Origin of the sequence: Listeria sp. SHR_NRA_18 (assembly GCF_003856515.1) — a bacterium.
Lineage (GTDB): Bacteria > Bacillota > Bacilli > Lactobacillales > Listeriaceae > Listeria_A > Listeria_A newyorkensis.
Window position 1 is genome coordinate 57,672 of the sequence record NZ_QPKR01000010.1, and the last position, 52,744, is coordinate 110,415.

Genomic DNA, 52,744 nt, shown 5'->3' on the forward strand with positions numbered 1-52,744 from the left:
ACAAAAAAAATGCTGTATCAGCCAGTAACTTAGAAATTGGAGATACAGTTGCAGTTTGGATACAAGCGCAAAATAAGTATTACCTACTTGCAGACTTAGAGGTGACAGCAGTTCCTACACCTGCAGAACTTGCACGTTACCTAGTGAATGGACTTTTTATAGAAGATAATCCTACAAATCATGTCAAGGCAACAACAAACCAAACAGAGTTGAATAAAGCCCAAGCACAAGTTAATCTAGTGATGGACTATGTGGTAAGGGCAGGAATCCAGAAAGATTTAGATAAAGCAAAAAGTGAATTCAACATCATCGCACCAATCACGATTAATCCAGTGACGACAAATGCAACGATGGTAACGGGAACTGGCGAACCAAATGCAGGAGTTGTTGTACGAAATGGTTCGCTCGTTCTAGGCTCAAGTATAGTAGGTGAAAATGGGGCGTATAGCGTTTCGATTCCACAGCAAACAGTAGGCACAACTCTTACAGTATATATTACAAAACCACTAAACGGTAAGGCGAATGTAGCGAGTATTTACGTAGCAAAAGGCGCGGATATCACGCTTTCTGTGAATGATTACAAGCTAGGGGAAGCGACAATAACAGGAACTTACGGCAAAAATATCCCACGAGTTCGCCTTTGGGTCAACGGAAAAGCTGTTACACAAGCTACATTGAATGCAGATGGTACTTTTACAATTGATATGGCATCGAACTATGTTAAAGCACTGACGGACGAGATCGAAATCGTAGCAGTCGATTCAAAATTCGTTGAGATAACACGTGTTTCTGGAGAAATCACAGGCTCGATTATTAAAGATTACGGATTAACTGCGGATGGATATCAAGTGGATACGGCAAATCTAGAAGGGACTTATGGCAAAGATATAGCGAAAGTTTTTTTGTGGGTGAATGGCGAATCGGTGTCAGAAGCGACAACAAATCCAGATGGAACTTACCAGGCAGAAAACATCGCACAGTTTGTGGCATCAAAGAAAGATATTGTGGAAGTCGTTGGTGTTGACGCACAAGACAAGGAAGTGAAACGCGTGAAAGTGAAGGTGACAAGTTCACCACTTGAGAACTGGGTAAAAGCGGATACGTATAAGTTTGGTACACAAACACTCACTGGGACAATTGGTAAGAACATCAGCAAAGTGCGGCTTTGGGTCAATGGCAAGGCAGTACAAGAAGCAACGATAAACGAAGACTATAGCTATATTTTTGAAAATGCTAAGAGAAGTATTTTGAAAGAAACGGATTTGGTGGAAGTAGTTGGAGTGGATGATGCTTATGTAGAAATAGATCGCGAACAAGTTTCTGTTGAACCAATTGCGCTTGATCTTGAATTAACGGCGGATGATTATGCATTTGGAAGTCTGATGCTAACAGGAACTTATGGCAAGGATATTAAGTATGTACGTCTTTTTGTGAACGGTGAAGTCGCAAAACAAGCTGATTTGGATCCAGTTACAGGGACATACACATGCAATGATATCATCAAAAAAATTACGAGTAATGCGGATAATTTAGAAATTGTAGCGGTAGATGCGAAGTTTAAAGAAATTAAGCGTATATCGGTCACTATGAAGTAGGATATCAGTGTGTCTAGAGCCAGTCATTTTCGATGTTAAAGGCTTCGTTCCAGTATGCTAGTACAGGATTTTTTCTGAAAATGATCTATTATCGCCACGTTGAAATTTTTGAAAAACATGTACAATTATTTTTCTGCAATCAGATGCCATGATAGTCGATATCATGGCATTTTTGTGTGGCGTGATGATACAATGGACAAAAAAGGAGCGATGCAAGATGAAAAAATGGGATGGACACACGCATACGGAATTTTGTCCACACGGTACGGGAGATACGGTAGAGGCGATGATTGAAAAAGCGATTGGGCTTGGATTCACGGATTATTCGATTACAGAGCACCCGCCAATGCCAGCTGTTTTTGAGGCAGTTATTGCGAACCCGATGGAAGACATTGCGACAGCCGCGATTCGGTGGGATCAATTGGATGCTTATTTTGAGCGTGCACATGCGATGAAGCGAAAATATAAAAATCAGATTAGGATCCATGTTGGCTTGGAAGTGGATTTCTTGCCAGGTTTTGAACAGGATACGCGAGCGTTATTGAGGGAATATGGTTCGCAGATGGATGATGGTGTCTTGTCGTTACACTTTATGCCAGGCATCGATGGTTGGCGTTTCATTGATTTTTCAGCGGAGGATTTTGAGGCGGGAATTTTGAAGCACTATGGTAGCTTTGAGGCGGTTCAGAAGGAATATTATGGATTTATTCGGGAATCGTTGTTAGCGGATTTGGGTCCAGCGAAACCGACGCGATTGGGGCATATTTCGCTTTGTCAGAAGTTTCAGCGCTTTTTTGCGGATGAAGATACTGGATTAAAAAAGGCTACGCGACAACAGGTTTCGGAGTTGTTGAAGGATATCAAGGCGCGGAAATATCAGTTGGATTGGAATACGGCGGGACTTTACAAGGAGTTTTGCGGGGAAACATATCCGCCGCTTGATGTGGTGAACGAGGCGCGCGGGCTGGGGATTGAATTGGTATATGGTTCCGACGCGCACAGTTTGGCAGATGTCGGACGTGGTTATGACTACTATACAAAAAATTAAAAAGGATTGGGCGCCGAGACGCCCAATCCTTTTTAAACCACAAATATGAAATAGCAGATAAACAAGACCATTAATACATACATAATCGGGTGGACTTCTTTGTATCTACCTTTGAAGAACATTGTAATTGGGTAGAAAATGAAGCCAAGCGCGATTCCTGATGCAATCGAAAAGCTGAGTACCATCATCAGAATAACCATGAAACAAGGTACGGCGATTTCGAATTTGGACCAGTCAATATGCGCCACGTTACCAATCATTAGAATCCCGACAATCACGAGTGCGGGCGTCGTTACAGCGCTTGTGATGACCCCGAGAAGTGGCGAGAAGAACATCGATAAACCGAAGCAAACCGCAATCACAATCGCCGTTAAACCAGTTCGGCCACCGACCGCAACACCAGCTGTTGACTCGACGTAAGACGTTGTTGTCGACGTTCCAAGAATCGAACCGACAATCGTTGCCGAGGAATCCGCGAACAAAGCACGGCTCGCGCGCGGAATTTTATTATCCTTCATAAATCCAGCTTGATTCGCCACCGCCACAAGCGTTCCCGCCGTATCAAAGAAATCGATGAAGAAGAATGTCAAAATAACAATCAGCATCTGCGGTGTGAAAATATCACCAAGATGGAAAAGCGCTTGCCCAAAAGTAGGCGAAATATCTGGAATTGGCGCTACAACTTGCGTCGGAACATCGATAAGCTGGAAAATCATGCCCACAACAGCAGTCGAAGCCATCCCGATAAAAATCGCGCCATTTACGTTCAATGTCATGAGAATAATCGTAACTACGATGCCGAAAACAGCAAGCAACACCGCGCTATTATGCAAATCACCAAGGGCTACGAGTGTCGCTTTATTTCCGACGATAATCCCAGCATTTTTCAAACCAAGAAAGGCGATGAAAAAACCAATCCCAGCCCCAACGGCAAATTTTAATTCGGTTGGAATCGCGTTGATAATTTTTTCACGAATCCCTGTTACAGTAAGGACGATAAATACGCAACCTGAAACTAAAACGCCAGATAGTGCCGTTTCCCAAGGGATGCCCCACTGCGCGCAAACCGTGTACGCAAAAAAGGAACTAAGCCCGATTCCAGGTGCTAGACCAATCGGATAGTTCGCGATGAATCCCATGAGCAGCGACCCGACGACAGCAGCTAGAGCCGTAGCCACGAACACCGCGCTCATATCCATACCAGTCGTTGCAAGCGCGGAAGGATTCACAAATAATATGTAAGCCATCGACAAGAACGTCGTTAACCCCGCCAAAATTTCTGTTTTCATCGTTGTCTTATTTTCTCGCAGTTTAAACAATTTTTCCATTAAAAAAAGCCTCCCTGAATTGTGTTGTCGCACATTTTTCAAAGATGAGCCATCGCAAAAAAGAATCGATCCTGCCTTCAAACAGAAATCGAGATATGCTATTGCTCGTAGTTTAGCCATTTACGGTAGCTAAGTAGAAACGTCTGGGCCATATTCCTAGACATATACGACATGTGTTTATTTTAGCCTAGTTGGTGGCGGTTAGCAAGAGGCTGAAAGAAGAAATGTTGCGTGAGGATGGAGATTTTGTTATAATGGGTATGAAAAGAGAGTCGTGCTAGTAACACAACCCTCTTCACAAGTAGAAGTTTCTCAGAACAGTGACTTATTTATAAATGCTTGAATAGCCATCTATCAACCCGTCAAAGTTGAGGTAGATGGCTATTCTTTGTCTTTTTGCACTGCTTTAGCAATCTTGACTACTAGACCGATTAAGGAAACTAAGAAGCTCCCAAAGCCAATCATGAGCGCAATCGCTTCTGCAACAGACATGGTTGTCCTTTCCAAAGGGTTAGAGCTCATGTTCATAAGCATCACCACCTTCATGTTGATAGCCACCATCTTTACGCCTCTACTGATTTTATTATAACAAGAAAAACGAAACATGCACATCTCTAGTTGAATTGAAGGTCTGAAAAACACTCATTTTGAAATGGGTGTTTTTATTTTGGCTTTCAATCCAAATACATCTTTACCAAGTTATAAGTTTATACTTTTAAAAGAATAGGGTATAATAAAGATATTAAACGGGTACTTGCTGCTCGTCTCTTGGAGGTAGAAATGATGAAATATGAATTTCCGCAAGATTTTTGGTGGGGTAGTGCTGCGTCGGGTCCGCAAACGGAAGGGGCTGCTGCTGTTGATGGCAGAAAACCGAGTATTTGGGATCATTGGTATGAGATAGAACCAGGCCGTTTTTTCAATAATGTGGGGCCGGTGAACACGTCTAATTTTTATTATCAATATAAAGAGGATATTCAGTTGATGAAGGAAACGGGGCATAATTCGTTTCGGACGTCGATTCAGTGGTCGCGCTTGATTCCTGATGGGATTGGGGACGTGAATCCGAAAGCGGTGGATTTTTATAATCGTGTGATCGATGAGATGCTTGCGAATGGTGTCGAGCCGTTTATGAACCTGTATCATTTCGATATGCCGATGTCGATGCAGGAAATCGGTGGTTGGGAAAATCGCGAAGTTGTGAGTGCTTACGCGACTTTTGCAAAAACGTGTTTTGAATTATTTGGTGACCGTGTGAAACATTGGTTTACGTTTAATGAGCCGATTGTTCCTGTTGAAATGGGCTATTTGTATGACGCGCATTATCCGAATGTTGTAGATTTCAAACGTGCGGTACAGGTGGCGTATCATACGACGGTGGCTCATGCGCTTGCGGTGAAGGAGTACCATGCGCTCGAGCAACATGGTGAAATCGGGATTATCCTGAACTTGACGCCATCTTACCCGCGTAGTCAAAATCCTGCTGATATTCGTGCGGCACATATCGCGGATTTAATTTTCAACCGCAGTTTCCTTGATCCAGTGACAAAAGGCGAGTTTCCTGCTGATTTGGTAGAAATTTTGAAGGAACATGATATTTTGCCGACGTATACGGAGGAAGATTTGGCGATTATTAAAAACAATATTATCGATATTCTGGGCGTGAATTATTACCAGCCGCGCCGTGTGAAAGCCAAGGAATATGCGGCTCATCCTGATGCGCCATTTATGCCGGAGCACTTATTTGATAACTACGAAATGCCATATCGCAAAATGAATCCGTATCGTGGCTGGGAAATTTTTGAGAAAGCGATTTACGATATTGCGATTAATCTGCGTGATAATTATGGTAACATTCCGTTCTTTATTTCTGAAAATGGGATGGGCGTTGAGGGCGAAGATCGTTATCGTACGGCGGAAGGCTACATTGATGACCATTACCGGATTGCGTTTATTAAGGATCATTTGAAGTGGTTGCATAAAGCGATGGCGGAAGGTGCGAACTGTAAAGGGTATCATCTGTGGACGTTTATGGATTGCTGGTCTTGGGCGAACGCGTACAAAAATCGTTATGGTTTGGTTGAAGTGAATCTCGATCAAGATTACAAGCGTACGATTAAATCTTCCGGGCGTTGGTATAAAGAGCTTTCTGATAATCACGGTTTTGAGGATGCCGAGTAATTTTTATGGTAAAATAGAAAGAAAAAGAGGTGTTTAGCGTCATGGCCAATAATCAGACTAAATATAGTTTTATCGCGGAGGAGTTGAAAAAGCGTATTTTCGCGAAGAAATATCCGCTTGATAAACCGATTCCGGATGAGATGACGCTTGCCAAAGAATTTGATTGTAGTCGCATGACGATGAAGAAGGCACTGGAAGTTCTTGTTTTGGAAGGGTTGCTGTATCGAAAGCGCGGGCATGGGACGTTTATTATTAAGTCTGCGCTGGATATGGACCGCTTGAATATTCATAGCCAGGAAGTGAACGGCTTTACGAAGTTGTTGGAAGGACGCGATGTGGCAAGTAAGATCGTGCAGTTTCAGGTGACGTTTCCGGATAAGTATGTAGCGGAGCGGTTAAATATTGATTTGGAAACGCCGATTTACGATATTGTTCGGGCGCGACTTGTGGACGGTGAGCCTTATGTTTTGGAGCACACGTGCATGCCTGTTGCGTTGATTCCGGGCGTGACGCAAGAAGTTTTGGAGCATTCGATTTATACGTATATTCGCGAACGGTTAAACTTGAAAATCGCCAGTTCTTATAAGCAAATTCGAGCGGATAAGCCTGGACAACTTGATTTTGATTACCTTGATTGTTCGGAGATGGATCCCGTGATTGAAGTCGAGCAGACGGTTTATTTGAATAATGGGATGGCGTTTGAGTATTCGAAGTCGCGCCACCGTTATGATAAATTCGTGTTTACGACGGTGAATATTGCGAGACGGTAAAATGAGAAAATAGCTATGGCACATGTGCCATAGCTATTTTCGTTGGGCGCGGATGATGTCCGTCATCACGTTATCGAGTTCTTTTTTCGTGAGGATATCCTCTTTCGTTGGTGGTGTTGGTATTTTCTCGAAATCTAGCAAATTCATCGTAAAATCGAATTTTAGCTTCTGCTGCTTATCCTGATTGGCATAATCGAAGGCCATCACGAGCTTCTTGACGCCTTTATCAGAATCGGGGTACACCGTCATGATAGTACTAAGCTGTATTTTCTTATTCTGAATCAGGCTTTTCAATGCGTCTTGCATCTCGCTACTACGATTCTCCCAGCCTTCTTTCGCTTGAGATTCCGTCAGGCCAGCTATTTCTGCATAAATACTAATAAAATCCTGATTGGAATGGAATTCTTCCAGCCAAGCGTTGGCCAATTCTGCGAGTTCTTTCTTGTTAAGCGTGAGTTTAATCGTCCCATTTACCGTTTGATAATGACTTTTATCCAAGCTGTTTAACTTCTTATAAAGAAGAAAAGCGGTTTTTCCTTCGATAGCTTGGAGTTGATCGGCTTGTTCATCGACCGTGTTTTCATCAATAACTTGACCCGTGACATTCTGCAACGTTTGAAGTAGGTCAATGTATTTGCCCTTTAAATCTTCATTTTCAGAAAGTACTTTCGAGTAAACCGAATCTGTCGCCAAATCCAGCATGTTCGTAACGGGTGCAGCTGTTTCAAAAAAATCATTCACAGGCACAAACGTTTTTCCGGTGCTCCCGTTTTGGAAGGAATGCGCGGTCAAATCCATCGTTGGCGCACCACCGATATGGATGCCAAATGTGCTATAGGTTAAATCGCGTTCTGTATCACGCGATGTTTTCACAGTTAAATTGCTTGCGGTTAGGGCTTCTGGATTCAAGCGGTCGAGTGCCTCAAAACCGGATATTGCCTTAGGTTGCAGCATGAATGTAGCAGTATATTGTTTGTTCTTTACGATATTTCGAAAGGATGCCATGAACTCTGATTTCGGCGAACTGCACGCGGTTAAAAAAATAGCTACCGATAGAACAATCAAAGTTAATGCGATGATGGCTTTCTTCATATTAAATATGCCTCCATTAATTCTTGTTGCTTGATTATCAAGTATACTCTTGAATATTTCAAAATTATGACGCTAACATAACCATAGCATATAGGGCTCGTTTCGACAATCCTTTTTTAAAACCTTTTTGGGTGTTTTCGGTGTTGCATTTTGGTACACTGGTAGAGGACGCGAATGGTGATTTTCTCAAGTGCCAGCGAGTGAGTGATAATATGAGCGATGGAGGGAAGAACAAGGCTACATCACAAAGTAAGACGTTTTAAAAAAGAAAGTATTTCGGATAGTTGTAATTAGATTAGAATTATACTAAACTAGAACCATACGTACTGAAAAATAATGCGAAAAAATTAGGAGGTAATTTTTAATGTCAACGTTGAAAATTCAAGATTTACATGTTGAAATAGAAGGCAAAGAGATTTTAAAAGGGGTAAACCTAGAAATTTCTACAGGGGAAATCCACGCAATAATGGGACCTAACGGAACTGGTAAATCGACACTATCCTCAGCTATTATGGGGCATCCTAAATATGAAGTAACGAGCGGAACAATCGAGCTTGACGGGGAAAACGTTCTCGAAATGGAAGTTGACGAACGCGCTCGTGCTGGTCTATTCCTAGCCATGCAATATCCAAGTGAAATTAGTGGGGTTACAAACGCCGAGTTCATGCGTGCTGCGATTAACAGCCGTCGTGAAGAAGGTAAAGAAATTCCGCTTATGCAATATATCCGCAAATTAGACGAAAAAATGGCGATTTTGGAAATGGACGAAGAAATGGCGGAGCGTTATTTGAACGAAGGTTTCTCTGGCGGGGAGAAAAAGCGTAACGAAATTCTGCAATTATTGATGATTGAGCCTACAATCGCGATTCTAGATGAAATCGATTCAGGTCTTGATATCGATGCGCTGAAAGTTGTTTCAAAAGGAATTAACGAAATGCGCGGCGAAGGTTTTGGTTGCTTGATTATTACCCATTACCAACGTTTGCTGAACTACATCGAGCCTGATTTTGTGCACGTAATGATGCAAGGTAAAGTCGTGAAAAGTGGCGGATCTGAACTTGCGAAGCGCTTAGAGGGCGAAGGTTATGACTGGATTAAGCAAGAACTTGGTATCGAGTTTGACGAAGAAGAAGAAACCGTTGACCAAAAATAAGAGAGTGAGGGATAAATCATGACAGAAAATTTAGCTGTAAAAGATGATTTTATCCGTGCTTTTTCAGGCGATTTAGGCGAGCCTGGCTGGTTAACAGAGCTACGGATAAACGCATGGCAACAAGCATCAGAATTAGCATTGCCATTTGTAGATAAAACGAAGATTGATCGCTGGAATTTCACGAAGTTTGAGGCTTATGCGGCTTTTCAAACGGGTGTGACGAACGAAGCGTTACCTGAAAATGTGCAGGCTTTAATTGCGGAGGACGCGAATGTATACGTCCAAATCGATAACCGCCCAGCGCGACTTCATTTAAGCCAAGAGTTAGCAGATGCGGGTGTTATTTTTACGGATATCATCACGGCGGCGAAGGAACATCCGGAACTCGTGCAGAAATATTTTATGACAGAAGCGGTGAAAGTGGATGAAAGTCGTTTGACAGCCTTCCATACGGCGCTTGTGAATGGTGGATTGTTCTTATATGTCCCGAAAAACGTGGAAGTGAAAGAGCCGATTCAAGCGGTTTTTGCACACGGAAACGCAGCGTCTCCACTCGTGAATCATGTGTTATTGGTTGCGGATGATAATAGCGCCGTAACGTACGTGGAAAACTATGTGACGCTTGACGCTGAGAATAAAGGTATCGTGAATATTGTCGCTGAAGTGATTGCGGAAAATAATGCGCAAATTAAATTCGGTGCGGTGGACAACTTGGGAAGTGGCGCTACGACTTATGTTAGCCGCCGTGGACATGTTGGCAATGATAGCCGTGTAGAGTGGGCGCTTGGTTTGATGAACGATGGCGACACGATTAATGAAAATACGACGAACTTGATGGGCAATGGCTCTGTCAGTGACGTGAAAACGGTGACGGTTGGTCGTGGTAAACAAACGCAAAACATTACGACACGCGTGACGCATTACGGATTGGCTTCACTAGGTACGATTTTGTCACATGGTGTTATGAAAGATAGCGCGACAACAATTTTCAACGGTATTGGTCATATTAAACACGGCGCGTCGAAATCGGATGCACAACAAGAGTCTCGCGTATTGATGCTTAGTCCAAAAGCTCGCGGAGATGCCAATCCAATTCTTTTAATCGATGAAAATGATGTAGTAGCTGGGCACGCGGCGTCAGTTGGTCGTGTGGATCCGTTGCAACTTTTCTATCTAATGAGTCGTGGTATCTCGAAACAAGAAGCAGAACGCCTTGTTATTCACGGTTTCCTTGATCCCGTTGTGCGCCAACTGCCGATTGAAAGTGTGAAACTTCAATTGAAGGAAGTTATTGAAGGGAAAGTGCGCTAACATGACGCTAACCCAAAAAATTCAGGCTGATTTTCCGATTTTAAAGCAAGAAATCAATGAAAAACCGCTTGCTTATCTGGATAATGCAGCTACTTCCCAAAAGCCGAAGCAGGTCTTGGATGCGGTAATGAAGTATTATGAGTGGGAAAACGCGAATGTTCACCGCGGTGTGCATACGTTGGCTGCTCGCGCGACGGATGCTTATGAAGGTAGTCGTGCGAAGGTGGCGCGCTTTATCGGTGCTCGCGAAACGGCGGAAATTATTTTCACGCGCGGGACGACGACGGCGATTAATATGGTCGCGAACGGTTATGGTGATGCGAATTTGCAGGCTGGGGATGAGATTGTGATTTCCCACTTGGAGCATCATAGTAACTTGATTCCGTGGCAACAATTGGCGAAACGCACGGGCGCGACGCTTGTCTATATCGATTTGGACGCGGACGCGACGATTACGCTTGCCAATGCCCAAAAAGCAATCAACGAAAAAACGAAGATTGTCGCGATTGCGCACGTTTCTAATGTCATTGGCTCGATTGCACCGGTTCGCGAGATTGCGGATTTAGCGCATTCGGTCGGCGCTGTTACCGTTGTCGATGGCGCGCAAGCTGTGCCACACATGAAGGTCGACGTTCTCGCATTGGACGCTGACTTCTACGCTTTTTCGGGTCATAAAATGATGGCTCCGACTGGAATTGGCGCGCTTTACGGGAAACGAGAATTGCTTGACGCGATGAACCCGACTGAATTTGGCGGTGAAATGATCGATTTTGTAGAATTGCAAGATGCGACATGGAAAGAACTGCCGTGGAAAATGGAAGCCGGGACGCCGAACATTGCGGGAGCGATTGGTCTTGGTGCCGCGATTGATTATTTGGAAACGATCGGTTTTGACCTGATTCACAATCATGAAGAAGAATTAACCGCCTACGCGATAGCAGAAATGCAGAAGCTAGACGGCATTACGATATATGGTCCACTAGACGCGAAAAAGCGTTGCGGACTGATTACGTTTAATTTAGAAGGAGCACATCCCCACGATATTGCGACAGTGCTTGATGAAGAAGGCGTGGCTATCCGCGCTGGACATCACTGCGCACAGCCGCTCATGAAGTGGTTGGATACGTCTTCCACAGCCAGAGTAAGTTTTTACGTATATAATACCAAGCAGGAGGTCGACCAGTTTATTGCTGCCCTCAAGCTAACAAAGGAGTATTTCGGACTATGAGTGGTCGCAAATTAGATCAACTATATCGCCAAGTTATTATGGATCACTACAAAAATCCGCGCAACAACGGCACGCTCGACGACGAAAGTGTCACAATTGACCTGAATAACCCAACGTGCGGTGACGAAATCCATCTCCATCTCAAAGTGGAAAATGAAATTATCACTGCCGCAAAATTCACAGGTAGCGGATGCTCGATATCGATGGCGAGTGCTTCGATGATGACCGAGAGTATTATCGGAAAATCAGAAAAAGAAGCCCTCAAAATGTCGCGTGACTTCTCAGAAATGGTGCAAGGTCATGAACACGATGTGATCGACGAAAATGGTGACGTCGAAGCTTTATCAGGCGTTGCGAAATTCCCAGCTCGAATCAAATGCGCGACTCTTTCATGGAAAGCCATGGAACGTGCGATTTTCGAGTTTGAAGGAAAGAAATAATAAGTTTAAAGGAGGATCTTGACTATGACTGAAATTCCAGAAATGGGCGAATATAAATACGGGTTCCATGATAAAGATACATCTGTATTCCGTAGTGAACGTGGTTTGACAGAAGATATCGTACGCGAAATTTCGACGATTAAAGAAGAACCCCAGTGGATGCTCGATTTCCGCTTGAAGTCCCTAGAACAATTTTATAAAATGCCAATGCCGCAATGGGGTGGCGACTTATCCGAACTGAAATTTGAAGATATTCGCTATTACGTGAAGCCATCGGATCACACGGTAAACGATTGGGACGAGGTTCCCGATGAAATCAAGCGTACCTTCGACAAACTCGGCATTCCAGAAGCAGAGCAGAAATACCTTGCCGGTGCTTCCGCGCAATACGAGTCCGAAGTAGTTTACCATAACTTGAAGCAAGATCTAGAAGATATCGGTATCGTCTTCAAAGACACAGATTCAGCGCTCAAAGAAAACGAAGACATTTTCCGCGAGTATTTTTCAAAAGTAATCCCGCCAACCGACAACAAATTCGCAGCACTTAACTCGGCGGTTTGGTCTGGTGGCTCATTCATCTACGTTCCAAAAGGCGTGAAAGTGGATACACCGCTCCAAGCTTATTTCCGTATTAACTCGGAGAACATGGGACAATTTGAGCGTACACTGATTATCGTGGATGAGGGCGCGAGCGTCAACTATGTAGAAGGCTGTACAGCACCCGTTTACACGACGAATTCCCTTCATTCAGCTGTCGTTGAAATCATTGTAAAACGCGATGCCTATTGCCGTTACACAACGATTCAAAACTGGGCTAACAACGTTTACAATCTCGTAACCAAGCGTACTTTCTGTGATGAAAATGCGACAATGGAATGGATTGACGGAAACATCGGCTCGAAATTAACGATGAAATACCCAGCGGTTCATCTTCGCGGAGAAGGTGCACGCGGTATGACACTTTCCATCGCGATTGCCGGTAAAGGCCAACGTCAAGACGCCGGAGCAAAAATGCTTCACTTGGCGCCAAACACATCGTCAACCATCGTTTCCAAATCGATTTCCAAACAAGGTGGTAACGTAACCTATCGTGGTATCGTGCACTTTGGCCGTAACTCAGCCGGTTCTCGCTCCAACATCGAGTGTGATACGCTGATTATGGATAACGCATCCACATCAGACACGATTCCATACAACGAAATCCTAAATAGCGACATTTCCTTAGAACACGAAGCGAAAGTTTCCAAAGTATCCGAGGAACAACTATTCTATCTGATGAGCCGTGGTGTAACCGAAGAAGAAGCAACAGAAATGATTGTCATGGGCTTCATTGAACCATTCACAAAAGAATTACCAATGGAATACGCCGTCGAAATGAACCGTTTGATTAAGTTCGAGATGGAAGGTAGTATTGGGTAAGGTTTTAGCAGTGGTTGTCAAATAGCTTGTGAACCAAAATTTCAGAAGCTATTTCATGTAATCTGTATAGATATTAATAACTGTTTAGCAAATACGTGTCCGAAATTCTCGGACACGTATTTTGTGTTCCTCAATATACATAAGGTGTAGTATTGGTGAAAAAATTTTTAGAAACGATCAGATTTTTTGCATCAGCTGTCAATGTATTAGTTAGAAGTAGCCGCGGTTTAGCTTTGGTCGCTGTTTCAAGAGAAAATCACAACCAAGAAATGATGATTGATGAAAATGTATGAGCTATATATTTCTTCCTTACAGAAGAACTTGATAATACGCGAATCTTTTTACCGTTATGATAACGATAATCTAAGGCCCTGTAATAATCAGGATTATGAGGAAGTCTGAAACATACTGTTACCAATTTTTATTCAGGTTCACTTTGTTAATTTCAAAAATAGAAAATAAGCATTCTAGCTGTTTAGAGATTTTGTCTAAATGACTAGAATCTTTATTTTTTTATTCATACTGTATCTCTATTTATATTAAATTGTCATAGAATCTACATGTTATCTATCTATTCAGTGGATATATTGTATTTTTTATTTGATTCCCAGATGGTATGCTGAGAGAGTCACATAATTATATGACTAAAATACAAGGACGTAGTTATCATGAAACTACAAAAAGGAGCAGGTATGAAAAAAATTCAAGCAAGTTTATTATTAATGATTTTAATTGTATTGGGAGGGTTTGCGCAACAAGTGCATGCGGATTCTGTACAGACGAAATCTTTATATGTTTTAGAGAAACCAACATGGTTAGATAATGCTGGTATTTCAAAGGGGATTTACCATGATAAGCAAGATTTAGGCATCATTCTGCCCGCTAATGTTCAACTAGAGATTAGACAAACCAACCCTGATTTTCAAGAGAGGTTAACAATGGAATTATTAAATGATGATTCCCAAAAAGAGAAATCGGTGAACATTACATCCAATTGGCAAGTGGTCAGCAATGCTTATACAGCAGTGCCTTTTATTGACACTACTTTTGGAAAAGAAGCACCTGTTCTTGAATATAAAGTAACGAATACGATGAAGACATTACCAATATATCATAAAGGTGATAATGAAGCTGCATTCTTTCAACAGTGGGATAATTCGAATGCAGAATTCGCTTTGATATACTCTAAATATTTCCAAACATTTGTTCCTAAAAAGGACAAAGCCTACATGAAAAGAATGAGAGATTTCAGTTCTATTGATGGTCTTATTGACTATTATACAGATGTTTTTGAGACATATAACAAATTGGATGGTCTATCATTTACGCCTGAAAACCCGACAGATAAAAATATCTCTAATAAGTATTTCATGAAAGCTAACGCCCATGGTGCTGGAGCTGCTTACTATGGTGGAGATCACACAGCACAAAACAGCGATTCATTAGCGGATTTTTATTTGTCTAAGGGCTGGGGTGGGCTACATGAAATCGCTCATGGATACCAAGGATCATTTATGAATGACAGTAGTTTTAATGTAGGTGAGGTGTGGAATAATATTTATGCGGCTGCTTATGAGAAAAAAACAATGGGAACAAGAATTTTTCAAGACGGCTGGTTATACAATTATGGAGATAAACCTGGTATGGAAAGAAGAGTTATCAATCTTTGGCAAACCACACATACCCCTGTTAACAATTGGGATGTAAGTTCTAAGCTTCTTGCTATGGTTACTTTACAAAATAAAGCTGGAGATGATGCCTTTATATTATTCAACAAAGAGCATCGAAAAATGGCTAACACACCTGGATATGAACCCAGCAATCATTACCTACTTGATTTAATTTCCCGTTATTATGGACAAGCCAGTGGTTTTGATTTTACTCCAACCATCTTATCATTTGGAGGAACGATGTCTACACAACAACAAGAAGATAACCGTTCGCGTAATTATAAACCAGTAGCACCAATAACAGAATTAGTACCAGCTTCTCAGCTAACAACAATTCAAAATAGATTAGGGCTTGAAACACCTTTTGCATTAGTTGACACAGATCAATTGGCATCTAGTGAGCTTTCTGGGAGTGCGATGATTCACTTGAAAATAGACGATTTTTCGCAATTAGAAGGTCAATATTTAGTACTAACTAACGGTACAAAAGAAATCAAACGAGTGAAGATTACTTCCAAAGATTTAAATATTGGAACATTGCCAAATGGAATCTATACTATTAATTTACCAACAGGGAAAGCTGTGAAATATAGCTTTGATACGCACTATTTACGAGTGAAAGAAGCAACGAACGACGTGACTGTCACTTATACTGCGAAAAAAGCAAGCCCTCTAATAAGCCAAACGATTCATTTCTTAGGTTTAGGTGACGGTGAATTTGCCACAGCTATTGTTGATTTGAATAAAGAAAAATTGACAATGGCATTAACATCTACCAGCCCACATGTTTACTTTGGATCTACAGAATATGCCAAGCTAGAAATATTAGACTTGAACAATAATGTGATTTATACGAAATCAATGTCTGGTTCAGGCACAGTGCCTAGTAAAGATACACCTACTATCAAGGTTGGTTATAAAGTACGAGTATACCATGCAGAGCCTGTGAGATTGAAAGTAGATAACCTGCCAATTGTGAACACAGCACAAAAGACGAACACGTTCACTGTCACCAAAGCAGGTCTAGTGAATGACAATCTAAGAAATAATGCAGAGGAAGACTTAGTAGCCAGGATTCATACTTTAGCGGAAATGATTCAAGCTAATCCTTTAATTGTAAATAATGATTATGCAGAAGTGAAAGATGATTTACTTCTTGCTATTGATGTCTTATCTGAACCAATGAAGACAACGCTTTTAGATAGATATGTAACTTTACTACCAAAAGAGGCAGCAACATCAATAGAAACAAGCGTGAATCAAATTCAAGCGGGCGACCAAGATAGTGGACAGGTGATAGCGACCATTTCTCCATCTAAAGCTAATCAGGCTGTAACGTATCAATCAAGTGATTCAGAAGTAATAACGGTGGATGCATCAGGAAACTGGACAGCAAAAGGTGCAGGAGAAGCAGTTATTACAGTAACTTCAGTATCAAACCCAGAGTTAGTAAAAACAATTGCCGTACAGATTACAACAGTTTTAACGCCAGAAGGTTTAACCGCAAAACAGTATAATATGGGAGATGCGAAGCTAACTGGAACCTTTGGCACAGGAATTTCTTATGTGAGATTGTGGATAAATGGTAAAGCTGTGACTCAAGCCATTACTAAGGCAGATGGCACATATGAAATTTTGAATGCTGCAAGTTATATTATAAAACCAACAGATAAGATAGAAGTTGTTGGTGTTGATACAAAGTATGTAGAGAAAAACCGCATAACAGTTACAGCATCTGGAGAATCGATGTTTGATGATACCCTTACAGTAGACTCTTACGAAATAGGCAGTGATACGGTAACTGGAACATTTGGTAAAAGTATTTGGAAAGTACGATTATGGGTAAATGGTAAAGCTGTGGCACAAGCGACAACAAACTCAGATGGCAGTTATACATTTACTAACGTAGCAGGTTATATCAGGATGACAAGTGATGAGGTAGAAATTGTTGGTGTGGACACGCAATATACAGAAGTGAAGCGTATTGCAGCTACTCTCACTGGTACTTCAACTATAGATAATACAATTACCGCAGAGACATACAGAATTGGAGATGAGAAGCTATCAGGTAACTATGGTAAGGATGTTTTCAAAGTGCGCTTATGGGTGAATGGTAAAATAATTACACAAGCGAATACGTCTTCAGGAGAGTACACGTTTACCAATATAGCTTCCTTTGTCGCGAGTCCATTGGATGTTGTACAGGTTGTTGCTGTAGACAGTCAATATAAAGAAATAAACCGTATTGACATAGATACGACAGGTTTGGCATTGTATAATTATGTATTGACAACTGAGGACTATACATTGGGAGATAGCAAAATCCACGGAAACTACGGTAAAGATATTACAGAAGTAAAATTATCAGTAGGCGGGCAAATTGTGCAAACAGCGACAGTTGATAAAAAGACTAGAAACTATTCGTTTACAAATGTGGATACGCTTATTACAAATAATAATGCATCTGTACGTATAATTGGTTACAATGCACAGCATCAAGAAGTGAAGAGACTAGCATTAAACATAGAATAAGTTAAAGAGAATGGGACAAAAGTTGGTTAGTATCAACGGATGTTCCATTTTCTTTTATTTTCATCACCGCATTAGCGTTAATTTTGATAATAACGTATCTAACCTTTCTAGCTGAATCTGTTAATGTTACGCAATTTTGTGGTAGATATATATAACCTGAACATGTCTCCATGCATAGGGAGAAAGAATTATTACACCAACATATCAGCAATTAGCGCTTAAAATTGACATTTATATAACTTTATTTTAATATAAATCTATGGGAATTTTTGATAATAATCTTCATGGAAGCGTATTCTTTTAGAAGTGAGAATATGTTCATCTACTAGTTAATTAATACACAGATGATTCCCTATCAACGTGGAAAAGTCTAGTGAAAAATAGCATGATACGAAAGGGTGATTGTGTAATAAGAATATGAGTAAAAGAATATGGTTTTAACTATTCGGAAAAAAGTATCGACTGGTTACTTATCAAAGTTAGCATTTATTTAATGTAGGGAATCTTTTCACAGAATTATTTTAAAGGGAAATAGTATCAGAGTATCCAACCATGGTAATAAGAATTATTATATTTAGGGGGATTTTTCATGAACATATCATTGAAAAGAAATATTCTGACAGCAGGCTTAGCTATTATTCTAGTACTTTCCGCTGTGATGGCGTTCACAACACATGTGTCTGCGGCATCAAGTACACAGCTTAAACCACACGTAACTATAGGCTATTGGCTGGGCGGTAACGGGGGATCTAAAAAAACATTGGCCCAAGCAAGTTCTGGCTGGGATGTCATTAACGTTTCATTTATTGAGACGAAAGGGAACTACTACACTCCAAATCTATCAATGGACCTTTCAGCAGTCTACGCAGGCACAGAAGCTCAGCAGATAGCGGCTTTTAAAGCAGACATTCAAACGCTACAGGCTCAAGGTAAGAAAGTTGTTATTTCTTGTGGCGGACAAAACGGTGTTGTTCACATGGACAATGCTGCCCAGCGCGATACTTTTCTGAATGGCGTTAAAAATATTATTAATGAATACGGATTTGATGGCTTTGACGTTGACTTTGAGGGTAGTTCCATCGCAGTTATGAGTACTGATAAAATTGGGAACCTGACATCCCAACAGTCCATAAACCTTGAATATTTGCTTCGTAATTTAAAAACGACTTACGGATCTGATTTCATTATTTCCGCTGCTCCTGAGTATTGCTATGTTCAAAATGGGGCAATCAGTACAGGGAATGGTGGAGCATTTCTTCCGGTTCTTAACGCCACTCGTGATATTTTGACATATATTCACCCACAATACTATAACGGTTTCAACGGTGACTTCGCTTGGTTACAACCATCAGCAAATGCCGGTGCACCTTTTGCCCAAGTTTACTCAGCAGAAGGATATACGCGCCTTTCTGAGATGCTTATTACAGGATTTGTAACGATGGATAAGGGGACTTTTGCGGGATTACGACCTGATCAAGTTGCTTTCGGCGTTCCTTCCACGAATGGTGCAGGTAATGGGGCACAAAGCGTTTCCGTCTATGCTTCCGCTCTAAATACACTGCTTGCCAAATATCCTACTTACCGCGGAATTATGACATGGTCCATTGGATGGGATGAAGCGAACGGAAACAACTTTGTAAACACGATTTCTCCAATTATTAAAGCAGCAAATGATGCAGTTCAACCGTCACCAGATGCTAAAGCTCCGACAATCTCTGGTCAGCCTACTGACAAAAATGTAAGGATAGGCGGGACTGCGGATTTAACGGTAGTGAGCTCTGTATCTAAAGGGACACTTAGCTACCAGTGGTACAAGGCTTCTAGCAAAGTGAACAGTGGCGGTACAGCAATAAGCGGTGCAACAAGTGCCACATATAATGCACCAACAAATACAGAAGGCACCAACTACTATTATTGTGTCATAACGAATACGGACAACAGTGCAACCGGAATCAAGACTGCAACGACGACAAGTAATGCGGTATCTGTAGTCGTTAGCGCCACAAGTAGTGCAGTAACACCAACAATTACGACTCAACCAACTGATAAGGCAGTCACTGTGGGCGGATTATCAGCTCTTACAATAGGAGCAAATGTATCACAAGGGACACTTAGCTATCAATGGTACAAGGCTTCTAGCAAAGTGAACACTGGTGGCACAGCAATAAGTGGCGCAACAAGTACCACATACAATGCACCAACAAGCGCAGTGGGCACAAGTTATTATTATTGCATTGTGACTAACACAGACAGTTCAGCTACTGGAACTAGCACAGCAACAAGTAATGCAGTGTCAGTAACAGTAAACCAATTACCAGCCGGAGATACATGGAAAGCGGATACCATTTATGTTGCTGGAGACACTGCGGTATACCAAGGTAGAACGTATAAAGCAAAATGGTGGACACAAGGAGATGTTCCTGGTGCAGGTGAATGGGGACCATGGGAATTGGTTCTGTAAGAAGTTAACTACTCCATATAAATAATAATCGCAAAGTCTATTTTTGAAATAGGCTTTGTTTTCGTATATCCAAGTAAGCTTTACAAAAACTCTGGCAAAGTCTAAAATAAAAGTGTCAACGTACGTCTCGGAGGTGTAGTCGTGGAAACAACCTTAAAACAAAAATTAAAAACATTACCTGAACTACCTGGTTGCTACATATACCGGGATAAAAAAGGTGAAATTTTATATATAGGTAAGTCGAAAAATCTAAAACAGCGTGTGAAATCCTATTTTACGAAAAAACAGATGGGAAAGACGGCGCGTTTAGTTCATAATATCCACGATCTTGAGCTGATTATCACAGAGACGGAACAAGAGGCTTTAATGCTCGAGATGACGCTTATTATGAAGTATCAACCGCCATTTAATGTCATGTTAAAAGACGAAATCCAATACATCTACCTCAAAATAACGAATGAAAAAAATCCACATCTCGAATTGACAAAAGAAATAGCGAAGGACGGCGCGCTTTATTTTGGTCCCTACGCCAGTCGCTATAAGGCAGAGGAAACGTTGGAATTATTGCAAAAAATCTATCCATTATGCCATTGCAATGGAAAAAGAGGTCGTCCCTGTTTTTACTACCATATCGGGATGTGCATCGGGCCATGTGCGCGGGAAGTTTCAAAAGAAGAATACGAGGTGCAGATTAACAATGTTACAGATTTCTTAAATGGTGGGTATCGTGATGTAAGACGCGAACTTGAAGCTCGAATGCAGCGTCAAATGGACAATTTGGAATTTGAGCGCGCGAAAGAAAGCCACGAATTATTGCATGTTTTAGAGCGCGTGACAGAAAAACAGAAAGTATGGACGCGCGATGTTGGGCATCGTGATCTGATGCAATTTGTCGAGCATGAGCAGTTTTGCGCGATTCAGCTGATTTTTGTCCGAAATGGAGCTATTGTTGGACGGAATTCTAAAGTTTTTGAGTTTGTCGGCGAAGTAAACGAAATGATAGAAAGCTTTCTCATGGCTTTTTACAACGATCCGAATCATCTGCCGCCAAAAGAATTACTAGTTCCAGAACAATTAGACGCCAAATTATTAGCACAATCTTTAGACATAAAAGTGCGAGTACCGAAAAAAGGCGATAAAAAAATACTGCTAGAGCGACTACAAAAAGACGCGCAGACGGTGTTAGATGCTCATTTTAAAATGCTTCATTACGCCAATGACAAAAATGAACCCATGATATGAAGCTAAACTTGAGGGTGCTGTGTCCTCGGGTTTTTAGTATTAAATAATTCGTGTAAAGTGCTTCACTTTGGGGAAAGGGTTATAATAGTGGTGGAGCAACGTTTTCCAGTTTTCGTAGGCATCCGACTTTCGAAAGCCTTCTGTGTGGGCCTCTAAGGTTTTCCACTGAACGAGAAGCAAATAATCGGTAGAATCCTCGAGGCATTTATGCAGTTCATGGCTAATGTAACCTGGCATGGCGCTGATAATTTTTGATGCAGTGGCGAAATCTTTCTCGAACGCCGTCGTGTCGCCTTGTGTGACTTGAAGTAGAGCGCTTTCTAAAATCATAATGGCGTTCCTCCTTTTTGCTATTGTACAATAAAAATGAGAAGTAGGTGCGAAAAATGAATTTGAATTATTATAATACGTTTATTCTGGTTGCAGAAGATACTAGAGCGGATCATGGTGAAATTCCGAACGGTAAGCGCCAAAATAAAACGGTTGGTGAGATTCAGTTTGAACTCTTAAATGGGCATGATTATAAATATACGCAAGAAGAAGTGCTTTTTGAGACGCATATGTTGCATAAAAATATTCCTGAGGAGGCGCGTGAATCGGAAAGAGCTGCTTTTTTTGGGAAGAGTCAAGCGTGTATGCGGACGTCACCACTGGGAAAACGATACGGTTGGGGGCTACATTTTAATCAAGATGGGTATGTGAAGTTAGTGGCGATGGATAGTCCAGAATACCGAAATTTTGCGAATCAGGAAGGTTTGACGATTACGCGAGCAATGAAATCTAAACGGTAGAGAGGGGTAGTTTTGCGATGATAACGATTGGGCTTACGGGGTGGAGTGATCACGCTACATTATATTCCAGTACGAGTAAACATAAATTAGAGGATTACGCGGGCAATTTTCCGATGGTGGAAGTGGATACGAGTTTTTATGCTATTCCTTCACCGCTTACGACGGAACGATGGATCGAGCGGACGCCGGAAGAGTTTACCTTTGTTGTGAAGGCTTTTCAGGCGATGACGAAGCATAAAGAGTGGCAGCAGTATTATGATTCGGAGACAGAGATGTATCGCCGTTTTATGGATGCGATTGCGCCGATGAGTGAATCTGGAAGGTTAAAGGCAATCTTGTTTCAATTTCCGCCGTATTTTGGTTGTACGAAAGAAAACGTGACCTATTTACGAGCTGTTCGTGAAAAAATGGGAGACTTGCCGCTTGCTATTGAATTTCGGAATAAGACTTGGTACACGGAGACGAATGAACCGCAAACGCTGGCTTTGTTAAAAGATTTGGGTTTTATTCATACAGTTGTGGATGAGCCACAAGTTGGGAATGGGAGCGTTCCGATTGTACTACGAGCGACAAATGAAGCGATGACACTAGTGCGTTTGCATGGTAGGAACAGCGCGGGCTGGATGAAAGCAAATAGTCCTGAATGGCGCGAAGTTAGGACGCTTTACCGTTACAATGACGAGGAAATCAATTATTGGGCAGAGAATATTAGACACTTACAGAAACATTCAAAAGAAGTTATTGTGATTTTTAATAATAATTCTGGTGGAGATGCAGCCGACAATGCGAAACAACTGCAAAAAGCGTTAGATATCTCTTATGAAGGACTTGCACCAATGCAGATGAATTTATTTGATATATGATTTTTTGGAGGGGATTCTTTTTACCCCTTCTTTTTATTTTTTAGACATTTAAATAGCTGAAAAAAATAGCTTGTTCCTATGTAAAAAGCTATTTTCACTCCTTTAGGATATTGTTTGCGGATAGTACACATAATGTGTTATGATAGAGAGACTAAAAGAAAAGGAGCGACACAAATGACAAGAAAAAATAACACACACACTATCCCTCCGACACTGGACAGAATCATAGTTTCCAATGAATTAGATATTTTGAATAAATTAAGAGAATCACAGGATGATAAGCAAAATAATCGAACGGTTACCTCGAGTATTGGCTGGGCAAAGCTAAGAGTCAATAGTAAACAGGTATAGTATATGAGCCATGGTATTTCATTAGAATGGTCAGATGCTTTTCAAGAAGATGTGGCGGCTATTATGCACTTTTTAGACTATCAGTACTGCAGTGAGAGCCAGAAAGAGAAGTTTTTTGAGAGGTTGGCTAAAGTTGAGGCGAGGCTTACCACTTTTCCTTTGATGGGAATGGTGTTACAAGATCCGAAGTATTGCCGCGAATATCGTAAAGTTCAGATTGGTAAGGCGTATCTTGTCTTTTATGAAGTGCTGACAGATGAGAAGAAAGTGGTGCTGCATCGAATTTTGGCGCAGGAGCAGAATTATGATGTGCTTATTCGAGAAGAAGCACCAGTTTATAGCGATAAAAAACAGTAGTTGGACTCTAATATCAGAGCGCAACTACTGTTTTTGTTAGCCTGTAGTGCCGATTAGAAAGCTAATTGCTAGGATGATGAGGACAATCGCGGTTATAGCGACATACAGGTAATCTTTTTCTTTTAAGAAGGTGATGAGAGATACCACCACGCGTAAGACTGGTGTTAAAATGAGGCAGAAGAGCCCAAACATGATAATCGCGTATGGCTTGAATTCGCCGATGCCTGTAAAAATGGCTGTTAGCGTTGTTGGATAGGTTGTTCCTGGATAGCCGCTCGCTCCTGTAAATAGGAGTAGTAGCAGGCCAATGAGAATGATTGCGGCGCTCAGAAGGACACCGATTCGTAATAGGCCACTGACAACTGCTTCTACGCGGTGCATTTCTTCGTCTGTTGTTGATTTATCGGTCATTTAGATCCACCCCAATCCTTCTAAAATCATCTGCAGTGCTACGTAGATTAAAACAGGAATAAATACGAGACGGATGACTTTGCTTTTTAGGCGTTGCATGATTCTGGTACCGAGAGTTGCGCCGATGAGAACACCGATTGCGACGGGGCCTGCAATCATGGGATCGATGTCGCCACGGAACAAGTAGACGGTGGCACTGGCTGCGGCCGTGACGCCCATCATTAAGTTACTGGTCGCGCTTGAAACTTTGAGTGGCATTTTCATGAAGACGTCTAGTGCCATGACTTTAAAAGCGCCACTTCCGATGCCGAGTAAACCACTGGCAATCCCAGCTCCGTACATGACGCCGAATCCTGCGGGAACGTTAGCAACCTCATAATCGACTTGTTGCCGCAATGCTTTATCGTAATACGTATCGTGAAGTCGCAGTTTTGTCGCGATTGGGTCGGGCTTTACATTGGTTGGAAACTCGGAGCCAACTTTTTTTATCATTGTGATGGCTGAGTAGAGAAGCAGGAAGCCGAAAATCATGTAGAGCGCCGTGGCAGAGAGAAGACCGCCGACAAACGCCCCGGTTATAGCGCCAAGCGTGGTCGCGATTTCGAGAAACATACCGACGCGTAAATTGGTGATACGATCTTTTATGTAGGCGATGGCTGAGCCGCTACTCGTTGCGATAACGGAAATAATACTGGCGCCAATGGCATATTTAATATCGATGCCAAACAGCAGTGTAAGCGCTGGTGTGACAATAATCCCACCCCCAAGACCAAGCACGGAACCAAGCACGCCCGCAAAAATAGCAATGAGTAAAAGGGCAAAAATTTGATAGATATCCAAGGAATCAGACCTCCTTTTTATTGTATACTGTTCATCATACGCCTTTTTAGAGTAATTGAAAAGGGACATAAGGAACAAAAGCAGTTTTGTGACGTGTCAAAAGCGACCATTTAGGCTACAATAGAAGGAGACGAAAGAAGGGGATGTTTATCATGAAACGTTTAACGATTTGGCATACAAATGATATTCATAGTCATCTGGAAAAATGGCCGCGTATCTTTGCTTTTTTACATGAAAAGCGATTGGCGGCGCAGGATGATTTATTTTTTGATATTGGTGATTTTATTGATCGCGTGCATCCTTTTACAGAAGGTTCGATGGGGCAAGGCAATGTAGACTTGTTGAATGGCTTGCCGTATGATGCGGTGACGATTGGAAATAATGAAGGCGCGGCGTTGGGGCATGAGGAATTGGCGCACTTATATGATCGGGCAGAATTTCCGGTTGTTTGCTGTAATGTGTACGAAGATCAGGCACAGACGGAACTCGCACACTTCGCAAAAGGGCATCTTTATATAGAGCGTGACGGTATCAAAATTGCGATTATTGGGGCAACTGCTTGCTTTACGGAGTATTATGAATCGCTCGGATGGGGAATTGAAGAACCGATTCAAGCGATTAAACGGGAAGTCAGTCAAATTGAGGCGGACGTTACGATTTTGCTCAGCCATCTCGGTTTGCCTTTAGACGAAAAAATTGCAGCTGAAATACCGGAAATCGATCTTATTTTAGGCGGGCACACGCATCATTTGTTGGAACATGGGAAAGAAGTAGGAGGCGCGTTGTTGGCTGCAGCTGGTCGCTGGGGTGAATATGTTGGCAAAGTGACGCTCGATTTTGATGAAGTGACTGGCAAATTAGTGTCAAAACAGGCGCGAGTGCACACAGTGGCAGATTTGCCGGCGCCTGCGGATGAAGAGCTTCAAGTAGCTACTTTTCTAGAAAAAGGTAAGGCTGAATTGGATCAGAAAGTGGTTGCACTTCCGCATCAACTAGCGCATAATTGGTTTAAAAGCTCCGAGATTTCCGAGCTCTTTCATGAAGCGGCTTGTGAGTGGACTGGTGCAGAGACTTTTTTGACGAATGCGGGTATTTATATGACCGATTTGCCAAAGGGGACTGTGACGGCGTACGATATTCACCAGTTGTTGCCTCATCCGCTGAACTTTATTGTGCTTTCGATGACGGGCGTGGAGCTCGATGTTTTGATTCATGAGATTGCGGAAAAAGAAGCGGAGTTACGTGATATACCGTTGCGCGGTTTCGGTTTTCGTGGCGAGGTTTTCGGGACTATTTTGACGAAACGAATGACCTATGATGCGGAATTGGATATGGTGTTATGGGACGGTGCAGTGATTGATCCGGAGAAAATATACCGTGTTGTGACGCACGATACATTTGTCTATGCGCCATTTTTCCCGATTATTAAACGGGTGGCTGGAAAAGAAGTCTACACGCCAGAGTTATTACGTGATGTGATGACATGGAAATTAAAAGAAAAATACGGTGAGGGAGGTTGACTGGAACCATGATTACGATTCAGAATACGACGTATGAAATTATTGAGGATAACCGGGATGCTTTTGATGAAGAGGCTTTGACGGAACGATACAGCGATATTTTGGCGCGCTACGATTATATTGTCGGCGATTGGGGCTATGATCAGCTTCGTTTGAAAGGTTTTTTTGATGACGATAATCGAAAAGCGACCTACGATACGAAAATTAGCACGTTAAAAGAGTATTTGTATGAGTACTGCAATTTTGGCTGCAAATATTTTGTGATTAAAAAAGTAGTGAAATAGGCGAAAATGAGAAAGAGGTAGGGCGATAGTGAAATATGATGGCTATTTAATTGATTTGGATGGGACAATGTACCTTGGAAGTGAGCCGATACCAGAGGCGCAGGGCTTTATTGAGAAATTGGATCAGGCGCATATTCCGTATTTATATGTAACGAATAACTCGTCAAAAACGCCAGAACAGGTAGCGGCGACTTTGCGCAAATTCGATATTCCCGCTACGACGAATCAAGTTTTTACAACATCGCAGGCGACGGTTCAGTTTATGCTGGAGCAGGCAGATCGGAAAAAGACGGTTTACTTGATTGGCGAAGAGGGTGTACGACACGAAATCGAGAAAGCTGGTTTTGAATTGACGGCGGAGAACCCTGATTTTGTGGTGATGGGGATTGACCGCGACATCAACTATGAGAAACTGGCAACGGCGACAATGGCAGTTCGTGCGGGTGCGATGTTTATCTCGACGAACGGGGATGCGGCGATTCCGACAGAGCGCGGTTTGTTGCCGGGAAATGGTTCGATCACGTCCGTCGTGGCTATTGCTACAGGCATGAAGCCAATCTTTATTGGAAAACCGGAAGCGATTATCATGGAGCAAGCGATTGCGAAACTCGGTGTGAAAAAAGAGCGTGTCATCATGGTTGGCGATAATTATGAGACCGATATTTTAGCTGGGATTCGCTATGGCATTGATACATTGATCGTGCATACTGGTTTTACCTCACCAGAACAATTGGCGACAAAAGAAGTACAACCGATTCACCGCGTGATGAAATTATCGGAATGGGAATTATAATTATACGAAAAAAGGCGGATACTTAATGAAAGTGCCGTCTTTTCTTATTTAATGGGGAGCGATGTTGGGATGGCGGTATTTAATGATATTTTTGTCATATTTTTAATCGTGATGACAGCTTTTTTTGTAGCGAGCGAATTCGCGATTGTTGCGATTAGAAAGCCCACGGTGCGGCAGCTTGTGATGAGCGGGAATCCGCGTGCGAAATATGTGGAGCAAGTGACGGCACAAATGAACGATTATCTTGCGGCTTGCCAATTAGGAAACACACTCGCAGCGCTTGCCATGGGGTGGGTCGGTGAGGCAACGATGCGCGGATGGTTACAGCCACTTTTTGATATGCTGCCAATCCCAGCTTCGATCGAAGGACCAATCGCGGTTTTCACGGCTTTTATTTTGATTACGTTTTTGAATGTGGTTTTAGGGGAACTCGCGCCGAAAACATTCACGATCCACAGCACGGAAAAAGTAGCATTATTCATTGCGCGCCCGCTGATTTGGTGGTATTATATAACGTTCCCGCTCAACTGGCTACTCAACCACTCGGCCAACTTGATTACGAGGTTATTCGGCGTGAAGTCGGGTGACGAGGATATGGACCGGATGACGCCGACGGAACTAAAAATCGTACTGGATGACAGTTACCAACAAGGTTTACTGAACCCACAAGAGTTTCGCTACATGCAAAATATTTTTAAATTAGACGATGTTCCAGCGCAAGAAGTGATGATTCCGCGGACAAAAATGATTACGATTAGTAAGTTGGACTCGGTTCGTGATTTGCTCGAGTTAACGGCACAAGAGACGTATCATATCTTTCCGGTAACAGAGGAGCGCGATAAGGATCACATTGTTGGGATGTTGCAAGTAAGTGTTGTGATGGCAGGACTAGGGCGTGATTTAGCGATTTTAGATCAGCCGATCGAGGAATTTATGACGCCGATTATGCAGGTTTTTGAGGGGATGAAGTTACAGGAATTGCTGTTCAAAATGCAGCAGGAAGGGCAGTCTTTCGTTGTTTTGACCGATGAATATGGTGGGACGTCAGGGCTCGTTACGCTGGAAGATGTGATGGAAATCATCGTTGGGGATATGGAAGAGGCGACATCGCCGAAGGGAGTCAGGAAGATTGCTGAGGGCCATTTCATTATCGAGGGCAACGAGCCATTGGTATCTGTTGAGGAAGAACTTGGAATCGAGCTGAGCAGTCCGGGTGTTCATACGCTTTCAGGATGGTTACTTTACCAACGTTTTGATCTGGAAACGGGAGATTTTTTAGAGGAATGTGGCTGGCGCTTCATGATTCAAAGCATGAACAAGAATTCGATTCGCCAAGTCGAAGTTGTGAAAATAAGCAAAGAAGCATCGCAAGTCTAGAATCAGACCGGCGATGCTTCTGTATTTTTATTGTACGATATCATCATGATAACTATGCGCTAATCGACTCGCGGCCGCAGCAGCAATCGCGCCTACGATGTCATCAAGGAATGTATGCACCTGCACACCATCATGTTCGTTTAGTTTCGCTAAAATACCAGGTTTCACTTTATCAATATAGCCGTAGTTCGTGAATCCGATAGAACCGTATACATTGACGATAGACAGCGCTAGAATTTCATCCATGCCGTACAGTCCTTCATCAGCACTGATAATGTTTTGTAGCGGTTGGACGAGCTTTCCTTCCTCAGCCAAGACATCAAGCTGAATTCCAGTTAAAATCGCATTTTGGACTTCACGCTTACGCAACACACGCTCCACATTCTCACGACAAATATCGAGACTCAACGCAGAATGATATTGTTTTTGCAAAAATAGTACCAAGTCGGCGATATCATCGATTGTTACCCCGCGTTCTATGAGCCATTCCCGCGCTTTTTTCTCTAATTCACTTTGCTTCTCAACCATTTCTATCTCTCCCAACTCAAACAAAATCGGCACAAGCTTCCTTTTAAAAAACCTGAACAACCTCTTTAAAACCCATTACCTTTTCCGATAAAGTGAGTTCAATTCCCATTTTTAACGTCATATCTGAACTTGGGCACGTTTCGCAAGCCCCTAATAACCGAATTTTTACAATACCATCAGGCGTCACTTCAACGAGCTCATAGTCGCCGCCATCTCTGACTAAAAAAGGTCTAAATTTCTTAAGAGCAGTATCCACTTCCGCATACATCTCGCTATTCATGGCATTCGACTCCTTCCTAACTGTGAATAATTCTCACTTATATCCCCTATTATAACAGCATCAGAAAAAAAAGAAAGGGATAGTGTCCAAAGCGGAGGATAGGTTTTAAAGAAGTGACCAGTGAAACTGATAATAGAAATATTTGTTAATAAAAATATGAAAAATAACTTGCCTTTTTGAGGGCACTTAAAATTGTACTGCATAAATTTTTTATTGTTTTCTTTGCTCGTAAAACGACTAAATTTTATTTGAAATGCGAACGCTTGCCGCCGATTTACATAGTATATGCCCCACAACAAATGAAAATGCCCCGTCCCTAAGGCTCAAGAAGGGACGGGGCAAGTTTATATAGTCAGATGGGTAAATCTGACTAAAAAAGGGAGTGTTACTTTTATGTTAACCGTGTGGATTAAGCACGGTAACAAACAAATAAGATTTCTTAGTGTACTACTTGAACGCATTAAAGTAACTATCTGTAAGTATAATATAGACAGAATAGCGTGTCAACAATTACATATCGAAATAGTTTTATAATTCAATTAAGAAACCGGTTTACTCGCTTTTGGAGCCTATATTTTGTAGAATAAAAGAGAGGTGAGCAAAGATGGAAAAAGAAGCGAAAATTTTTGTTTATGGGTCGTCGAATATTTGTGCGAGCTGTGTTGGATCTCCATCTTCTAAGGAGACGGAGGAATGGCTTAGGGCGGCGATAGGTCGTAAGTTTCCGGAGCAACCGTTTCAAGTGGAATATGTCGATATTTTTGCGCCACAGGAAGAAGCTGAGATGAAGCGGATTGCAACGATGATCGTGGAAGAGGATTATATGTATCCTGTGATTGTGATTGATGGTGATGTCATCGCTGAGGGGAATCCGCGGTTGAAGGATATCTATGCGATGATGACGGATCGTGGCTATCAACCAGCGTAAATTGGATTGGAGGAAATCATGAATCCGATTGTTGAGTTTTGTGTGAATAATTTAGCTTCGGGGGCGCAGGAGGCATTTGATACATTAGATGCTGATGCGAGCCTTGATGTGATTGAGTACGACTGTCTGACGTACTGTGATTTGTGTGCTTCCTCTATGTTTGCACTAGTGGATGGGGAAGTGGTTCGAGGAGAGACACCGGCAGATTTGGTCGCGAATATTTATCAGTTTTTAGAGGATAATCCTTTTTAATAGGAAATAGGCTAGTTCCAAAGAGTGTGGCGACGCTTCGGAACTAGCCTATTTTTATTTAATAAAGTGATCTATTGGTGTTTCACCGTTTTGAATGGTATAGGTTTGTTTGTATGTTTTGGTGTTATCGACAATGGTGCTTAGGAAAAGGGCAACATCGGCTCGTGTAATGGTTGTGTGACCTGTCGTATGCTCGCTAATTCGTGTTGTTGCGGGTTCGTTTGTGAGCGTGACGGGACGAATGATTGTGTAATTTAGCTGGCTTTGTTGGAGCGCCTTATCAGCGTTTCCTTTGGCAATGAGATAGTTTCTGAGTGATTCAGGGCCTTGTTCTGGTTGATCGGCACCGACAGAACTAACCATGATAAAATGGGAAATATCATGTTTTTCCGCGTACTGGACGGCTCTAATCGCTGCGTTTTGATCGATGGCAATGGTTTTTTCGGGGCCGGTATGTCCACCAGATCCAGCAGAGAAAATAACCGTATCGATGCCGCTATAGGCTGAACTAAAGTCGTTTTCTAAATCGGCAATGATTACTTTTGCGCCAAGTTGTTCTAGTGCTTCTCGTTGTTCTTCTTTGCGAATCATTGCTACAACAGTAAAATTTGCATTTTTGGCCAGTAGCTCGACGGTTTGTTTTCCAATTTGTCCATGGGCTCCTATTACTAATATGTTCATTTGAAAACTTCCTTTCTAGGATTAGATTTCTTTGATTTAGTAGTAATATAGTTGTCAGGTTTGCGGAGATTTTGTGGCCTCCGTAAAAGTCAAGGTAGGCAGTTTCACTTTGTTCAACTGCCTGCTGATTTAGTGAATCAACATAACGGGCTGTCTCAGCGCTTTAGTCAAATCCTGCTTCAAGAGCCAGCATTCGTTTCTTGCATTCTGTCGAGTCTAAACGGGCTCTTTCAGCACTTCAGTCAAAGTTAGCTGTGAGTTTATGTCTGGCGTCTTCGGATCCAGCTTCAACAGCCAGCCTCTCGGAAATTTCGTGGCCTCCATAAAAGTCAAAGGAGGACTTTCACTGCGCCCTCTAACAATTTCTGTCGAGGCTAACGGGCTGTCTCAGCACTTCAGTCAAACATCGAGCTCGAGTGCATCGGTTGTACCCTGGACTTTGGATCGATGTAATTCATCGCATTGTTCACTGCGGTCGGTGCTTCGCCGAATCCTGTTGCAATCAGTTTTACCTTGCCGTCGTACGTACAAACATCGCCTGCGGAATAAATGCCGGGAATGTTCGTCTCCATTTTGGAATTGACAACAATCGAATTGCGCTCGATATCAAGTCCCCATTCTTTAATCGGCCCCAAAGAGGAAACGAAACCGTAGTTCACGATGAAATCATCAATCTCAAGAACTTCTTTCCGGTCGCCTTTTACTTCTTCTAAAACGATCTGCGTCAAATTCTCGGAATCACCGATAATGTCGGTCGGGATGAATGGTGTTTTGATTGTAATCGAGGACTGTTCTAACTTCTCAACGCTGTGTTCATGGGCACGGAAAGCGTTGCGTCGATGAATAATCGAAACTTCTTTTGCAATCGGCTCTAGCATTAAAGCCCAGTCTACTGCGGAATCACCACCACCACAAACGGCTACGCGGCGTCCTGAAAAACGGCTCAGGTCATTGATGAAGTAATGCAGATTTTTGCCTTCGTATTGCATTGCGTCGTCCAGCTCTAAACGGCGAGGCTGAAAAGCACCGTTGCCCGCTGTAATAATAATCGCTTTACTATAATGCGTATCCTGATTCGTGCTAATCTCAAACGTGCCATCTGCTTGTTTCTCAACGCTTGCAACGGCTTCTTCCAGACAAATCGTCGGGTCAAAAGGCTTCATTTGAGCGACCAAGTTATTGACCAACTCTTGCGCACGAACCTTCGGGAAACCTGGAATATCGTAAATATATTTCTCGGGGTAAAGCGTGGAGAGTTGTCCGCCTAGTTGAGGTAAGCTCTCGATAATTTTCACGTTCGCTTTTCGCATACCTGCATAGAAAGCCGCGAATAGCCCAGCTGGCCCACCACCGATAATCGTTATATCATAAATTTTTGTTTGATCGTCCACAAAAAAACCTCCCATAATAAATGTTCTCTCGAATAAAACCATTCTACCATAAAAACAACGGAAACAGTATGGCAATAGCTTTTCAGAATTTTATTACATTGTGAGCTTCTTCTCTTGAAAAAAAGACTTGAAAGAGCTATGATATAGGGTGAGGGCTTTTTGCCTTCCTCTTGAGACGTAGATGTTTAAGCGCAATCTACATAATTGTCATTAGGCATTGACCTGGTGCAGTTTTTTGTGAGAAAAATACAATGGGAAAGTGGATGTGATACAGATGAGTAAGCCAAAAATCGTCATTCTGGGAGCTGGGTATGGCGGCTTGAAAACGTTGCGTAAGTTGCAACAATTGAATGTTGAAGCAGAATTAGTATTGGTGAACAAAAATGACTATCATCATGAAACAACATGGTTACATGAAGCTGCCGCAGGAACATTAGAAGCAGAACAACTAATGTATCCTATCGCGAAAGTAGTCAACCCAACAAAAACAACTTTCATTCAAGATACTGTGGAGAAGATCAACAAAGACGACAAAACAGTAACATTGACGAACAAAGGGGATATTTCGTACGACTTCTTGCTGATTGCACTTGGATCAGAAGCAGAAACTTTCGGTATCAGCGGTTTGAAAGAATACGCGTACACGATTACAAGTATTGATTCTGTTAAGAGAATTCGTGCTCAAATTGAAGGCAGTTTTGCAAAATGGAAAACAGAACAACGCGATGAATTATTGACTATCGTCGTTGGTGGCGCTGGTTTCACGGGGATTGAGTTCTTAGGGGAACTAACAAACCGCATTCCAGAACTTGTGAAAAAATATGACGTGCCACGTGAAAAAGTCCGCATTGTTTGTATGGAAGCTTCACCAAAAGTGTTGCCACAATTCGATGCAAAACTAGTAGACTATGGCGTAGGCGTTTTAGAAGACCGTGGTGTAGAATTCAACGTTGGAACGCCAGTGAAGGAAGCTACAGCAGACGGTATTAAATACGCAAAAAGCGAAACAGAAGATGTGGAAATCAAAGCAGCGACTGTTATCTGGGCAGCTGGTGTACGTGGGAATAGCGTTATCGAAGCATCTGGATTCGAAGCAGGCCGTGGTCGTGTGAAAGTAAACGACGATTTGACGGTTCCAGGCAACGAAGAAATTTTGATTATCGGGGATTGCTCGTTAATGATTAACCCTGAAAATGATCGTCCGTATCCACCAACAGCACAAATCGCGATGCAACAAGCGGATATTGCTGCGGTGAACCTTGCCAAATTGGTAAAAGGCTTAACGAATGACTTAGCGCCGTTCGTATACCACGAAAAAGGTACAGTATGTTCTATCGGAGACAACGATGCTATCGGCGTTGTTATGGGCAGAAGCTTGAAAGGCTACCCAGCGTCTGTGATGAAAAAAGTAATCGATGACCGCGCGTTATACCAAATTGGTGGAACTGGTGTCATGATGAATAAAGGTAAATTTAAGTTTTATAAATAAAATTAAAAATAGGAGCGAAAATCAGGTTCACAAAGTCCTGATTCTTGCTTCTATTTTTGTTGTTCTATAAAAGTCCGAATAAATAATCCACAAGAAAGCCAATCGCGATACCAGTCAAAGCGCCAAAGAAAACTTCCATTGGTTTATGACCGAGCATTTCTTTCAAGTGTTGTTGCTTTTCTTCTTGTCCAGGTTCTGTTAACCCTTTTGCGTGCTCGACGAATTCATGGAAATCGCGGGCTAATTTATTGAGCGCGACGGCTTGTTCCCCAGCTTGGCGACGAACACCGGTAGCATCAAACATGACGATAATCCCGAAAACAACAGCAATCGCGAAATAAGGAGAATCAATCCCGTACGTGATGGCGAGCGTAGTCATGAGCGCTGTTACAGCTGCCGAATGCGAACTAGGCATACCTCCCGTTGAAAACATCAGACTCCACTGCATTTTACGATAAACGAGCAAATGGATCGGTACTTTGACAAATTGCGCGAAAAAAATAGCAATGAGTGAAGCAATTAAAGGTACATTGATTAACATGGCGATCTCCTCTTCCCTAGTAAACAGTTATATTAGTATTGTACCACAAGAAAAGGGAAGGGAAACCTACTTTAGCTCTAATTAAATGGATAGCCTGGCTTTTGTCAGTCTCACTTTTTTCGGCTATAATGGGGAAATAAGTAAGGCGAGGGGGGACACGATTATGAGTTTAGGTGAATACTTAGAAATGGAATTGGTGGAATTGACGAAGGATGCAGCGTCCGTGAGAATGCCAGTCAATGAAAAAACGCGGCAACCGTTTGGCTATTTGCACGGTGGGGCATCGGTGGCACTTGCTGAGCAGACGGCGAGCATAGCGGCCACAAAGCATGTTGACGCGAACGAAATTGCATTCGGGCTTGAGATTAATGCAAACCATATTGCCTCTGTACAAGATGGCTACGTGCTTGCTACGGCGACACCAATCCACATCGGACGGACGACACACGTATGGCAAGTCGAGATTCGCAGTGAGGCAGACAATAAACTAATAGCCATCAGTCGCTGCACATTAGCGATCAAACAAAAACGATCATAAAAAATGCCATGTCCCCATTTTTTCGCGGGGCATGGCATTTTTTCTATTCTTTTTTATCTGTATCACTTTCTTCGTCAAGTTCGATTATCTCTTGCTCCGAGTCATCAGATTCAAGCTCAATTAATGTTTCCTCTTGTTCACGAGCAATATCCTCTAGTTCTTCACGCTGATCAATCTTCTCCTCACGCAAGTCCCAATCGAGTTGTTCCTCAAGTTCCTCACGTTCTTGACGCGCGCGCTCCAACTGCTCTTGCTTAATAATAATATTTTTCCGCTCTTTAATCTCGTCTTTTTTGACGGAACGCAGTTGGTCACGAATTCGAATCGCCAGTGGCACACCCGTATCGTAAGCTGCACGGTTAATCAAGTGAGAAGCAATCGGCGTGGTCAAATAGATAAACAGGATCGCAAGCAAAACCCGTGCGTTAAAGCCTTCCCCTGAATGAAAAAAGTAACCAACCGTCGCAAAAAGCAGTAAACTGACGCCAAACGTATTGCTAATACCCGCTGCATGTGTTCGCGTATAGACATCGGGAAGGCGGATGACACCAATCGCGGCCAAAATACTGAGCGAGGCACCGATTAGAATCATGATCGAAATAATAATCTCAATTATCACGTTCACGTTCAATCACCTTACCTTTCTCTACAAATTTAGCAAACGAAACAGTCCCGATAAAGGCTAGCAAGGCAATCAAGAGAATAACGTCCAAATACGCACTTGTATCGAGCAGCATCGAAAGCAGGGCGACAATCGCGACAAGGTTCATCCCAATCGAGTCAAGCGCCACCACTTTATCGGAGGTCGTTGGTCCTTTTAAAATCCGATATAGGTAAAGGAAAATCGAGACAGAATACATAAACAGGGCAATGGCTAGGACTGTGTTTATAATAATCAATGGAACACCTCCATAATCGCGCCTTCATAGGATTTACGAATGGTCGCAATTTCCTCTTCAATATTCGGAACGTGAAGCGAATGCACGTAAATTGCTTTATAGTCATCAGAAATATCGATAGAAAGCGTCCCCGGCGTCAGCGTAATTAGAATCGCCAACATCGTCACTTCCCAGTCGGTTTCAAGCGTTGTTTCATATCGAAAAATCCCCGGACGAATGTTCATATCTTTTTTCAAAACAATACGTGCCACCATCACGGTCGAAATAATGAGATCCTTAAAGAAGTTAAAAATCAATTTCACAAGCGCTAAAATTCGCCAAATGTAAAAGCGAGAGCCAAGGAAGCGGCGCATGAAGAACAGCAAGAATATCCCGATGATAAAACCAAGAATGAAAGTTCCCATCGTGAAAGCTGACTGCAGGAACATCCACAAACAGGCAAGAATAATATTAATAATTAATTGAAACGCCATTTTTGCATCACTCCCCCAGTACCGCTTGAATATAAATCGATGGGTCAACTAATGGATCAACCGCTTTTTCAATCAGCGGATACATACCTTCTGAAAAGATACCATAAGCGACAGAAATCGCGAGCAACATCAAGACGGGTACCATCATTTTTCGGTACGGAATATCTAATTTAAACGTGCCTTTTTTCTCGCCCCAGAACCCTTTGGAGAAAATCTTAATCATCGAAAGGAGGACGAACAGGCTAGAAAGAAGGACAACGACGCCACCAACATAATTCTGAACAGCAAAAGCGCCTTCCACTATTAGCAGTTTTCCAATAAAGCCGCTGAGTGGTGGAATACCAGCAAGACCAAGCGCCCCAATGAAGAACGTCCAGCCGAGCGATGGTTTCACGCTCATGAGGCCACTGAATTTTTTGATGCTGGAAAAGCCGGTAATCGCGATGATAGTACCGATAACGAGAAACAGTGTCCCTTTAATCAGCATATCGTGAATCAGGTAGAAAATCGCGCCAGTCATAGCCTCGCGGGTCATGAGTGAGACACTGAATAGAATCACACCAACCGCGATCAAAATATTGTAAATCATAATCGTCTTCATATCGTTGTAACTAATCGCGCCAATGACGCCGAGCACAATCGTAATGAGTGCTAGCGTAGACAATAACGGTAGCGCAAAACTCGTCTCGTTGTAGAAGAACAGCGTGTAAACCCGAATAATCGCGTACACCCCGACCTTCGTAAGCAAAGCGCCAAATAAAGCGAGAACTGGAATCGGTGGTGCGAAATAAGAACCGGGTAACCAGAAGTATAACGGGAAAATCCCAGCTTTCAGTCCAAATACGAACAAGAACAATACCGCAACAACCGTGATCATCCCTGTATTTCCGCCATGAATCTCAGAAATTTTTTGCGAAATGTCGGCCATGTTCAGCGTACCAATCATCGAGTAGAGAAGGGCAATCGCCATGACCAGAAAGGCAGAACCAATCACATTAATCAGCAAATACTTGACCGTCGCTTTCAGTTGAACCTTTGTCCCGCCCAGAACGAGCAGCACATAAGACGCCATCAACATCACTTCAAAGAACACGAACAAGTTAAAAATATCACCCGTCAGGAACGAGCCGTTAACACCAACGATCATAAATAAGACAGCCGGATAATACAGAAATCGTTCGCGCGGTTTTCCGATAGAGTAGAAAGAATAAATCAGCGTAGCGAGAAGCACTAGGCTCGTCGTTGTTACAAGCAGAATCGCTAGCATATCGCCAACAATCGAAATTCCGAACGGCGCTGGCCAATTTCCAAGTGTTACAACGAGAATCCCATGTTGATAGACGTAATACACGAGAAAAATATTAGCACCAATCAGCACAGCGCTCGTAATGATAGCCAATACACGTTGCAGAATCACTTTTCGCGGTAGTAACATCAAGAAAATCGCGCCGAAAAACGGAATCAAGATGGGCATTAAAACAAGGTTAGTCATCATCAGATTCATGCCCCCTTGTCTTCGAAACGCTCTCGCTGTCTAGTTCCTGATAAGCCCGATAAGCAAGTACAAGGAAGAACGCCGTCACCCCAAAGCTAATAACAATCGCCGTCAAAATGAGCGCCTGAGGCAATGGATCGTTGTAAGCAGAAAGCCCCGGTGTATCAAGCAGGGGAGCCTTCCCTTTTTTCAAACCGCCCATTGTTAAGATAAGCAGGTTAACCCCGTGGCTCAGAATCGCCGTTCCGAGAATAATACGCAACAAACTTTTTGAAAGAATGAGGTAAGTGGCTGCCATAAACATGAGCCCAATTAAAATCGACATCAACAGTTCCATCTAGTCACTCTCCCCAATCGTCTGAATTATCGTAAGCGTCACACCAACAACGACCAGATAAACACCTAAGTCAAAAATCGTCGCCGTGTGAAGCGATGTGTCCCCAATTATCGGCAAATCCACATGACCGAATTTATGCGTCAAAAAAGGATCACCAGCTAAAATACCAATCATGCCAGTGCCGACCGCAAACAATAAGCCGACACCTGTCATCATAATCGGATTAATATTTAACATACTTCTCACGGTCTGCGAGTCATACGCAATCAAGGTAAGCGTCACCGCACCGGCCGAAATCAAGCCAGCAACGAAGCCACCACCAGGATTGTAATGCCCAGCTAAAAACAGATGAAGCGAGAACAGGAAAATAATAAACACAACAACCTTGGTCACATTACGCAGCAATACGTCATTTGTTTTCATTTTTTTCCCTCCTAGCTAACCGTAATTTTATCATTCCAAAAATACCAATGGATGCAATCGCGAGCACAGCCGTTTCAAAAAGCGTATCAAAGCCACGGAAATCGACGAGGATCACGTTGACAATATTTTTCCCAGCTGCTTTCGTGTACGTGTTGTCAATATAATACTGCGAAATCGAATCGTAAAACGTCGTATCGTAGGCCGAAAGCGAAATCAAGAAAACGACGAGCCCGACACCGACACTAATAAACGTCTTCACAGAAAGCCATCGCGGTTTCTCCTCAATATTACTGAACTGCGGCAAGTGATAGAAAACCAGCAAATAAAGCACAACCGAAATCGTCTCAATCACGAGCTGCGTCAACGCAAGATCGGGCGCCCGAGCGACAATGAAGAAAATACTAATCGTATAACCCATCGCACCGAGCAAAATAATCGAGGTAATGCGCGACTTCGAAAATACGATACCAACAAGCGTCACCATCACGACAAGCACCAGAACATAGTCCATCATCGTCACACGCGAGATCGCCGAAAGATCGAAATTAAGCGCATCCGTCGCAAAAATCGTACCGAGCATCAAAATAATGAAAGCCGTCAACATGTAGTTCAAATACGTCCGCAACCAGCCAGTCATCACCCACAAAGTAAAGCGATACGAGCCTTGCTCCATATAATACATGCCATTATCATACGCCTTGCCCCAACGGAAAAACGCCGGAACTTTCTCCGAGATAAAAGGTCGCCACCAATTCGCGGTTTTATATAGGAGAATCCCTAAAATAATAACCCCAGCTGTCATCAATAACGCCATCGTGAAGCCATGCCAGAAACTAATATGAATCGAATAATCCGTCCCATAAAGCGAAGGCATAATTGATTTCACCGCAGGCTCAAGAAGTGGTTTTGCAATCAAATTCGGGAATAAGCCAGTAATGACGACAAGCGCTGACAGAATAATTGGCGGTAACAATAAGCCAATCGGAGCCTCGTGCGGTTTTTTCGGTAACAAATGCGGTTTGAATTTGCCACCAAAAGTTTTGAAGAAAATAATCATGCTATAAACAAACGTAAAAATACTTCCAATCCAAGCAATGACCGGCAAAACTACGCCCCATGTCTCAGCATGAAACAGGTTCAGCGAGGTCACATCGACCATACTCTGGAAAAACATCTCCTTGCTCAAAAAACCATTGAACGGAGGTAAGCCCGCCATCGCAAACGTTCCGATGAAAGCAATCGTCGCCGTAATCGGCATAATCTGCATCAAACCACCAAGACGCTTAATATCCCGTGTCCCAGTCTCGTGATCGACAATCCCGACCATCATGAACAAACTACCTTTAAACGTGGCGTGGTTAAACAGATGGAACACGGCAGCCACAATCGCGCCAATATAAATGTTATCATGCCAAGAATCAAAATGAAGCGCAGCAGCCCCGACACCAAGTAGCGTCATAATCAAGCCGAGCTGACTAATCGTAGAATAGGCTAAGATCGCCTTCAAATCTGTTTTCTTCGTCGCCGAAATCGAACCCCAGAACAGCGTTACAATCCCGACCAACGAAATCGTCCAAAACCAAGCCCCCGACACCGCAAAAAGAGGTGTAAAACGAGCAACCAGATAAATACCAGCCTTGACCATCGTCGCCGAATGCAAATACGCACTAACCGGCGTCGGCGCTTCCATCGCGTCAGGCAACCAAATATGAAACGGAACCTGCGCCGATTTTGTGAACGCCCCCAGCAAAATAAAAATCATCGCTGGAATAAAGAGTGAGCTACTTTGAACAAGCGCGGCCTCCGAAATAATTTCGCGTAATGAGAACGAACCAGTAATAAGGTGAAGTAATAAAATCCCACCGAGAAGCATTAAGCCTCCAAATACGGTGATAAGTAATGATTTTCGCGCGCCATAACGCGATCTTTCCCGATGATACCAATATCCAATCAATAGGAATGAACTAATCGACGTCATTTCCCAGAATAAATAGAGGACAACTAGGTTATCACTTAGCACAACTCCGAGCATTGCTGTCATGAAAATAAACAAAAATGCATAAAAATTGTTTAAACGCTCCTTCTTTTTACCTAAGTAGAAAATAGAGTAAAACGTGACGAGCGATCCAATCCCTGTAATAAGCAAAGCGAATAATAAGCTGAGCCCATCCACAACGACAGTGAAATTAATACCGAGTGATGGAATCCAAGGCATCGTCTGTGTGACAACCCCGTCCATTGTTTGCGGAATAAACGTCAAAAAGTAGATAAATAAGATGACAGGAATCGGCAAAACAATCCATCCAGTATGCAGTTGTTTAGTCCATCGATAAAAAATGGGAATAAGCATGGCCATGAGAAATGGCAAGAAAATGGCGAGGTGTAGAAATGACAAAAGTTCTCCCTCCTTGGTGAAAATAAGATATAACATGACGAAACATCACAATTTATTTATGAAAGCATAGAAGCTTCAACTGAAAAACCCGAAGATAAAGAATAGGCTGTGATTCTGTGCTCGTGGGTATGTCTTGAAAATAAGACATGGAACACGCGTTGTTTGTCACATTTTTTATTATAGCATACTTAATTACATGAAAAAAAGGGTAGAATCTTGAGCTACGTGTGAAAAGAGTAATATTTTTCGAATTCTATAAATATGTAGAAAGATGAAAAATAAAAAAATCGTTGCCCCGAAAAAAGAACAACGATTATACAATCAATCCACGTTTACATGGCGTTTTCGATCGGATCTCAAGCTAAACCAAAGAAGCACAAACGCGACGACAAACATAAAACTCGTAAAGACAAAAACATTACTCATCCCTACAAAACCAGCCATCGTCCCACCAAGAATCGGCCCAATCACATTCCCAAGAAAACGAGCACTTTGATTATAGCCAAGCATCTCGCCCTGCATCTGACCCGGAGCAGACAGCCGAATATAAGCCGTTACACAAGGCACCATCCCGCCAATCGCAATACCAAACAAGAACCGGAAGAAAATAAACAGCCACAAATTCGGAACAAAAGCCTGCGGTAAAACAAACAAAGCCGCCATAATCAGCAAGATATTCAAAATTTTCTCGTACCCATACCTATCCCCAAGTTCTCCCCATTTTCGCGTCATCACTAAATTCCCAAAACCAGCCGCCGAAAAAGCAAGCCCAGACAACAACGCCACATTATCCGTATGCGTCAACTCCCCAACATAAAGCGCGAGTAGAGGTTGCACACTGAAATTCGCGACCTGAATCAACAACGAAATAATCATTACCATCATCAAAACGCGTAATTGGAAAATATGCTTCAACACTTCCCGACGTGAATAGGTCACTTTTTTCACACCCTCTAAATCCGGTCGAATCTCCTTCAAGCCAAACGTCACAAGCAAAGCCGCAACGAAAATCGCGATTCCCGTAATAATAAACGTACTCGAAAACCCGAAGAAGTCTGCCAAAGCCCCACCAAGTAGCGGACCAAACAACATCCCAGTTACTCCACCTAATTGCAAAGTCCCCAGCACTTTTCCAGCCTCATTCCGGTCCGTCTGTCTCGCAATAAAAGCATTAGAAATCCCGATAAATCCAGTCACGACCCCCATAAATATACGCAAAATCATCATATATGTGACAGAGTGAGCATAACCCATAAGGAAAATACTCACACTCATCCCAAAAGCCGTAAACATCAAAATTTTCTTAAACCCATACTTATCCCCAATCCGTCCCCAAATCGGTGAAAAAATAAAAGCGACTAAAAAAGTCACCCCAAAAATATACCCAGCCCAGCGTTGCACATAGGCCTCACTATAATCACCAAACGTTTCAATATACAACGATAAAAACGGCATAATCATCGTCGTACTGGCAGAAATCAACAAATTCGCCACCATCAAAATGTACAAATTCCGTTTTTTAATCGACATAAAAACCATCTCTATTCCTTATTAGTTTCCAAATCACTAATTCCATTATAGAATAAAGAAGGACAGAAACAAAAATAAACGCTCTAAGGAAGAGGAGGCACCATGGTCAAAAAAATTGTTATTTGGGGCGCAGCTAGTTTATTATGTATATATGTACTCGCTGTATTTGTGAACTTACTCATAATCTGGTTCAAATAAGAGCAGTCAACTAAAACAAAAAGAGGAGATTTAAAAAATGACATATTATCCACAATTAACAAAAGAAGTAGCAGCAAACGAAAAACTGGTAGCGATGGAAACAAATCGTGGAACAATCAAAATCAAACTGTTCCCAGAAATCGCACCAAAAGCAGTAGAAAACTTCTTAACACACGCAGAAAACGGCTACTACGAAGGCATCATTTTCCACCGCGTTATCGCTGACTTCATGATTCAAGGAGGCGATCCAGAAGGCGCAGGCTACGGCGGCGAAAGCATCTGGGGAGCACCATTTGAAGACGAATTCTCACCAAACGCATTCAACATCCGCGGCGCTCTATCCATGGCAAACGCAGGCCCAGGAACAAACGGTAGCCAATTCTTCATCGTAACAAATAAAAACCTACACCCACAAATGGCGAAACAAATGGAATCAGCAGGATTTCCAGCCGAAGTAATCGAAGCCTATAAAGCCGGCGGAACACCACACCTAGACGGCCGCCACACAGTATTCGGCCAAGTAGTAGAAGGCATGGACGTAGTAGACGAAATCCAATCCGTAAGCGTAGGAGCCCAAGACAAACCAGTCCACGACGTAACCATCGACAAAATCACTATCCTGTAAATCGGCTGGAACCGCTCGATTGAGAGATGCGGTCTTATCGAATTCGGCATTGCTAAAAGTTTAGATAAGCCACAAAAACCACGCGCGCCGAGAAATGCTTAGTTCCTAGGCAAAAGCGAGCACCGAAGCGGAGTGTACGATTTGTACATGAGCATCGGAGCAGAGCTTTTAACGACGGAAATGAGCGTTTCTCGGCGCGCGTGGAGCTCAACCTTGTGTAAACGCTGTATTATGAGTATAATGAGTATATAGCAAAAGTAAGCCACCCTAAAATCGAAAGGAAAGATTTTTGATGAAAAATATCGTATTAGTATGTGCGGCAGGAATGTCTACAAGTTTATTAGTAACAAAAATGCAAAAAGCAGCAGAAGCAAAAGGATTAGAAGCGACAATTGCTGCGTATTCTATCTCTGAAATCAATGGACTTATTGATACAGCTGATGTTGTATTGCTTGGCCCACAAGTTCGTTACCAAAAATCAACGGTCGATAAATTGGCTGAACCAAAAGGCGTTCCAGTTGATGTTATCGACATGACAGCTTATGGTACAATGAATGGTGAAAAAGTTTTAGATCACGCTTTGAAATTAATGGGCGAATAATAAATAAACGAACCAAAGCTGGAGTTATTAGTTGGCAATCGCCGCTTCTGACTTCAGCTTTTTTGTGCCTTGAATTGTCAAGTCAAGTGCAACACGATATCAAAGAAAACTTCATACGGTGTTTTCCAACCCAAGCATTTTCTTGGCCTTTTATTCAATTCGTCAATGGATTGTCTGATTTCTTGATACGAGTAATTCGCTATATCTTCATTTTTGGGAAAATACTCTCGCAGTAAACCATTGGTATTCTCATTCGTGCCACGTTGCCAAGGTGCGTGTGGATCAGCAAAGTAAAACGGAAGCCCATCAAGCATAGCGCTAACATCTGCATGTTTAGCAAATTCTTTGCCTCTATCTGGAGTAACTGTTTTCACTTTGTGCTTAGGCAATTGCTGAAACATGGCAATTAATTTTGGCGTGACAAAGCTAGCATTTTTACGTGGAATTTGTTCTGATAAGAGATAGCGAGAATACCTATCTGTTAGCGTGATTAAGCAAGGTAAGCCTGTTTTCCCTAAAACGGTATCTGCTTCCCAATGACCGATACAATGGCGCTCGTCGGCTTCCTTCGGACGATCATGGATGGAATGAGAGATTTTAATTTTTCCTCTTGTTTCCTGATAGCCTTTCGTATGTCTTGTTTTCCCGCGATGACGCAGTTTTCTTGCGATTCCGCGCTGTCCATTGATAAGTTTCCTGTCTTCCAATTGTCCAGCATAGATCCCCCGATAGATAGTGATATAACTTATTTGAATGGGAGCTCCCTCCAGTTTTAATCGCTTTGAGATTTGTTCTGGAGACCATTGATGGTGAAGAAGCAGATGCTGTACTTTCTGTTTGATAGGCAAATAACTCAGCAATGGCTCACGATGACAGGCTTTGCGCTTGCATGTATAGTTTTGTTGGGCTTGATTAGCAGAATAGGTACTATCGACTGTATTTCGCTGAATTTCTCTAGACACAGTGGACGGTGCGCGTCCAAGTTCCTCCGCCATTTCTCTGATGCTTTTTTCTTCCGCTATCCCTACTAATATTTTTTCGCGTTCAGATATGGTAAGATGTTGATATGGGCTCATAATGATAACATCCTTTCAAAATAGTTGTGTCGCAATTACTATTTTACTCGGATTTTCATTATGAGTCTCTTTTTTAGTTACCGTTGCACTTCAATTGTAAATTCAAGGCCTAAAAAAAGCGATACACCTCATACGCAAGGCATATCGCTTTCCTATTAATCTTTCGTCAAAACACCATCTAACATCCGGTACACATGATGGCATAAATCCAACATCCGCTCATCATGCGTCACCATAATAACCGCACGATCCTTACCTTCAACCTCCGCACGCAACAATTCCACGACTTCCCGACCTCGCGTAGAATCCAAGCTCGCGGTAGGTTCATCCGCCAAAATCACAGCAGGTTCATTAATCAGCGAGCGCGCAATCGCCACCCGTTGTTTCTCCCCACCAGACAAATCTTTCGGATAAAATTGCAACCGATCGCCGAGTCCGAGTTGCGTCAACAAGGCCTCACTTTTCTGAGCAACATCCTGCTTTTCCTGCCCAGCCAATTTGCCGATAAACTCGAGTTGTTGCTGTGCTTTTAAATAAGGAACAAGATGTGCCGCTTGAAAAATAAATCCGACCTCGGACAAACGTAATTCCGTCTGCGCTTTTTTCGACAAGTCGCTGATGACTTTCCCGTTGATCGCAATTTCCCCTGATGATGGCGTCAGCAATGCCCCAGCTAAGGACAGGAAGGTGCTTTTTCCAGAGCCAGAAGGTCCAACAATCGCGATTAATTTCCCAGCATTTGCTTCAAAATTAGTTTCGCGCAACGCATGAATCGTCGTTGGACCAGAAGGATAGGTTTTCGTTACATTTTCAAATTTTAAAAGAGCTGTCATTATTGATCGCCTCCCCGGATCGCGTCCAGCGCGTCTACTTTAGCAATTTTGATGAGTGATAAAAGCGAACCGATAACCGCTACGGCGAAAAATAGCACACTGTAAAGCGTCATCGTCAAGCCAGTTAATCGGAACGGCATCGCGTCAGGCATAATCGTTGAAAGTCCAGCCGTTGCAGCGATACTAATCCCGATACTCACGACCGAAATCAACACTACTTGCGACACAACGCTTGCCACTAAATAGCTCGTCTTCGTTCCAAGCGCCTTCAAAATTCCGAACTGCCCTGTTTTTTGTAATGTCATAATATAGAAGAAAGCCGTCAAAATAAAGCCACCAATCACAATCAAGAAGAAAATCATCATGTTCAGCGTCATTTGCTCCGCCGAATAACCAGGAATCTGACTGAGGAAATCCTTATGCGTAATAACCGTCAAATCCTTATTATCAATCGAAACATCCTTATCCGCATCCTTGGCAAGAATCGCCACCGTACTCGTTTGCGGAATTTTTTGGTGGTAAAGGCTAGGGTTAATCGCCTGCCAAACCGCCATATTCATGTAAACAACAGGAGCATGGCTATACTTCTGGTCCTTCGCAAAACCAATAACCGTCATCTGCTTGTTCAAAATATCGTCCTCTAGCACATCGCCAACCTGCAAATCACCCTTTAGCGACGCGTCCAAAATAACGCCATCAGGTTTCGTCACACTCATCTGCGAGCCCGACGTCACTTTCGGTTCCAAAAAACTACCAGGCGTAATCGCAAAAATCGCCATACTGAATTTTTTTCCATCATCCGCGCGTTTCAACGTCTGCATCGATTGACCAAGAACCGCCGCATCCTTCACATTCTCGCCATCCTTAATCCCGGCTAAATCCGATTCAGGAAAAAGTGAACGCTCCACCTTGCCCTGCGCATCTTTAGCCAAAACATAATACGGCACATCATTGTTCGCGACCGAGGACGCATTATCGTACGCCAAACCATTCGCAAGCCCCGATAAAAACAAGGAAAGCAGAACAATCAAAATCATAATCCCCGTTACCAAGAAATAACGTAACTTCGAATAAAGCAATTCACGAAGTCCTAAAAACATATATTTTCCAACTCCTCATTTTTTAATTTTCCTCATCAAGTATAACAAACAACTCGTGAAAAACCGATCAATTGGACTTTTTCAGGCCAGCAATCAAACAAGCGACACCTTTTTGCAACGTCTCTTTCGGACAAGCAATATTCAAGCGTACAAAGCCCGAACCCGCGAGACCAAAATCAGAGCCCATCTGCACGCCGACACCAGCATCAATCAAATTTTGCAAGATCGTTTTGTCATCTAGTCCGAGCGACCGGCAATCCAGCCACATCAAATAAGTCGCTTCAAGCTTCGTCACGCCAACCGCCGGACAATGCTTTTCAATCTCAGCCTTCGTATATTGATAGTTCGCAAAAATATAATCGCGCAACTCATCCACCCACTCAGCACCAAAACGATAAGCCGCCTCCATACCAACCGCACCAAACGAATTCAGCTCTGGACGTGACGTATATTTCGCCTCATAGTCAAACTTCTTTTGGAATTCCGGATTTGTCGTAATGAAAAAAGAAGCCTTTATCCCAGCCAAGTTAAACGTCTTCGTCGGAGCCATCAAGGTTACAATTTGCGCTTCATAATCCGGCGTAGCAACAGCAAGCGGCGTATGCGTCACACCTGGCATCGTCAAGTCCGAATGAATCTCATCCGAAATAATCGGCACACCATAACGCTCACAAAGCGCGACCATTTTTTGAAGCTCCTCGCGCGTCCAACTACGGCAACCAGGATTATGTGGATTACAAAGAATAAACAACTCCACCTGCTTCACTTTTTCCTCAAAATCAGCCCAATCGACTTGATACGCGCCATCTTCATAAATTAGTGGCGTCAACGTCACAACGCGCTCCGTCTGTGCAGTCACTAAGAAAAACGGATGGTACACCGGCGAATGCATCAAAACTGCGTCTCCTTTTTCCGTTAACGAACGAATCGCCATAGATATAGAAGGAACAACCGCAGCATTCAGAAAAATAGCCGACTCATCGACCCGATAACCGTGCCGTGTAGCCAACCAGTCAATAATGCTCGGCTTTAAACCAGGAACCGTCATCGAATACCCAAAAATCCCATGATCCAGCAACTTTTGAAAGGCTTGGTGAACAGCATACGGCGGCTTGAAATCCATATCCGCCACCCACATCGGAATAATAGCTTCCGTTCCAAATAAATTCTTCACATCGTCCCATTTCTCGCTGTTTGTCCCAATACGCGGGATTACTTCATCAAAATGACTCATCACTAAATCCTCCTCGAAAATACGCTTTTCAGTCCCATTGTATCATAATCTCATGCGAAACAATGGACAAAATCAAATCTAATAATTGTGTATTTTAGGGCGTAGTGATATAATTTGTAATTATTGAAAGTCAGAAAGTAGGAATAGAGAATGAGTGAATTTAAAGTTGGCGATATTATTACAGGTAAGGTAGCAGGAATTCAAGGCTACGGCGCGTTCGTTGCATTGGACGACAAAACACAAGGGCTAGTACACATTTCAGAAATCCACCACGGTTTTGTAAAAGACGTGCATGAGTTTTTAGAAGTTGGACAAGAAGTAAAAGTCAAAATTCTAGAAATCAATAATGAAACAAATAAAATCAGCCTGTCCATCCGTGCGACAGAAGAAGCACCAGCAAAAGCAAAACAAGAAACAAAACGCCCACAACAACAAATGTCATCAGGTCCAGACGAAGGATTCAATACGCTGCGTGACAAACTACAAGAATGGGTAGACAAAGCAGACAAGTAAAACCAATGAACCTTAGGAGACTTCACATAGGAGTTTCCTAATCATAAGGTTTTCTGTTTTTAATTAACAAACATTTTAGACAACATAGTTAATGATTACTTCGTGGGTTTGAATTTTTAGATAATTTTAAATATAAGGCCTTAAGGGAGGTTTGTTCATGAAGAGGGTACTGTTGGTGAAGGGATTTATTTACAATGAAAAAAAGGATGACATTCTACTCGTGAAAAATCGCGATTTAAAATGGGCATTTCCAGGCGGTCGGGTTGAAACCGATCAAACACTAGAACAAGCGCTAATCTCGAAAGTCAAACAACAAACAGGGATTAGCTGTACGATTGATAGTTTATTGTACGTTAAAGAACGCAGAACGGCTTGGGAACACGTCTGCTTATTTGTCTATAAAGCAACCGCGACAGGAGATTTTCTGACTGTGGAAAAAGATGATAGCGTTTTTCATGCTAGGTGGACCTCGATTCCGCAAGCAGATGACCTCATTCAAGAACAGGATGTTGCAATCAACAAACTCGTTCTAGAAAACGGTGTTCCGTATATTTTGCCACAAGAAAACTAGGACACACAATTCTTGCTAAATCGGCACAGTTGATATAAAGTAAGTACTATAAATAGGCACTAAATTTGGAGGGAAAACGATGACACATATTCAATTTGATTATTCAAACGCATTGAAATTTTTCGAGCAACATGAAATCGACTATTTACAACCAGCTGTCACAGCAGCACATGACGCACTACATAACGGCACTGGCGCAGGAAACGAGTATCTAGGATGGATCAACTTACCCCGCGATTACGACAAAGAAGAATTCGCCCGCATCCAAAAAGCAGCAGCAAAAATCAAAGCAGATTCGGAAGTCCTAATCGTTATCGGTATCGGCGGATCTTACCTTGGCGCCCGTGCGGCGATTGAAACGCTAAATCACGCATTCTATAACGTACTAGATAAAGAAAAACGCCAAGCACCACAAGTATTTTTCGCAGGGAACAGCATTAGTTCAAGCTACTTACACGACCTAATCGACGTGATTGATAGCAAAGACTTCTCTGTTAACGTTATTTCTAAATCAGGTACAACAACGGAACCAGCAATTGCATTCCGCGTATTTAAAGAACTTTTAGAAAAGAAATACGGCAAAGAAGAAGCCAAATCCCGCATTTACGCCACAACTGATAAAGCAAAAGGCGCATTAAAAGAACTATCAAACTCAGAAGGATACGAAACATTTGTCGTGCCAGATGACGTTGGTGGCCGTTTCTCCGTGCTTACAGCTGTTGGCCTATTACCAATCGCAGCAAGCGGCGTAGACATCGAAGCGATGATGAAAGGCGCTGACGCAGCCCGTGCAGATTTCAGTAGCTCAGAACTAGACAAAAACATCGCTTACCAATACGCAGCAGCCCGCAATGTACTCTACCGTAAAGGTAAAGTTACCGAGTTGCTTATTAACTACGAGCCAGGCCTACAATATTTCAACGAGTGGTGGAAGCAACTATTCGGCGAAAGCGAAGGAAAAGACCAAAAAGGAATCTACCCATCCAGTGCTAACTTCTCCACAGACTTGCATTCCCTAGGTCAATATATCCAAGAAGGACGCCGCAACATTTTCGAAACAGTTGTCAAAGTAACCAAAGCCCGTCACGAAATCACAATCAATAAAGAAGACAATGATCTTGATGGACTGAATTACCTTGCAGGACAGACGGTTGACTACGTAAACGACAAAGCCTTCCAAGGTACCCTATTAGCACATACAGATGGCGATGTACCTAATTTTGTAGTAGAAATCCCATCACTAGATGCCTACTCATTCGGCTATCTAGTATACTTCTTTGAAATCGCAGTTGGCGTGAGTGGCTACCTAAACGGTGTAAATCCATTCGACCAACCAGGAGTAGAAGCTTACAAAGCAAACATGTTCGCGTTATTAGGTAAACCAGGCTACGAAGAAATGAAAGCAGAACTAGAAAAACGTTTGAAATAATATCCCAAATCTGCGTGAAACCTCCAGAACCTAGGAAGTGCCACGCAGATTTTTTAATTAATCACATCACGAAAGGAGATAAAGATGCTGTCCATCGAACGAAAACAAGCCATCCTAAACTACGTCAAAAATAAAAAAATAGCAAGTGTCAACGAACTAGCCCGCCATTTCAAAGTCCACGAAGTCACGATTCGCCGCGATCTAACAACCCTAGAAGATGAAAAAAAACTCAAGCGAACACACGGCGGCGTCATGATAGAAGAGAAAATCATATCCGAACCAGATTTTCAAAAACGCGAAGAAGTCCAATATGAAGAAAAACAGCGTATCGCATCCTACGCCTCATCTCTTATCGAAGACGGCGACACAATCATTCTTGATTCCGGTACAACAACAGGCCATATCGCCAGAGCTATCCAAGCCCGAACCAAGCTAACAGTCATCACAAATGATATTAACGTAGCAACAATACTACGCCATTCCTCCATCAAGGTTATCGTAACAGGCGGCGTTCTATATCCTGAAACCTACATGCTAAACGGTATGATTACAGAAGAAACCCTGCGGAATCTCCATGTTCATAAAGCATTTGTGACGACGCCAGCCATCGATCTAGAAAAAGGCCTCATGCACTACGACGAGTATCTAGTGCCAGCAAAAGTCCAGATGCTCCATTCCGCAACAGAAGTTTTCCTAGTAACGGATCACACTAAGTTCGGAAGGATATCACTATACAAATACGCAGATTTCGCTGATATTTCAAGCATCATCACCGGAAATGAATTAGATTCTTCATTAAAGGATCGTTTTTTAGAAAAAGACTTGATTATCCATACAACATAGTGAATATGCAATAGAATAAATAATTATAAATAAATTTACGAAATACTATTGCGTTTATAGAATATACATGGTATTCTAGTTATCGTGCCTCTTATAAGTAATTAGGAAAACGGCTAATAGCAAAGGATTTCCAAGCATTTCGTTTGAAAATCAGCTAAAAAACAACATTTAAACTTTTATTCAAAAAAAAGATAAAAACTGTTGACAAAGATTAGCCCTAATGATACTATAAGAAGGTCGCTGCTAGATGAAAGCGAATGAGAGATTGACCTTTGAAAACTGAACAGAAACAAAGATAAAACCAATAGAGACAGTGATGTTTCTAGGTAAGAATCGCAGGGCGGAAATAGAAAGCTATTTCCAAAAGTAATACTAGTAAAGTAATTTGCTAGCGAAGTCAATTTGACGCAAGGATCTTATTCACGGTGTTGAATAAGTATTCAGATTCATCTTTATTTTAAAGAGAGTTTGATCCTGGCTCAGG

General features: G+C 42.4%; 53 protein-coding genes and 1 riboswitch (1 of these 54 running past the window's edge). Of the genes, 30 read left to right on the plus strand and 23 right to left on the minus strand.

Translation table 11 applies throughout. The annotated features are described in order from the left end of the window. Both DUK53_RS13780 and hisJ read left to right on the plus strand, forming a co-directional pair. Positions 1–1,595 carry the 3' portion of an immunoglobulin-like domain-containing protein gene (locus DUK53_RS13780; protein WP_036129792.1) on the plus strand. Its footprint begins 967 nt before the window's first position, so only the last 1,595 of its 2,562 coding nucleotides appear in the window; its start codon lies beyond the left edge, outside the window; it ends in the stop codon at positions 1,593–1,595. Between the two features lie 217 nt (positions 1,596–1,812). Continuing rightward, positions 1,813–2,643 carry a histidinol-phosphatase HisJ gene (gene hisJ / locus DUK53_RS13785; RefSeq protein ID WP_036129795.1) on the plus strand — a complete coding sequence of 277 codons (831 nt, stop codon included), beginning with the start codon at positions 1,813–1,815 and terminating at the stop codon, positions 2,641–2,643. A gap of 32 nt (positions 2,644–2,675) precedes the next feature. Here hisJ and DUK53_RS13790 read toward each other — a convergent pair whose 3' ends face one another. Both DUK53_RS13790 and DUK53_RS13795 read right to left on the minus strand, forming a co-directional pair. Beyond that, the gene (locus DUK53_RS13790) at positions 2,676–3,971 is read right to left on the minus strand and encodes an NCS2 family permease (RefSeq protein WP_036095080.1); all 1,296 of its coding nucleotides are present in this window, start codon (positions 3,969–3,971) and stop codon (positions 2,676–2,678) included. An 88-nt stretch (positions 3,972–4,059) separates the two neighbouring features. Further along, positions 4,060–4,161, minus strand: a riboswitch (purine riboswitch). A 191-nt stretch (positions 4,162–4,352) separates the two neighbouring features. Further along, positions 4,353–4,499 (minus strand): putative holin-like toxin, encoded by a 147-nt coding sequence (locus tag DUK53_RS13795; protein WP_103034913.1) that lies wholly within the window; start codon positions 4,497–4,499, stop codon positions 4,353–4,355. 255 nt (positions 4,500–4,754) lie between these two features. Here DUK53_RS13795 and DUK53_RS13800 point away from each other — a divergent pair, with 255 nt between their 5' ends. Together DUK53_RS13800 and DUK53_RS13805 are read left to right on the plus strand one after the other, a co-directional pair. After that, the gene (locus tag DUK53_RS13800) at positions 4,755–6,152 is read left to right on the plus strand and encodes a glycoside hydrolase family 1 protein (protein WP_036129798.1); all 1,398 of its coding nucleotides are present in this window, start codon (positions 4,755–4,757) and stop codon (positions 6,150–6,152) included. Between the two features lie 41 nt (positions 6,153–6,193). Further along, the gene (locus tag DUK53_RS13805; RefSeq protein ID WP_036095086.1) at positions 6,194–6,922 is read left to right on the plus strand and encodes a GntR family transcriptional regulator; all 729 of its coding nucleotides are present in this window, start codon (positions 6,194–6,196) and stop codon (positions 6,920–6,922) included. A gap of 33 nt (positions 6,923–6,955) precedes the next feature. Here the strand turns inward: DUK53_RS13805 and DUK53_RS13810 are convergent, their stop codons facing one another. Further along, a complete protein-coding gene (locus DUK53_RS13810) occupies positions 6,956–8,014 on the minus strand; it encodes an Lmo2079 family surface lipoprotein (RefSeq protein ID WP_036095087.1) in 1,059 nt (352 codons plus the stop codon). A gap of 364 nt (positions 8,015–8,378) precedes the next feature. Between DUK53_RS13810 and sufC the strand changes: the two genes are divergently transcribed. From sufC to uvrC, 9 genes are all read left to right on the plus strand, one after another. Beyond that, entirely contained in the window at positions 8,379–9,167 is a 789-nt protein-coding gene (sufC, locus tag DUK53_RS13815) for a Fe-S cluster assembly ATPase SufC (protein ID WP_036129802.1), read from the plus strand. Positions 9,168–9,185: 18 nt separating this feature from the next. Further along, positions 9,186–10,478, plus strand: a complete 1,293-nt coding sequence (gene sufD, locus DUK53_RS13820; protein WP_036129804.1) for a Fe-S cluster assembly protein SufD — start codon at positions 9,186–9,188, stop codon at positions 10,476–10,478. 1 nt (position 10,479) lies between these two features. Then, a complete protein-coding gene (locus DUK53_RS13825) occupies positions 10,480–11,706 on the plus strand; it encodes a cysteine desulfurase (RefSeq protein WP_036129805.1) in 1,227 nt (408 codons plus the stop codon). After that, positions 11,703–12,146 carry a Fe-S cluster assembly sulfur transfer protein SufU gene (gene sufU / locus DUK53_RS13830; protein WP_036065802.1) on the plus strand — a complete coding sequence of 148 codons (444 nt, stop codon included), beginning with the start codon at positions 11,703–11,705 and terminating at the stop codon, positions 12,144–12,146. The genes DUK53_RS13825 and sufU overlap by 4 nt, the downstream gene beginning before the upstream one ends. A 24-nt stretch (positions 12,147–12,170) precedes the next feature. Further along, positions 12,171–13,565: a Fe-S cluster assembly protein SufB gene (gene sufB / locus DUK53_RS13835; RefSeq protein ID WP_036095092.1), complete on the plus strand. Its 1,395-nt coding sequence runs from the start codon at positions 12,171–12,173 to the stop codon at positions 13,563–13,565. A 155-nt stretch (positions 13,566–13,720) separates the two neighbouring features. Continuing rightward, positions 13,721–13,858, plus strand: coding sequence for a hypothetical protein (locus DUK53_RS17540; RefSeq protein WP_156110555.1), 138 nt, complete (start codon positions 13,721–13,723; stop codon positions 13,856–13,858). A 375-nt stretch (positions 13,859–14,233) separates the two neighbouring features. Beyond that, the gene (locus tag DUK53_RS13840; protein ID WP_052164778.1) at positions 14,234–17,767 is read left to right on the plus strand and encodes an immunoglobulin-like domain-containing protein; all 3,534 of its coding nucleotides are present in this window, start codon (positions 14,234–14,236) and stop codon (positions 17,765–17,767) included. Positions 17,768–18,356: 589 nt separating this feature from the next. Next, entirely contained in the window at positions 18,357–20,228 is a 1,872-nt protein-coding gene (locus DUK53_RS13845; protein WP_052164779.1) for a glycosyl hydrolase family 18 protein, read from the plus strand. A gap of 141 nt (positions 20,229–20,369) precedes the next feature. Next, positions 20,370–21,470 (plus strand): excinuclease ABC subunit UvrC, encoded by a 1,101-nt coding sequence (gene uvrC / locus DUK53_RS13850; protein WP_036095093.1) that lies wholly within the window; start codon positions 20,370–20,372, stop codon positions 21,468–21,470. 39 nt (positions 21,471–21,509) lie between these two features. On the opposite strand, the gene DUK53_RS13855 is transcribed toward uvrC, so the two are convergent. Then, a complete protein-coding gene (locus DUK53_RS13855; protein ID WP_036129808.1) occupies positions 21,510–21,800 on the minus strand; it encodes an antibiotic biosynthesis monooxygenase family protein in 291 nt (96 codons plus the stop codon). Positions 21,801–21,856: 56 nt separating this feature from the next. On the opposite strand from DUK53_RS13855, the gene DUK53_RS13860 reads away from it, so the two are divergent. The 3 genes from DUK53_RS13860 (at position 21,857) to DUK53_RS13870 (ending at position 23,832) form a co-directional block, all read left to right on the plus strand. After that, entirely contained in the window at positions 21,857–22,261 is a 405-nt protein-coding gene (locus tag DUK53_RS13860; protein WP_036095096.1) for a DUF6157 family protein, read from the plus strand. A 17-nt stretch (positions 22,262–22,278) separates the two neighbouring features. Further along, positions 22,279–23,124 (plus strand): DUF72 domain-containing protein, encoded by an 846-nt coding sequence (locus DUK53_RS13865; RefSeq protein WP_036095098.1) that lies wholly within the window; start codon positions 22,279–22,281, stop codon positions 23,122–23,124. Between the two features lie 354 nt (positions 23,125–23,478). Then, positions 23,479–23,832, plus strand: coding sequence for a type II toxin-antitoxin system RelE/ParE family toxin (locus tag DUK53_RS13870; protein ID WP_036095100.1), 354 nt, complete (start codon positions 23,479–23,481; stop codon positions 23,830–23,832). 36 nt (positions 23,833–23,868) lie between these two features. Here the strand turns inward: DUK53_RS13870 and DUK53_RS13875 are convergent, their stop codons facing one another. Beyond that, positions 23,869–24,243 (minus strand): DUF1634 domain-containing protein, encoded by a 375-nt coding sequence (locus tag DUK53_RS13875; RefSeq protein WP_036095101.1) that lies wholly within the window; start codon positions 24,241–24,243, stop codon positions 23,869–23,871. Then, on the minus strand, positions 24,244–25,083 hold the full coding sequence (locus tag DUK53_RS13880; RefSeq protein ID WP_036095102.1) for a sulfite exporter TauE/SafE family protein: 840 nt from the start codon (positions 25,081–25,083) through the stop codon (positions 24,244–24,246). Positions 25,084–25,235: 152 nt separating this feature from the next. Between DUK53_RS13880 and DUK53_RS13885 the strand changes: the two genes are divergently transcribed. The 4 genes from DUK53_RS13885 (at position 25,236) to DUK53_RS13900 (ending at position 29,057) form a co-directional block, all read left to right on the plus strand. Beyond that, entirely contained in the window at positions 25,236–26,603 is a 1,368-nt protein-coding gene (locus tag DUK53_RS13885; protein WP_036095178.1) for a bifunctional metallophosphatase/5'-nucleotidase, read from the plus strand. Between the two features lie 8 nt (positions 26,604–26,611). Further along, on the plus strand, positions 26,612–26,887 hold the full coding sequence (locus tag DUK53_RS13890; protein ID WP_036095107.1) for a YutD family protein: 276 nt from the start codon (positions 26,612–26,614) through the stop codon (positions 26,885–26,887). Between the two features lie 25 nt (positions 26,888–26,912). Beyond that, positions 26,913–27,680: a TIGR01457 family HAD-type hydrolase gene (locus DUK53_RS13895; RefSeq protein WP_036095109.1), complete on the plus strand. Its 768-nt coding sequence runs from the start codon at positions 26,913–26,915 to the stop codon at positions 27,678–27,680. Between the two features lie 69 nt (positions 27,681–27,749). Next, positions 27,750–29,057, plus strand: coding sequence for a hemolysin family protein (locus DUK53_RS13900; RefSeq protein ID WP_036095111.1), 1,308 nt, complete (start codon positions 27,750–27,752; stop codon positions 29,055–29,057). A gap of 27 nt (positions 29,058–29,084) precedes the next feature. Here DUK53_RS13900 and DUK53_RS13905 read toward each other — a convergent pair whose 3' ends face one another. Both DUK53_RS13905 and DUK53_RS13910 read right to left on the minus strand, forming a co-directional pair. Next, the gene (locus DUK53_RS13905) at positions 29,085–29,585 is read right to left on the minus strand and encodes a phosphatidylglycerophosphatase A family protein (RefSeq protein ID WP_036095113.1); all 501 of its coding nucleotides are present in this window, start codon (positions 29,583–29,585) and stop codon (positions 29,085–29,087) included. A gap of 43 nt (positions 29,586–29,628) precedes the next feature. Continuing rightward, on the minus strand, positions 29,629–29,865 hold the full coding sequence (locus DUK53_RS13910) for a NifU family protein (protein ID WP_036095114.1): 237 nt from the start codon (positions 29,863–29,865) through the stop codon (positions 29,629–29,631). 604 nt (positions 29,866–30,469) lie between these two features. Here DUK53_RS13910 and DUK53_RS13915 point away from each other — a divergent pair. After that, complete coding sequence (locus tag DUK53_RS13915; RefSeq protein ID WP_036095115.1) at positions 30,470–30,793, plus strand: YuzD family protein; 324 nt, start codon at positions 30,470–30,472, stop codon at positions 30,791–30,793. 18 nt (positions 30,794–30,811) lie between these two features. Beyond that, complete coding sequence (locus DUK53_RS13920) at positions 30,812–31,045, plus strand: YuzB family protein (RefSeq protein WP_036095118.1); 234 nt, start codon at positions 30,812–30,814, stop codon at positions 31,043–31,045. A gap of 54 nt (positions 31,046–31,099) precedes the next feature. On the opposite strand, the gene DUK53_RS13925 is transcribed toward DUK53_RS13920, so the two are convergent. Beyond that, a complete protein-coding gene (locus tag DUK53_RS13925) occupies positions 31,100–31,726 on the minus strand; it encodes an SDR family oxidoreductase (protein WP_036095122.1) in 627 nt (208 codons plus the stop codon). Between the two features lie 395 nt (positions 31,727–32,121). Next, positions 32,122–33,117 carry an NAD(P)/FAD-dependent oxidoreductase gene (locus tag DUK53_RS13930; protein ID WP_036095180.1) on the minus strand — a complete coding sequence of 332 codons (996 nt, stop codon included), beginning with the start codon at positions 33,115–33,117 and terminating at the stop codon, positions 32,122–32,124. 274 nt (positions 33,118–33,391) lie between these two features. Here DUK53_RS13930 and DUK53_RS13935 point away from each other — a divergent pair, with 274 nt between their 5' ends. After that, a complete protein-coding gene (locus tag DUK53_RS13935) occupies positions 33,392–34,606 on the plus strand; it encodes an NAD(P)/FAD-dependent oxidoreductase (RefSeq protein ID WP_036095125.1) in 1,215 nt (404 codons plus the stop codon). A 64-nt stretch (positions 34,607–34,670) separates the two neighbouring features. Here DUK53_RS13935 and DUK53_RS13940 read toward each other — a convergent pair whose 3' ends face one another. Continuing rightward, positions 34,671–35,147: a divergent PAP2 family protein gene (locus tag DUK53_RS13940; protein ID WP_221640912.1), complete on the minus strand. Its 477-nt coding sequence runs from the start codon at positions 35,145–35,147 to the stop codon at positions 34,671–34,673. Positions 35,148–35,310: 163 nt separating this feature from the next. Here DUK53_RS13940 and menI point away from each other — a divergent pair, with 163 nt between their 5' ends. Next, positions 35,311–35,685 (plus strand): 1,4-dihydroxy-2-naphthoyl-CoA hydrolase MenI, encoded by a 375-nt coding sequence (gene menI / locus DUK53_RS13945; protein WP_036095130.1) that lies wholly within the window; start codon positions 35,311–35,313, stop codon positions 35,683–35,685. A gap of 43 nt (positions 35,686–35,728) precedes the next feature. Here the strand turns inward: menI and mnhG are convergent, their stop codons facing one another. From mnhG to DUK53_RS13985, 8 genes are all read right to left on the minus strand, one after another. Beyond that, positions 35,729–36,310 (minus strand): monovalent cation/H(+) antiporter subunit G, encoded by a 582-nt coding sequence (mnhG, locus tag DUK53_RS13950; RefSeq protein WP_036095133.1) that lies wholly within the window; start codon positions 36,308–36,310, stop codon positions 35,729–35,731. Next, positions 36,294–36,545 (minus strand): Na(+)/H(+) antiporter subunit F1, encoded by a 252-nt coding sequence (locus tag DUK53_RS13955; RefSeq protein WP_260447338.1) that lies wholly within the window; start codon positions 36,543–36,545, stop codon positions 36,294–36,296. The genes mnhG and DUK53_RS13955 overlap by 17 nt, the downstream gene beginning before the upstream one ends. A gap of 35 nt (positions 36,546–36,580) precedes the next feature. Continuing rightward, complete coding sequence (locus DUK53_RS13960; RefSeq protein ID WP_036077833.1) at positions 36,581–37,057, minus strand: Na+/H+ antiporter subunit E; 477 nt, start codon at positions 37,055–37,057, stop codon at positions 36,581–36,583. A gap of 7 nt (positions 37,058–37,064) precedes the next feature. Beyond that, on the minus strand, positions 37,065–38,549 hold the full coding sequence (locus DUK53_RS13965) for a Na+/H+ antiporter subunit D (RefSeq protein WP_103034914.1): 1,485 nt from the start codon (positions 38,547–38,549) through the stop codon (positions 37,065–37,067). Next, entirely contained in the window at positions 38,542–38,889 is a 348-nt protein-coding gene (locus DUK53_RS13970) for a Na(+)/H(+) antiporter subunit C (RefSeq protein WP_036095138.1), read from the minus strand. The genes DUK53_RS13965 and DUK53_RS13970 overlap by 8 nt, the downstream gene beginning before the upstream one ends. Further along, positions 38,890–39,312, minus strand: a complete 423-nt coding sequence (locus tag DUK53_RS13975) for a Na(+)/H(+) antiporter subunit B (protein ID WP_036095140.1) — start codon at positions 39,310–39,312, stop codon at positions 38,890–38,892. Next, positions 39,299–41,707: a Na+/H+ antiporter subunit A gene (locus DUK53_RS13980; protein WP_036129810.1), complete on the minus strand. Its 2,409-nt coding sequence runs from the start codon at positions 41,705–41,707 to the stop codon at positions 39,299–39,301. Before DUK53_RS13980 ends, DUK53_RS13975 begins: the two co-directional genes overlap by 14 nt. Positions 41,708–42,028: 321 nt before the next feature. Then, positions 42,029–43,237 carry a lmo2377 family MFS transporter gene (locus DUK53_RS13985; RefSeq protein ID WP_036095143.1) on the minus strand — a complete coding sequence of 403 codons (1,209 nt, stop codon included), beginning with the start codon at positions 43,235–43,237 and terminating at the stop codon, positions 42,029–42,031. A 235-nt stretch (positions 43,238–43,472) separates the two neighbouring features. On the opposite strand from DUK53_RS13985, the gene DUK53_RS13990 reads away from it, so the two are divergent. Both DUK53_RS13990 and DUK53_RS13995 read left to right on the plus strand, forming a co-directional pair. Further along, a complete protein-coding gene (locus tag DUK53_RS13990) occupies positions 43,473–44,060 on the plus strand; it encodes a peptidylprolyl isomerase (protein ID WP_036129812.1) in 588 nt (195 codons plus the stop codon). 292 nt (positions 44,061–44,352) lie between these two features. Further along, positions 44,353–44,661, plus strand: coding sequence for a PTS sugar transporter subunit IIB (locus DUK53_RS13995; protein WP_036067319.1), 309 nt, complete (start codon positions 44,353–44,355; stop codon positions 44,659–44,661). Between the two features lie 77 nt (positions 44,662–44,738). Here DUK53_RS13995 and DUK53_RS14000 read toward each other — a convergent pair whose 3' ends face one another. From DUK53_RS14000 to DUK53_RS14015, 4 genes are all read right to left on the minus strand, one after another. After that, complete coding sequence (locus tag DUK53_RS14000) at positions 44,739–45,737, minus strand: IS30 family transposase (protein ID WP_036129815.1); 999 nt, start codon at positions 45,735–45,737, stop codon at positions 44,739–44,741. A gap of 155 nt (positions 45,738–45,892) precedes the next feature. Beyond that, positions 45,893–46,570, minus strand: coding sequence for an ABC transporter ATP-binding protein (locus DUK53_RS14005; RefSeq protein ID WP_036129818.1), 678 nt, complete (start codon positions 46,568–46,570; stop codon positions 45,893–45,895). Next, positions 46,570–47,670 (minus strand): ABC transporter permease, encoded by a 1,101-nt coding sequence (locus DUK53_RS14010; RefSeq protein WP_036129820.1) that lies wholly within the window; start codon positions 47,668–47,670, stop codon positions 46,570–46,572. Before DUK53_RS14010 ends, DUK53_RS14005 begins: the two co-directional genes overlap by 1 nt. Positions 47,671–47,737: 67 nt before the next feature. Then, entirely contained in the window at positions 47,738–48,904 is a 1,167-nt protein-coding gene (locus tag DUK53_RS14015) for a MalY/PatB family protein (protein ID WP_036129823.1), read from the minus strand. A gap of 150 nt (positions 48,905–49,054) precedes the next feature. On the opposite strand from DUK53_RS14015, the gene yugI reads away from it, so the two are divergent. The 4 genes from yugI (at position 49,055) to DUK53_RS14035 (ending at position 52,260) form a co-directional block, all read left to right on the plus strand. Beyond that, positions 49,055–49,417 carry a S1 domain-containing post-transcriptional regulator GSP13 gene (gene yugI, locus DUK53_RS14020; protein WP_036077856.1) on the plus strand — a complete coding sequence of 121 codons (363 nt, stop codon included), beginning with the start codon at positions 49,055–49,057 and terminating at the stop codon, positions 49,415–49,417. A 157-nt stretch (positions 49,418–49,574) separates the two neighbouring features. Next, positions 49,575–49,988, plus strand: coding sequence for an NUDIX hydrolase (locus tag DUK53_RS14025; RefSeq protein WP_036095153.1), 414 nt, complete (start codon positions 49,575–49,577; stop codon positions 49,986–49,988). A gap of 79 nt (positions 49,989–50,067) precedes the next feature. Then, entirely contained in the window at positions 50,068–51,417 is a 1,350-nt protein-coding gene (locus tag DUK53_RS14030; protein WP_036129826.1) for a glucose-6-phosphate isomerase, read from the plus strand. An 84-nt stretch (positions 51,418–51,501) separates the two neighbouring features. Then, positions 51,502–52,260 carry a DeoR/GlpR family DNA-binding transcription regulator gene (locus DUK53_RS14035; RefSeq protein WP_036129829.1) on the plus strand — a complete coding sequence of 253 codons (759 nt, stop codon included), beginning with the start codon at positions 51,502–51,504 and terminating at the stop codon, positions 52,258–52,260. Positions 52,261–52,744 lie beyond the last annotated feature (484 nt).

What these genes read in the sequence shown, in the direction of transcription:
- hisJ (WP_036129795.1), top strand. Translation starts at nt 1,813, where the DNA reads ATGAAAAAATGGGATGGACACACGCATACGGAATTTTGTCCACACGGT.
- DUK53_RS13790 (WP_036095080.1), bottom strand. Translation starts at nt 3,971, where the DNA reads ATGGAAAAATTGTTTAAACTGCGAGAAAATAAGACAACGATGAAAACA.
- DUK53_RS13795 (WP_103034913.1), bottom strand. Translation starts at nt 4,499, where the DNA reads ATGAACATGAGCTCTAACCCTTTGGAAAGGACAACCATGTCTGTTGCA.
- DUK53_RS13800 (WP_036129798.1), top strand. Translation starts at nt 4,755, where the DNA reads ATGAAATATGAATTTCCGCAAGATTTTTGGTGGGGTAGTGCTGCGTCG.
- DUK53_RS13805 (WP_036095086.1), top strand. Translation starts at nt 6,194, where the DNA reads ATGGCCAATAATCAGACTAAATATAGTTTTATCGCGGAGGAGTTGAAA.
- DUK53_RS13810 (WP_036095087.1), bottom strand. Translation starts at nt 8,014, where the DNA reads ATGAAGAAAGCCATCATCGCATTAACTTTGATTGTTCTATCGGTAGCT.
- sufC (WP_036129802.1), top strand. Translation starts at nt 8,379, where the DNA reads ATGTCAACGTTGAAAATTCAAGATTTACATGTTGAAATAGAAGGCAAA.
- sufD (WP_036129804.1), top strand. Translation starts at nt 9,186, where the DNA reads ATGACAGAAAATTTAGCTGTAAAAGATGATTTTATCCGTGCTTTTTCA.
- DUK53_RS13825 (WP_036129805.1), top strand. Translation starts at nt 10,480, where the DNA reads ATGACGCTAACCCAAAAAATTCAGGCTGATTTTCCGATTTTAAAGCAA.
- sufU (WP_036065802.1), top strand. Translation starts at nt 11,703, where the DNA reads ATGAGTGGTCGCAAATTAGATCAACTATATCGCCAAGTTATTATGGAT.
- sufB (WP_036095092.1), top strand. Translation starts at nt 12,171, where the DNA reads ATGACTGAAATTCCAGAAATGGGCGAATATAAATACGGGTTCCATGAT.
- DUK53_RS13840 (WP_052164778.1), top strand. Translation starts at nt 14,234, where the DNA reads ATGAAACTACAAAAAGGAGCAGGTATGAAAAAAATTCAAGCAAGTTTA.
- DUK53_RS13845 (WP_052164779.1), top strand. Translation starts at nt 18,357, where the DNA reads ATGAACATATCATTGAAAAGAAATATTCTGACAGCAGGCTTAGCTATT.
- DUK53_RS13855 (WP_036129808.1), bottom strand. Translation starts at nt 21,800, where the DNA reads ATGATTTTAGAAAGCGCTCTACTTCAAGTCACACAAGGCGACACGACG.
- DUK53_RS13860 (WP_036095096.1), top strand. Translation starts at nt 21,857, where the DNA reads ATGAATTTGAATTATTATAATACGTTTATTCTGGTTGCAGAAGATACT.
- DUK53_RS13865 (WP_036095098.1), top strand. Translation starts at nt 22,279, where the DNA reads ATGATAACGATTGGGCTTACGGGGTGGAGTGATCACGCTACATTATAT.
- DUK53_RS13870 (WP_036095100.1), top strand. Translation starts at nt 23,479, where the DNA reads ATGAGCCATGGTATTTCATTAGAATGGTCAGATGCTTTTCAAGAAGAT.
- DUK53_RS13875 (WP_036095101.1), bottom strand. Translation starts at nt 24,243, where the DNA reads ATGACCGATAAATCAACAACAGACGAAGAAATGCACCGCGTAGAAGCA.
- DUK53_RS13885 (WP_036095178.1), top strand. Translation starts at nt 25,236, where the DNA reads ATGAAACGTTTAACGATTTGGCATACAAATGATATTCATAGTCATCTG.
- DUK53_RS13890 (WP_036095107.1), top strand. Translation starts at nt 26,612, where the DNA reads ATGATTACGATTCAGAATACGACGTATGAAATTATTGAGGATAACCGG.
- DUK53_RS13900 (WP_036095111.1), top strand. Translation starts at nt 27,750, where the DNA reads ATGGCGGTATTTAATGATATTTTTGTCATATTTTTAATCGTGATGACA.
- DUK53_RS13905 (WP_036095113.1), bottom strand. Translation starts at nt 29,585, where the DNA reads ATGGTTGAGAAGCAAAGTGAATTAGAGAAAAAAGCGCGGGAATGGCTC.
- DUK53_RS13910 (WP_036095114.1), bottom strand. Translation starts at nt 29,865, where the DNA reads ATGAATAGCGAGATGTATGCGGAAGTGGATACTGCTCTTAAGAAATTT.
- DUK53_RS13915 (WP_036095115.1), top strand. Translation starts at nt 30,470, where the DNA reads ATGGAAAAAGAAGCGAAAATTTTTGTTTATGGGTCGTCGAATATTTGT.
- DUK53_RS13920 (WP_036095118.1), top strand. Translation starts at nt 30,812, where the DNA reads ATGAATCCGATTGTTGAGTTTTGTGTGAATAATTTAGCTTCGGGGGCG.
- DUK53_RS13925 (WP_036095122.1), bottom strand. Translation starts at nt 31,726, where the DNA reads ATGAACATATTAGTAATAGGAGCCCATGGACAAATTGGAAAACAAACC.
- DUK53_RS13935 (WP_036095125.1), top strand. Translation starts at nt 33,392, where the DNA reads ATGAGTAAGCCAAAAATCGTCATTCTGGGAGCTGGGTATGGCGGCTTG.
- DUK53_RS13940 (WP_221640912.1), bottom strand. Translation starts at nt 35,147, where the DNA reads ATGTTAATCAATGTACCTTTAATTGCTTCACTCATTGCTATTTTTTTC.
- menI (WP_036095130.1), top strand. Translation starts at nt 35,311, where the DNA reads ATGAGTTTAGGTGAATACTTAGAAATGGAATTGGTGGAATTGACGAAG.
- DUK53_RS13955 (WP_260447338.1), bottom strand. Translation starts at nt 36,545, where the DNA reads ATGTATTCTGTCTCGATTTTCCTTTACCTATATCGGATTTTAAAAGGA.
- DUK53_RS13960 (WP_036077833.1), bottom strand. Translation starts at nt 37,057, where the DNA reads ATGGCGTTTCAATTAATTATTAATATTATTCTTGCCTGTTTGTGGATG.
- DUK53_RS13965 (WP_103034914.1), bottom strand. Translation starts at nt 38,549, where the DNA reads ATGACTAACCTTGTTTTAATGCCCATCTTGATTCCGTTTTTCGGCGCG.
- DUK53_RS13970 (WP_036095138.1), bottom strand. Translation starts at nt 38,889, where the DNA reads ATGGAACTGTTGATGTCGATTTTAATTGGGCTCATGTTTATGGCAGCC.
- DUK53_RS13975 (WP_036095140.1), bottom strand. Translation starts at nt 39,312, where the DNA reads ATGAAAACAAATGACGTATTGCTGCGTAATGTGACCAAGGTTGTTGTG.
- DUK53_RS13985 (WP_036095143.1), bottom strand. Translation starts at nt 43,237, where the DNA reads ATGTCGATTAAAAAACGGAATTTGTACATTTTGATGGTGGCGAATTTG.
- DUK53_RS13990 (WP_036129812.1), top strand. Translation starts at nt 43,473, where the DNA reads ATGACATATTATCCACAATTAACAAAAGAAGTAGCAGCAAACGAAAAA.
- DUK53_RS13995 (WP_036067319.1), top strand. Translation starts at nt 44,353, where the DNA reads ATGAAAAATATCGTATTAGTATGTGCGGCAGGAATGTCTACAAGTTTA.
- DUK53_RS14000 (WP_036129815.1), bottom strand. Translation starts at nt 45,737, where the DNA reads ATGAGCCCATATCAACATCTTACCATATCTGAACGCGAAAAAATATTA.
- DUK53_RS14005 (WP_036129818.1), bottom strand. Translation starts at nt 46,570, where the DNA reads ATGACAGCTCTTTTAAAATTTGAAAATGTAACGAAAACCTATCCTTCT.
- DUK53_RS14010 (WP_036129820.1), bottom strand. Translation starts at nt 47,670, where the DNA reads ATGTTTTTAGGACTTCGTGAATTGCTTTATTCGAAGTTACGTTATTTC.
- DUK53_RS14015 (WP_036129823.1), bottom strand. Translation starts at nt 48,904, where the DNA reads ATGAGTCATTTTGATGAAGTAATCCCGCGTATTGGGACAAACAGCGAG.
- yugI (WP_036077856.1), top strand. Translation starts at nt 49,055, where the DNA reads ATGAGTGAATTTAAAGTTGGCGATATTATTACAGGTAAGGTAGCAGGA.
- DUK53_RS14025 (WP_036095153.1), top strand. Translation starts at nt 49,575, where the DNA reads ATGAAGAGGGTACTGTTGGTGAAGGGATTTATTTACAATGAAAAAAAG.
- DUK53_RS14030 (WP_036129826.1), top strand. Translation starts at nt 50,068, where the DNA reads ATGACACATATTCAATTTGATTATTCAAACGCATTGAAATTTTTCGAG.
- DUK53_RS14035 (WP_036129829.1), top strand. Translation starts at nt 51,502, where the DNA reads ATGCTGTCCATCGAACGAAAACAAGCCATCCTAAACTACGTCAAAAAT.